The organism is Paraburkholderia sp. A1RI-2L (assembly GCF_048957375.1).
Classification (GTDB): Bacteria; Pseudomonadota; Gammaproteobacteria; order Burkholderiales; family Burkholderiaceae; genus Paraburkholderia.
Genome location: NZ_JARBTA010000004.1, coordinates 285,873 through 343,543, shown reverse-complemented (window position 1 = coordinate 343,543; position 57,671 = coordinate 285,873). Strand labels below are relative to the sequence as shown.

47 protein-coding genes (2 of these 47 cut by a window edge) are annotated in these 57,671 nt (G+C 65.3%); 28 read left to right on the top strand and 19 right to left on the bottom strand.

Annotated elements, in window-relative coordinates; genetic code table 11:
* A protein-coding gene (locus PWP93_RS30005) for a methyl-accepting chemotaxis protein (protein WP_421047267.1) crosses the window boundary here: on the bottom strand, positions 1–1,620 show its 5' portion. 54 nt of this gene lie to the left of the window's left edge; only the first 1,620 of its 1,674 coding nucleotides appear in the window; its start codon is at positions 1,618–1,620; its stop codon lies off the left edge, out of view.
* A gap of 558 nt (positions 1,621–2,178) precedes the next feature.
* Here PWP93_RS30005 and PWP93_RS30000 point away from each other — a divergent pair.
* Complete coding sequence (locus tag PWP93_RS30000; protein WP_421047266.1) at positions 2,179–2,463, top strand: hypothetical protein; 285 nt, start codon at positions 2,179–2,181, stop codon at positions 2,461–2,463.
* A gap of 164 nt (positions 2,464–2,627) precedes the next feature.
* On the opposite strand, the gene PWP93_RS29995 is transcribed toward PWP93_RS30000, so the two are convergent.
* From PWP93_RS29995 to aroQ, 4 genes are all read right to left on the bottom strand, one after another.
* Positions 2,628–3,302, bottom strand: a complete 675-nt coding sequence (locus PWP93_RS29995) for a TetR/AcrR family transcriptional regulator (protein ID WP_421047265.1) — start codon at positions 3,300–3,302, stop codon at positions 2,628–2,630.
* Positions 3,303–3,542: 240 nt separating this feature from the next.
* The gene (locus PWP93_RS29990; protein ID WP_421047264.1) at positions 3,543–4,910 is read right to left on the bottom strand and encodes an MFS transporter; all 1,368 of its coding nucleotides are present in this window, start codon (positions 4,908–4,910) and stop codon (positions 3,543–3,545) included.
* 111 nt (positions 4,911–5,021) lie between these two features.
* Positions 5,022–5,909 (bottom strand): shikimate dehydrogenase, encoded by an 888-nt coding sequence (locus tag PWP93_RS29985; RefSeq protein WP_421047263.1) that lies wholly within the window; start codon positions 5,907–5,909, stop codon positions 5,022–5,024.
* Positions 5,906–6,397 (bottom strand): type II 3-dehydroquinate dehydratase, encoded by a 492-nt coding sequence (gene aroQ / locus PWP93_RS29980; RefSeq protein ID WP_421047262.1) that lies wholly within the window; start codon positions 6,395–6,397, stop codon positions 5,906–5,908. Before aroQ ends, PWP93_RS29985 begins: the two co-directional genes overlap by 4 nt.
* A gap of 329 nt (positions 6,398–6,726) precedes the next feature.
* Between aroQ and PWP93_RS29975 the strand changes: the two genes are divergently transcribed.
* The 3 genes from PWP93_RS29975 (at position 6,727) to PWP93_RS29965 (ending at position 11,779) form a co-directional block, all read left to right on the top strand.
* A complete protein-coding gene (locus PWP93_RS29975) occupies positions 6,727–8,643 on the top strand; it encodes a bifunctional sugar phosphate isomerase/epimerase/4-hydroxyphenylpyruvate dioxygenase family protein (protein WP_421047707.1) in 1,917 nt (638 codons plus the stop codon).
* A 38-nt stretch (positions 8,644–8,681) separates the two neighbouring features.
* Positions 8,682–9,860, top strand: coding sequence for a porin (locus tag PWP93_RS29970; protein ID WP_421047261.1), 1,179 nt, complete (start codon positions 8,682–8,684; stop codon positions 9,858–9,860).
* 311 nt (positions 9,861–10,171) lie between these two features.
* A complete protein-coding gene (locus PWP93_RS29965) occupies positions 10,172–11,779 on the top strand; it encodes an inorganic phosphate transporter (RefSeq protein ID WP_421047260.1) in 1,608 nt (535 codons plus the stop codon).
* Between the two features lie 25 nt (positions 11,780–11,804).
* Here PWP93_RS29965 and PWP93_RS29960 read toward each other — a convergent pair whose 3' ends face one another.
* The 3 genes from PWP93_RS29960 to PWP93_RS29950 all read right to left on the bottom strand — a co-directional run bounded on the left by PWP93_RS29960 (position 11,805) and on the right by PWP93_RS29950 (position 16,233).
* Positions 11,805–13,004, bottom strand: a complete 1,200-nt coding sequence (locus tag PWP93_RS29960) for a DnaJ domain-containing protein (RefSeq protein WP_421047259.1) — start codon at positions 13,002–13,004, stop codon at positions 11,805–11,807.
* Positions 13,005–13,130: 126 nt separating this feature from the next.
* Positions 13,131–14,939, bottom strand: coding sequence for a cobaltochelatase CobT-related protein (locus PWP93_RS29955; RefSeq protein ID WP_421047258.1), 1,809 nt, complete (start codon positions 14,937–14,939; stop codon positions 13,131–13,133).
* A gap of 16 nt (positions 14,940–14,955) precedes the next feature.
* Positions 14,956–16,233, bottom strand: coding sequence for an AAA family ATPase (locus PWP93_RS29950; RefSeq protein ID WP_421047257.1), 1,278 nt, complete (start codon positions 16,231–16,233; stop codon positions 14,956–14,958).
* A 243-nt stretch (positions 16,234–16,476) separates the two neighbouring features.
* Between PWP93_RS29950 and PWP93_RS29945 the strand changes: the two genes are divergently transcribed.
* The 4 genes from PWP93_RS29945 (at position 16,477) to PWP93_RS29930 (ending at position 20,934) form a co-directional block, all read left to right on the top strand.
* Positions 16,477–17,574, top strand: a complete 1,098-nt coding sequence (locus PWP93_RS29945) for a porin (RefSeq protein WP_421047256.1) — start codon at positions 16,477–16,479, stop codon at positions 17,572–17,574.
* Between the two features lie 321 nt (positions 17,575–17,895).
* Positions 17,896–19,755 carry a dihydroxy-acid dehydratase gene (ilvD, locus tag PWP93_RS29940; protein ID WP_421047255.1) on the top strand — a complete coding sequence of 620 codons (1,860 nt, stop codon included), beginning with the start codon at positions 17,896–17,898 and terminating at the stop codon, positions 19,753–19,755.
* Positions 19,756–19,977: 222 nt separating this feature from the next.
* Complete coding sequence (locus PWP93_RS29935) at positions 19,978–20,403, top strand: cupin domain-containing protein (RefSeq protein WP_421028514.1); 426 nt, start codon at positions 19,978–19,980, stop codon at positions 20,401–20,403.
* A 129-nt stretch (positions 20,404–20,532) separates the two neighbouring features.
* Positions 20,533–20,934 carry a hypothetical protein gene (locus PWP93_RS29930; protein WP_421047254.1) on the top strand — a complete coding sequence of 134 codons (402 nt, stop codon included), beginning with the start codon at positions 20,533–20,535 and terminating at the stop codon, positions 20,932–20,934.
* Between the two features lie 30 nt (positions 20,935–20,964).
* Here the strand turns inward: PWP93_RS29930 and PWP93_RS29925 are convergent, their stop codons facing one another.
* Positions 20,965–21,276, bottom strand: coding sequence for a cupin domain-containing protein (locus PWP93_RS29925; protein ID WP_421047253.1), 312 nt, complete (start codon positions 21,274–21,276; stop codon positions 20,965–20,967).
* Positions 21,277–21,456: 180 nt separating this feature from the next.
* On the opposite strand from PWP93_RS29925, the gene PWP93_RS29920 reads away from it, so the two are divergent.
* The 5 genes from PWP93_RS29920 (at position 21,457) to PWP93_RS29900 (ending at position 31,865) form a co-directional block, all read left to right on the top strand.
* Complete coding sequence (locus PWP93_RS29920) at positions 21,457–21,933, top strand: VOC family protein (RefSeq protein WP_421047252.1); 477 nt, start codon at positions 21,457–21,459, stop codon at positions 21,931–21,933.
* Positions 21,934–22,402: 469 nt separating this feature from the next.
* Positions 22,403–23,767, top strand: a complete 1,365-nt coding sequence (locus tag PWP93_RS29915) for an efflux RND transporter periplasmic adaptor subunit (protein WP_421047251.1) — start codon at positions 22,403–22,405, stop codon at positions 23,765–23,767.
* Positions 23,768–23,785: 18 nt separating this feature from the next.
* Positions 23,786–26,941, top strand: a complete 3,156-nt coding sequence (locus PWP93_RS29910) for an efflux RND transporter permease subunit (RefSeq protein WP_421047250.1) — start codon at positions 23,786–23,788, stop codon at positions 26,939–26,941.
* Positions 26,938–30,255: an efflux RND transporter permease subunit gene (locus PWP93_RS29905; protein WP_421047249.1), complete on the top strand. Its 3,318-nt coding sequence runs from the start codon at positions 26,938–26,940 to the stop codon at positions 30,253–30,255. The genes PWP93_RS29910 and PWP93_RS29905 overlap by 4 nt, the downstream gene beginning before the upstream one ends.
* A 53-nt stretch (positions 30,256–30,308) precedes the next feature.
* Complete coding sequence (locus PWP93_RS29900; RefSeq protein ID WP_421047706.1) at positions 30,309–31,865, top strand: efflux transporter outer membrane subunit; 1,557 nt, start codon at positions 30,309–30,311, stop codon at positions 31,863–31,865.
* Positions 31,866–31,904: 39 nt separating this feature from the next.
* On the opposite strand, the gene nfsB is transcribed toward PWP93_RS29900, so the two are convergent.
* Entirely contained in the window at positions 31,905–32,558 is a 654-nt protein-coding gene (gene nfsB, locus PWP93_RS29895) for an oxygen-insensitive NAD(P)H nitroreductase (protein ID WP_421047248.1), read from the bottom strand.
* Between the two features lie 211 nt (positions 32,559–32,769).
* On the opposite strand from nfsB, the gene PWP93_RS29890 reads away from it, so the two are divergent.
* Positions 32,770–33,483 carry a dienelactone hydrolase family protein gene (locus tag PWP93_RS29890; RefSeq protein WP_421028507.1) on the top strand — a complete coding sequence of 238 codons (714 nt, stop codon included), beginning with the start codon at positions 32,770–32,772 and terminating at the stop codon, positions 33,481–33,483.
* A gap of 99 nt (positions 33,484–33,582) precedes the next feature.
* Entirely contained in the window at positions 33,583–34,287 is a 705-nt protein-coding gene (locus PWP93_RS29885; protein WP_421047247.1) for a glutathione S-transferase N-terminal domain-containing protein, read from the top strand.
* Between the two features lie 27 nt (positions 34,288–34,314).
* On the opposite strand, the gene PWP93_RS29880 is transcribed toward PWP93_RS29885, so the two are convergent.
* Positions 34,315–35,001: a DUF4410 domain-containing protein gene (locus PWP93_RS29880; RefSeq protein ID WP_421047246.1), complete on the bottom strand. Its 687-nt coding sequence runs from the start codon at positions 34,999–35,001 to the stop codon at positions 34,315–34,317.
* A gap of 378 nt (positions 35,002–35,379) precedes the next feature.
* On the opposite strand from PWP93_RS29880, the gene PWP93_RS29875 reads away from it, so the two are divergent.
* Both PWP93_RS29875 and PWP93_RS29870 read left to right on the top strand, forming a co-directional pair.
* Positions 35,380–35,658, top strand: a complete 279-nt coding sequence (locus tag PWP93_RS29875) for a hypothetical protein (RefSeq protein WP_421047245.1) — start codon at positions 35,380–35,382, stop codon at positions 35,656–35,658.
* A 412-nt stretch (positions 35,659–36,070) separates the two neighbouring features.
* Positions 36,071–37,420, top strand: a complete 1,350-nt coding sequence (locus PWP93_RS29870; RefSeq protein ID WP_421047244.1) for an NAD(P)/FAD-dependent oxidoreductase — start codon at positions 36,071–36,073, stop codon at positions 37,418–37,420.
* A gap of 30 nt (positions 37,421–37,450) precedes the next feature.
* On the opposite strand, the gene PWP93_RS29865 is transcribed toward PWP93_RS29870, so the two are convergent.
* Positions 37,451–38,401 carry a LysR substrate-binding domain-containing protein gene (locus tag PWP93_RS29865; protein ID WP_421047705.1) on the bottom strand — a complete coding sequence of 317 codons (951 nt, stop codon included), beginning with the start codon at positions 38,399–38,401 and terminating at the stop codon, positions 37,451–37,453.
* Positions 38,402–38,534: 133 nt separating this feature from the next.
* Between PWP93_RS29865 and PWP93_RS29860 the strand changes: the two genes are divergently transcribed.
* On the top strand, positions 38,535–39,416 hold the full coding sequence (locus PWP93_RS29860; protein ID WP_421047243.1) for an aldo/keto reductase family oxidoreductase: 882 nt from the start codon (positions 38,535–38,537) through the stop codon (positions 39,414–39,416).
* A 134-nt stretch (positions 39,417–39,550) separates the two neighbouring features.
* Here PWP93_RS29860 and PWP93_RS29855 read toward each other — a convergent pair whose 3' ends face one another.
* A complete protein-coding gene (locus PWP93_RS29855; RefSeq protein WP_421028781.1) occupies positions 39,551–39,781 on the bottom strand; it encodes a hypothetical protein in 231 nt (76 codons plus the stop codon).
* A 334-nt stretch (positions 39,782–40,115) separates the two neighbouring features.
* On the opposite strand from PWP93_RS29855, the gene PWP93_RS29850 reads away from it, so the two are divergent.
* A complete protein-coding gene (locus tag PWP93_RS29850; RefSeq protein WP_421028501.1) occupies positions 40,116–40,763 on the top strand; it encodes a LysE family translocator in 648 nt (215 codons plus the stop codon).
* A 50-nt stretch (positions 40,764–40,813) separates the two neighbouring features.
* On the opposite strand, the gene PWP93_RS29845 is transcribed toward PWP93_RS29850, so the two are convergent.
* The 4 genes from PWP93_RS29845 to PWP93_RS29830 form a co-directional block, all read right to left on the bottom strand.
* The gene (locus tag PWP93_RS29845; RefSeq protein ID WP_421047242.1) at positions 40,814–42,508 is read right to left on the bottom strand and encodes an electron transfer flavoprotein-ubiquinone oxidoreductase; all 1,695 of its coding nucleotides are present in this window, start codon (positions 42,506–42,508) and stop codon (positions 40,814–40,816) included.
* Between the two features lie 139 nt (positions 42,509–42,647).
* Positions 42,648–43,844, bottom strand: a complete 1,197-nt coding sequence (locus PWP93_RS29840) for a CaiB/BaiF CoA transferase family protein (protein ID WP_421047241.1) — start codon at positions 43,842–43,844, stop codon at positions 42,648–42,650.
* A 52-nt stretch (positions 43,845–43,896) separates the two neighbouring features.
* The gene (locus PWP93_RS29835; RefSeq protein WP_421047240.1) at positions 43,897–44,745 is read right to left on the bottom strand and encodes an FAS1-like dehydratase domain-containing protein; all 849 of its coding nucleotides are present in this window, start codon (positions 44,743–44,745) and stop codon (positions 43,897–43,899) included.
* Positions 44,746–44,792: 47 nt separating this feature from the next.
* Positions 44,793–45,965, bottom strand: coding sequence for an acyl-CoA dehydrogenase family protein (locus tag PWP93_RS29830; RefSeq protein ID WP_421047239.1), 1,173 nt, complete (start codon positions 45,963–45,965; stop codon positions 44,793–44,795).
* A 111-nt stretch (positions 45,966–46,076) separates the two neighbouring features.
* On the opposite strand from PWP93_RS29830, the gene PWP93_RS29825 reads away from it, so the two are divergent.
* Positions 46,077–47,006 (top strand): LysR family transcriptional regulator, encoded by a 930-nt coding sequence (locus PWP93_RS29825; RefSeq protein ID WP_421028496.1) that lies wholly within the window; start codon positions 46,077–46,079, stop codon positions 47,004–47,006.
* 95 nt (positions 47,007–47,101) lie between these two features.
* On the opposite strand, the gene PWP93_RS29820 is transcribed toward PWP93_RS29825, so the two are convergent.
* Positions 47,102–47,992: a LysR family transcriptional regulator gene (locus PWP93_RS29820; RefSeq protein WP_421028780.1), complete on the bottom strand. Its 891-nt coding sequence runs from the start codon at positions 47,990–47,992 to the stop codon at positions 47,102–47,104.
* Positions 47,993–48,092: 100 nt separating this feature from the next.
* Here PWP93_RS29820 and PWP93_RS29815 point away from each other — a divergent pair, with 100 nt between their 5' ends.
* From PWP93_RS29815 to PWP93_RS29790, 6 genes are all read left to right on the top strand, one after another.
* Positions 48,093–49,646, top strand: a complete 1,554-nt coding sequence (locus tag PWP93_RS29815; RefSeq protein WP_421047238.1) for an AMP-binding protein — start codon at positions 48,093–48,095, stop codon at positions 49,644–49,646.
* Between the two features lie 18 nt (positions 49,647–49,664).
* A complete protein-coding gene (locus PWP93_RS29810; protein WP_421047237.1) occupies positions 49,665–50,846 on the top strand; it encodes an acyl-CoA dehydrogenase family protein in 1,182 nt (393 codons plus the stop codon).
* A gap of 22 nt (positions 50,847–50,868) precedes the next feature.
* Positions 50,869–51,975: a CaiB/BaiF CoA transferase family protein gene (locus PWP93_RS29805; RefSeq protein WP_421047236.1), complete on the top strand. Its 1,107-nt coding sequence runs from the start codon at positions 50,869–50,871 to the stop codon at positions 51,973–51,975.
* 38 nt (positions 51,976–52,013) lie between these two features.
* A complete protein-coding gene (locus PWP93_RS29800) occupies positions 52,014–53,318 on the top strand; it encodes an MFS transporter (RefSeq protein WP_421047235.1) in 1,305 nt (434 codons plus the stop codon).
* A 75-nt stretch (positions 53,319–53,393) separates the two neighbouring features.
* On the top strand, positions 53,394–54,458 hold the full coding sequence (locus PWP93_RS29795; RefSeq protein ID WP_421047234.1) for a porin: 1,065 nt from the start codon (positions 53,394–53,396) through the stop codon (positions 54,456–54,458).
* A gap of 41 nt (positions 54,459–54,499) precedes the next feature.
* Entirely contained in the window at positions 54,500–54,865 is a 366-nt protein-coding gene (locus PWP93_RS29790) for a BON domain-containing protein (protein ID WP_421047233.1), read from the top strand.
* A 419-nt stretch (positions 54,866–55,284) separates the two neighbouring features.
* On the opposite strand, the gene PWP93_RS29785 is transcribed toward PWP93_RS29790, so the two are convergent.
* Positions 55,285–56,910 carry an ATP-binding cassette domain-containing protein gene (locus tag PWP93_RS29785; protein ID WP_421047232.1) on the bottom strand — a complete coding sequence of 542 codons (1,626 nt, stop codon included), beginning with the start codon at positions 56,908–56,910 and terminating at the stop codon, positions 55,285–55,287.
* Between the two features lie 61 nt (positions 56,911–56,971).
* On the opposite strand from PWP93_RS29785, the gene PWP93_RS29780 reads away from it, so the two are divergent.
* Together PWP93_RS29780 and PWP93_RS29775 are read left to right on the top strand one after the other, a co-directional pair.
* Positions 56,972–57,328 carry a hypothetical protein gene (locus PWP93_RS29780; protein ID WP_421047231.1) on the top strand — a complete coding sequence of 119 codons (357 nt, stop codon included), beginning with the start codon at positions 56,972–56,974 and terminating at the stop codon, positions 57,326–57,328.
* A 13-nt stretch (positions 57,329–57,341) separates the two neighbouring features.
* Positions 57,342–57,671, top strand: partial view of a DMT family transporter gene (locus PWP93_RS29775; RefSeq protein WP_421047230.1) — the start only. Its footprint extends 732 nt past the window's final position; the window shows 330 of its 1,062 coding nt (coding positions 1–330); the start codon lies at positions 57,342–57,344; the stop codon falls past the right edge of the window.

Genomic DNA, 57,671 nt, shown 5'->3' with positions numbered 1-57,671 from the left:
CGTGAGGTTGTCGATGGCCTGCGACGACTGGCGCAGCGACTCCGCCGTCTGCTGCGCGGCTTCCGAAAGCTGCGTGAGCGCCTGGGTGATCTGCTCGGCGCTGGTGGCCTGCGCCTGCATGCCGTCGTTGACCACCTGGAAGCGCGGCGCGAGCGTCTGCACCGCGCCGATGATCTGCGAAAGCTGCGCGCCCACTTCCTGCACGTCGTGCATGCCGCGGCGCACTTCCTCGGCGAACTTGTCCATGCCCATCACGCCCGCCGAGACCGCCGACTGGATCTCCTTGACGGTCTGCTCGATGTCGTAGGTGGCCACCGCCGTCTGGTCGGCGAGACGCCGGATCTCGGTCGCCACCACCGCGAAGCCGCGTCCGTACTCGCCGGCCTTTTCAGCCTCGATGGCGGCGTTCAGCGAAAGCAGATTGGTCTGGTCGGCAACCTTGGTGATGGTCGCCACCACCTGGTTGATGCTCACGGCCTTCTCGTTGAGGATCGAGAGCTTGGCGTTTACCGAACCCGCCGCCTCCATCACGCTGCGCATGGTGTCTTCCATGTGCGTGAGGCCGCTCTGGCTCGTGCTCGCGAGCGCTGCCGACTGCTCGGCCACGGTCGCCACTTCGCCCATCGTGCGCACGAGGTCGCGCGCGGTCGCGAAGATCTCGCGCGAAGTCGCGCCGATCTCGGTCGTGGTGGCCGCGGTCTCGCTCGCCGTGGCCTGCTGCTCCTTCGAGGTGGCCGCTACTTCAGCCACCGAGGTGCTCACCTGCAGCGACGACTTCTGCGCCTGGGCCACGAGGCTCGTGAGCTCGTCGCTCATGCGGTTGAAACCGTCCTCGAGCACGCCAAATTCGTCCTGACGGTTCAGTTGCAGGCGCTGCGAGAGATTGCCCATGCGCATTGAATCGTGCACCTCGACGAGGCGCGCCATCGGCCGCGTGATCGCGCGATGCAGCGCATAGCCGGTCACGAGCGAGGCGAGCAGCACGACGGCGAGCGCCGCCGCGAGCGCGATTTCGGTGCCCGCGACCGATCCGCGGATGGTCTGTGCGGACTCGTGGGCCTGTCTGCGGTTTTCGTCGACGAGCTCATTGGAGGCAGTGAGCACCTCTTGCCACGAGGCATCGATCTGGAGGAACGCGGCCTGCGCGGCGGCGCGTTGCGCCGGCAATTGCCGCGCGACGGCCATCAGTTGCGGCAGAACGCGCGCGTAAGCGTCGTGAAAGTGCTGGTACTGTGCGCGGTCGTCGCCGCGAAACACCGTGGCCTCGTAGTGCGCGCCGTTCTCGTCGACCTGCTTGACGGCGGCGGGCAACTGGCCGAGCACGCGCGCCATGCCGGCCGCATCGGGCTCGACAAAGGTGGCGCGCTCGACGATGTCGTGCACGTCGGAGGTGGACGCGCGCAGCGCCGTCGAATAGTACAGCCCCGGCACGGAATCGCGCGTGAGGCTCACGGCTTCGTCGTCGATGGTGCGCAGGCGGTTGTAGGAGATCGCGGCCATCACGAGCATGAGCACGAACAGCAAGCCGAAGCTCAAGACGATGCGCGTTCCAAGGGTATAGCGACCTTGAGTCTGGCGCGGCAGTCCGGCGGAGCCGGAACGGGGCATGGCTGTGCTCATTACGCGTGGCCTTATCCGGGTGAAGAAGAATGACGCCCGTTGCTCGCGCCATGTGCGCAAACGAACAGACGCCGCAGCAAAAGCCAGTGGGCCGGGCTTCCGGGGCGTAGTGTAATGCGTCCCGGCACTTTTATGGGATGAGGGAAGAACAGGATGCGCCGACGCCACACTATGCAGCGCGGATAACGGGATTACGGCAGGGATACCGAATACATGAGGCCGGGGCCATCGGAAGCCTGCGCTCGCCATCGACGGGAGACATCGGAATTCGTCGCCCGAGGATCGGACCGAGGTCCGATACCCAATGGGCGCGACGGCACATAGATTCAAACTCCCACCGGGAAACTGGCTGACACGTGGACATCAACGGAGACAGCATGACGAGCTGAAAGCGGTGCATCTGGCCAGCCACTTTGAGTCCATCTTGCTGGTTAAGATCAACCAGTCCTGCCAGATCGGCGGGATGATCCAGCAAGCGGTGCGGCTTGGACCAGCAGCCCGGTCGCGATTCAGTCGTCACGGGGCAATAGGCCGACGAAACGCCTGCAGGAGAGCGTCATGAAGACTTTGGTGATACTGGCATGCCTGGCATTGTCTGCGAACGCATTCGCAGAATGCGCGAGGAATGCCCGAGGTGAAACGGTATGCGGCAACGGGCAAACGGCCGGCGGCTATAACCGCAATACCGGCACGGCCTGGACATCCCAGGCGAACCAGAATGGCGTGCGGACGACGCAGACCAATCGTGGCGGGCAGGCGAAAACTATCAATGGCAAAGGCGTAATGAAAGGCCCCGGCGGGACCACCTGTTATCGGACCGCGGCCAGTCACGGTTGTAACTGATAGCGCTTGTGCGCCCAATACGTCGATCCGCTCACGCTGGCCAACATTTAAAGGTACTGCGCGGCGTAGAGGCTGATGATGGACGCTCAGAACGCCCTCGATAGAGCCGTAGAAAACATGCAGAAGCATTCGTAGCCGGGCACGCTCCCTTGCGCCCGGCGATATCACCCACCTTTGCGCGCAAACCTCACCACCGCATCCACCACCATCTCGCGATGCCGCGCACGCAGCCGCGGATGCGAAGGATCGCGCCCGAACGCCGCGCCGAAAGTATGGCGGTTGCTCACGCGATGAAAGCACATCGAGCTGATGAGCAAGTGCAGATCGATGGGATCGATGTCGTCGCGGAACGCGCCCGTGCGCACGCCGCGCGCGAGCAGATCCTCGATGGTGCGGATCACGCTGGCGTTGCGGCTGCGAAACGTCTTGAGCCGCTCGAGGTACTTCGCGCCGTGAATGTTCTCGATTGTCACGAGACGCACGAAGTCGCGATGGCGGTCGTGATAGTCGAAGGTGAATTCGACGAGACGCTTCAAGCCTTCCTCGGGATCGAGCTCGTCGATATGCAGGTCCTGCTCCAGCGCACGGATATCGGCGTAGACCTTGTCGAGCACCGCTTCGTACAGCCCTTCCTTGCTGCCGAAATAGTAATAGAGCATGCGCTTGGTGGTGTGGGTGCGCTCGGCGATCTGATCCACGCGCGCGCCCGCGAGGCCCATGGCCGAAAATTCCGCGGTCGCCACTTCCAGAATATTGCGCTTGGTCTGCTCCGGGTCGTACTTGCGCCGGCTTTCGGATTGAGCGTCGTTGCTTTCGGCCGAAGCCGCCGGTCTTGCCATTTTTCTGAGGAACGCGAGTGGGAAGGAATGCGGCCGATTCTAGCATGGGCTTCTGCGCATCCTTGCTGGCCGGCCCGCGCCAGACCGGCCTCCCAGGGCGCCTTCGTTGCGCTGTCTCGCGGCCCGTCTGGCCGGCCTCCCTGAGGGCCTTCGTTGCGCCTTCTCGCGGCCCGTCTGGCGAGCCGCCCGCCGACCCGGCGACCCGGCGCGGACCGCCGGAGCGCCAGGCCCGAGTGCCTTTTACAGCTCGATGCGCTTGATATCGCCGACCACGAAGATGTACGACGCGGCGCCCACCAGCGCAATCGCGCCGATGAACGCGAGCGCCCACACGAACGAGCCCGTCGCGCCCACGATCAGCCCGACCACGAGCGGCGTAACGATGCCGGCAAGATTGGCCGCCAGGTTGAAGATGCCGCCCGTGAGGCCGAGCATGCCGGCCGGTGCGATATCGGAAACGAGCGTCCAGCCGAGTGCGGCCATGCCCTGCGCGAAGAACGCCACCGAAAGAATCACGATCACCGTCACGTTGCTCTGCACGAAGTTCGCGAGAATGATGGACGATGCGAGCAGCAGGCCGGCGATGATCGGCAGCTTGCGCGCCACGTTGGCCGAGAAGCCCCGGCGCAGCATCCAGTCGGAGAACGTGCCGCCGAACATCACGCCAACCGACGCCGCGATAAACGGCATGATCGCGAAGAAGCCGATCTTGAGCCAGCCCATGTGGCGCTCGGTGGCAAGATAGGTCGGGAACCAGGTGAGGAAGAACACGAGCGTGGAGTTGCCCGCGAACTGGCCGAGGCAGATGCCCGCGAGCTGGCGCTTGCGCAGCAGCTTGCCGGCCATGCGCCAGTCGAAGGCCTTCTTGCCCGCTTTCTTGTCCCCTTGCTGGCCCTCGGCCGCGGCTGCGTCGTGCCTGGCAAGACCGCCGCCCGCCTCGATATAGTCGAGCTCCGCGCGATTGGCGCCCGGGTGATCGTGCGGCTCGCGGTAAAACGCCCACCAGATCAGCCCGAACACAATGCCCGCGCCGCCCACCACATAGAACAGCGAGCGCCAGCCGTACGCGCCCATCAGCGCGAAGAGGAACGGGCTGAAGAACGCGAGACCGATATACTCGCCCACCGTATAGGTTCCGGTCGCGAACGCGCGCTCGTGCTGCGGGAACCAGGTCGCCACCACGCGGCTATTGGTGGGGAAGCACGGCGACTCCGCCACCCCGAGCCCCAGCCGGCACGCGAGGAGCGCGCCCACGCTGCCCACGAAGCCCTGCACGAGCGTGCACAGCGACCAGAACGTCATGGCGAGGTAATACGTGAGCTTGCTGCCGAAGCGGTCGAGGAACACGCCGCCCGGAATCTGCGCGACCACATAGCTCCACGAAAACGCCGAAAACAGCAGCCCCATGAGTGCCGCGTTAATGCCCAGTTCCTTGGTGAGCTGCGGGGCCGCGATGCCGAGCACCGTGCGGTCCAGATAATTAATCATGGTGCCCACGGCCAGCAGGCCGAGGATGCGGTAGCGCGCCTTCGAGCGCCGCAACGCGCCTTCTGCGGGCGCGGCGTCAAGGGTAGGCGCGTCGCGCCCCGTCGATACAGGTGGTGCCATGTCTCTCTCCTGTCGACCAGAGTTGGCGGTTTGGCGCTTAACTCTGGTCCCATGTAAAACTAACTATCTATGTACGTGTAGCGCCGCCGTGATGCTCGAGCGGCGGGTAGCTTATTGGCCGGCGTCCTGCGCCAGCATCGACTGCAAATGCGCATACATCCGCTCGGCGTCCGGCTCCTGGCCGGTGAACAGCCGGAACGCGTCCACGGCCTGGTAGACCGCCATCCCGCCGCCGCTCAAGACACGGCAGCCGCGCGCCTCGGCCGCTTCGAGCAGCGCCGTGCGAATCGGGAAATAGACGATGTCGGCCACCCACAGGCGCGCGTGCAGATACTCGGCCGGCAGTGGCAAGCCAGGCAGCTTCGCCATGCCGGTGGGCGTCGCGTGAATAAGGCCCGTGGCGGCGGCCAGCGTCTGCTGCAAATCGCCATCGCTGCCCGCGCTCACGCGCGCCGCGGGAAAGCGTGCCTGCAATTCGCCGGCGAGCGCCTGAGCGCGCGTGGCGTCCACGTCGAACAGCGTGAGCGCGCGAGCCCCCATCTGCAGCGCGGCATGGGCGACTGCCGCGCCTGCCCCGCCTGCTCCCAGTTGCACGATCGCTTCGAGCGAGACGTCGGGCAGCCCGCGCTCGAACGCGGCGGCAAAACCCGACCAGTCGGTGTTGTGGCCGATGCGCCTGCCATCGCGGAACAACACGGTGTTCACAGCGCCCAGCGCGCGCGCATCGTCGGAGAGTTCGTCGAGCAGGGGAATCACGGCCTGCTTGCACGGATAGGTGATGTTCAGGCCGTCGAAACCCATGCGCTGCGCCGCGAGCAGCAGCTCGGGCAACGCGTCGACGGTGAGGCCGAGCGCATCGAGATCGATGCGCCGGTACACGGTGTTGAAGCCGAGCTCGCGCCCTTCCTTCTCATGCATCGCGGGCGTAAGCGAGCCGCCGATGCCCTTGCCGATCAGCCCGCAGAGAAACGAGCGCGGCTTGTTCGAGTGCTCGCTCATTTCGCCCCCTTATTCGCAGCTGTAGTTGCCGCCTTATTTGCCATCTTCGCTGCCAGCAGCGTGGCCATGCGTTCGAGCGCGAGCACATAGCCCTGGGTGCCGCAACCGACGATGATCGCCTCGGCAATCGGCGAGACGAACGAATGGTGCCGGAACGCCTCGCGCTTGTGGACGTTCGAGATATGGACCTCGATCACGGGCTTGTCGATGGCGGAAAGCGCATCGGCAATCGCAACCGAAGTGTGCGTATAGGCAGCGGGGTTGATGACGACGCCGTCGATGCGCGTGCGCGCCTCGTGCAGCCAGTCGATCAACTGATGCTCGGCGTTCGACTGGCGGAAGTCGACTTCGATGTGAAGCCGCTCGGCGGCTTCGCGGCACAAGCGCTCGACGTCATCGAGCGTTTCGGACCCATATATCGCGGGCTCCCGCGTTCCCAGCAGATTGAGATTCGGCCCGTTCAGGACCAGTACCGACGGCAATAGCATCAGGCGCTCCAGAATACACAACGACAACTCGAAAACGGCTTTGCAACAACGCGGGTGGCGATGCATTCGCAGGCGCATTCGCCTGCACTGCTGCAAATACGCTCACCCCACGCATGGCCGCCAGTGTGCCCCGCTCATGCGCGCGGGTCACCCTGGGGTTTTCGAGAATTTGTACTAACTAGTTAGTTTTATTATCCTTGCAGCACTCCGGCGGCGCTTGCGTGTTCCAGTCTTGCCGGCACCGCCGGCCTGCCGGTCCCCTGGTTATCGTTCATCCGCTGCCGCGCCACGCCATGTCCAAGCTGCCTCAAAGCCCCACCCTCGCTCCGTTGTGCCGCTCCATCGCGACCGTTTCGATCAGCGGCACGCTTGCGGAAAAGCTCGCCGCCATCAGCGCCGCGGGTTTCACGGGCGTGGAGATCTTCGAAAACGACCTGCTCTATTTCGAAGGCTCGCCCGCCGATGTGCGTCGCATGGCCGCCGACCTCGGGCTCGCGATCGTGCTGTATCAGCCGTTTCGCGATTTCGAGGGCGTGAGCCCTGAACGGCTCGCCCGCAATCTGGAGCGCGTGAAGCGCAAGTTCGACGTGATGCACGAACTGGGCACGCAGCGGCTGCTGGTGTGCAGCAACGTCTCGCCCGACACGATTGGCGACGACGCGCTCGCCATCGATCAGCTTGGCCAGCTCGCGCAGGCCGCCGGGCAGGCAGGCGTGGTGACCTGCTACGAAGCGCTCGCCTGGGGCCGCCACGTGCGCACGTACCGCCATGCATGGCAGCTCGTGAACGCCGTGAATCATTCGCATCTCACGCTTGCGCTCGACAGCTTCCACACGCTCTCGCTCGACGACACGCCCGATGCCATCGCAACGATTCCCGGCGAGCGCATCGGCTTCGTGCAGATCGCCGACGCGCCGAAGATGAACATGGACGTGCTCGAATGGAGCCGCCATTACCGCTGCTTTCCGGGCCAGGGCGATTTCGCGCTCGCGGACTTCACGGCGCAGGTGGTGAAGAGCGGCTACACGGGCCCGCTCTCGCTGGAAATCTTCAACGACGGCTTTCGGGGCGCGCCGCCGGCGGCCACGGCAACGGATGGCCATCGCTCGCTGCTGCTGCTCGAAGCGCTCACGCGTGAGGCACTGCACAGCGCGGACAAAGCCGTGCCGCTCTACCACCCGAGCGCGCCGCCGGCGCATGCGGGATGGCAATTCCTCGAGTTCGCGGTGGACGACGGCGCACGCCGGCGCGTAGCCGACTGGCTCGAAAAACTCCATTTCCGCCTCGCGGGGCAGCATCGATCGAAGGACGTGACGCTCTATCGGCATGGCTCGGCGGCCATCGTGCTGAACGCCGAACCCGATTCGTTCGCCGATGCGTTTTTCCAGCGCCACGGGCTTTCGCTATGCGCCTCGGCATTGCGCGTGGACGACGCCCGCCTCGCGCTCGAACGCGCAGCGGGCTTTGGCTATCAACCGTTTTCGGGCCGCGTCGGCCCTAACGAGCGCGTCGTGCAGGCCGTGCAGGCACCGGACGGAAGTCTTAACTATTTCGTTAACGAGCAGCCGGGCCAGCCGACGCTCTTCGAAGCCGATTTCGTCCTCACCGATGTGGACGGTCCCACGGAGGTCGGCCCCATCACCGGCATCGATCACGTGAGCCTTTCGCTGCCGGCCGGTTCGTTCGATGCGTGGGTGCTGTTTCTGAAAGCGGTGTTCGGCCTGCAGGCGAGCGCCGCCGTCCTGCTGCCCGATCCGTATGGCCTCGTGCGCAGTCGCGCGCTCTTCAGCGCGGACCGTGGCTTGCGCATGGTGCTCAATGCGTCGGTCGATCCGCACACCGCCACCGCCGAGACCGTGCGCGCCTATCACGGCACCGGCCTGAACCACGTGGCCTTCAGCACCGCCGACATCTTCCGCGCGGTGACGGAGTTCGAAGCGGCCGGCGTGCCGTTGCTGCGCGTGCCGGCCAACTACTACGACGATCTGGACGCGCGCCACGCACTACCCGCTGAATTCCTCGACGCGCTGCGCCAGCACAACCTTCTGTACGACCGCGACGAGCAAGGCGGCGAGTTCCTGCACGCTTACACCGAAACACTCGATCAGCGCTTCTTCCTGGAACTGGTGGAGCGGCGCGGCGGCTACGACGGATACGGCGCGCCGAACGCCGCAGTACGTCTCGCCGCGCAAGCCCGCCAGCGATCAAGGGCGGCGAGCCAGGACGGCGCCGCAGACAATAAATAAGCAATCCTGTTGTTATTGATTATTGGAGATCTACAACGATGAAGAAGACTGGCTTTGGCCCGGTGATTTTCGTGGCTGCGGGCGCAGCACTGATTGCGAGCCCCGCATTTGCGCAATCCAGCGTCACGCTATACGGCGCAATCGACGACGCGATCACTTACGTCAACAACCAGAACGGCCACTCGAATGTGTATCTGCGCCAGGGCAACCTCTATGCGTCGAAGTTCGGCCTGCAAGGCAAGGAAGATCTGGGCGGCGGCACGCTCGCGATCTTCGACCTGCAGAACGGCTTCGATCCGAACAGCGGCGCGCTCCAGACCAACGGCCTGATTTTCAACCGCCAGGCCTATGTGGGATTGCAGAACCGCAGCGCGGGCCAACTCACGCTCGGCCGCCAATACACGCCCTACTATCAGTTCGTGGGGCCGCTCACGGGCAGTAGCTGGCTCACGGGCGCAACCGGCGCTCACCCCGGCGATATCGACGGACTCGACACCACCGTGCGCATCAACAACTCGGCGGTTTACACGTCGCCCAGCTGGTACGGCGTGCAGGCAAGCGCCATGTATGCGTTCGGCGGCATTGCAGGCAGTACCGGCAAAGGCCAGACATGGAGCGCTGCGCTGCGCTACACGAATGGCCCGGTCTCGCTCGGCGCGGGCTATCTGCGCATGGACAACGCCGCGATCACGGGCGGCTTCGACAGCGCGTCGACAGCAAGCTTCGGCAAATCGTCGCTGAACACCGGCTACGTCTCGGCGCGCGCTGTTCAGCACGTGGCGGTGGCAGGCAACTATACGATCGGCAATCTGATGTTGGGAGCGTCGTATTCCAACGTCGAATACCTCGCGGGCGGCAAGTCGCTGTTCGGCTCCACGGCTGTCTTCAACACGTGGGCCGCGCTTGCCACCTGGCGCTTCACGCCCGCGTTCGACGTGGGCGGCGGCTATGCATATACGCTGGCCTCCAGGGCCAACGGCATCAGCGACGCCGCGCGCTATCAGCAGATCTCGCTCAAGGAGACGTATCACCTTTCCAAGCGCACTTCGCTCTACGCGCTGGAGGGCTATCAACACGCGAGCGGGCAGACCCTGGGCGTACACGGCGCGAGCGACATCGTCGATGCGAGCCCCTCCGTAGGCGATTCGCAAAACAGCACGCCGTCGAGCACGCGTTCGCAGTTCGTCGGCATGGCGGGCATTGCTGTGTTGTTCTAAGGCGGACGCCCAGGTAGGGACACCCATGTCGGGCCGCGCAGTTTGCGGCCCGACATGCGTCTATACGACGCGATTCGCCGCGCTCCCGCGTTACGCGGGCGTCTGTGCACGGCAGCAGCGCGCAGCGGTGTCATTCCGGCTCCGATGATCGAATCATTATGAGACACTGGCGCGTCTCGATCGAGCCGCCCCGGTTCTGGCGCGCTCGACGCGTCCGCCACCCCTTGGCGCCATCGGTTCGCGGCGTCATCGCACATGAGGTTTCCACGGCTGCGCGCGAGGCTCATGAGCCCAATCATCAGCGCACATTCATGCCGGACGTTCCCCTATCCCAGCCGGGCCAGCCGCGCCTGCCCAGCCAGCCGCGCAGCCGCGGCCTGGCCGCCGCGCTCTTCTTCCTCGTCATCGCAGCAGGCACGGTCTATGTTATCGATCATCTCGTCGTCGACCTGAGCACGGTGCAAGGCCGGTCCGCGCTGCCGTTCGTCCTGCTCGGCCTCGCGCTCCTCATCGCGCTCGGCTTCGAGTTCGTGAACGGCTTTCACGACACCGCCAACGCCGTCGCCACGGTCATCTACACGAATTCACTCGAACCGCATACCGCCGTGATCTGGTCCGGCGCGTGGAATTTTCTTGGCGTCCTCGTTTCGAGCGGCGCGGTCGCGTTCGGCATCCTGCAGCTGCTGCCCGTGGAATTGATCCTCCAGGTGGGCAGTCACGCGGGCTTCGCCATGGTGTTCGCCCTTCTGATCGCGGCCATCCTCTGGAATCTCGGCACCTGGTATTTCGGACTGCCCTCGTCGAGCTCGCATGCGCTCGTGGGCTCGATCATCGGCGTGGGCATCATGAACCAGTGGATCAGCGGCCCCTCCGGCACGTCCGGGGTCGACTGGACCCAGGCGCTGGGCGTGGGCAAGGCGCTGCTGTTTTCTCCCGTGGCAGGTTTCGTGCTCTCCGCGCTCGTGCTGCTCGCGTTGAAGCTGTTCGTGCGCGCGCCGCGCCTTTATCGCGAGCCGCCGTCGAACGAGCGGCCGCCGCTCTGGATCCGCGCGTTGCTGATTCTCACCTGCACGGGCGTCTCGTTCGCGCACGGCTCCAACGACGGGCAGAAAGGCATGGGCCTCATCATGCTCATCCTGATCGGCGTGGTGCCCACCGCCTATGCGCTCAACAAGGCCGTCACGCCCGAGCAGACCGTGACCTTCGTGGCCGCCGCGCGCACGGCTTCGGCCACGCTCGCGCGCTACGTGCCTGAAGGGCCGCGCGAGGCGCTGCCCGCGAATCCGCGCGCGGAAGTCGAAGCCTACGTGAGCACGCACCGCCTGCGCCCCGCCACGCTGCCTGCGCTGCGCGCGCTCACCGACACCATCGGCGACCAGGTGAGCAGCTCCGGCTCGATGGCGCAGGTGCCGCAAGCGATCGTCGACAACGTGCGCAACAACATGTATGTCGCTTCCGAGGCCATCCGGCTGATGGAGAAAGCGCACGCGCCCGCCTTCTCGGCCGCCGACGCCGCCACGCTGGACGCCTTCCGCAAGCAGATGGACCACGCCACCAAGTTCATCCCCACCTGGGTGAAGGTGGCGGTGGCCATCGCGCTCGGGCTGGGGACGATGGTGGGCTGGAGGCGCGTGGTAGTGACCGTGGGCGAAAAAATCGGCAAGCAGCATCTGACCTACGGGCAAGGCGCTTGCGCCGAAGCCGTGGCCATGCTGACCATCGGCATGGCCGACGCCTACGGCCTGCCCGTTTCGACCACGCACGTGCTCGCTTCCGGCGTTGCCGGCACGATGGCCGCCAATGGCTCGGGCCTGCAATGGGGAACCGTGCGCAATCTCGCGCTTGCGTGGCTGCTCACGCTGCCCGCGTCGATTGCGCTTTCTGCGCTGCTCTATTGGGTGTTCCGTCAATTCTTCTGAACAAAGCGCGCGGCACAAAGAAATCTCATAGCCGCGCCGCGAGGTCCATCTCGATCCGTCTGCGCAAATCGCGCACGACTTTCGCCGCCGGCAAAAGCCACCACGCCGGCGCATGCACGCCGAAGCCCCAGGCGATGCGCGTCTCGCCCGCGCTCACGGCGCGCGCGCGGCAGAGGAAGATCACGGCCTGGTGCGCTTCCCCCTCGCTCTGCCCTGGCCGCGCCGTGGAATAGCGCAGGACTGCGCGCAGTTCGAAGCCCGCGTCGCCGGGCAATTGCTTGAGCGTCTCGATGCTCCATTGCGCGCCATGCCGGCCCGTGCCGCGCAGCGCGGCGCACACACGCAGCCACGTTGAATGCGCAGGCAGCGGCATGCCATGCTCGCGCCCCGCACGATCGGCGCGATAGAAGGTCCGCTGCGCCCACGCATAACCGCCTGCCAGCACCACGCCCACTGCAATCAGCAGGCCTTGCAGCGTTTCGCCGAGCCAGCGCCACGAACCGCCCGCGTCGAATATGCTGAAGACGATCTTGTGCGCCACCACAAAAATGACGATGCACATCACAACAATGCCGCTCAACGTCATCAGCCAGCCGCGTGCGGGGTCGTCGAAACGCGAGTAGAAGAAGTCACGCACGGGGTGCCGTTCGGGCAGCGCGAGGTCCGCATCATGATGCCTTGCATGGCTCCCGTTGCCATTCGCGGAATCGGCGGGACTGGCGGAACCGGCCGCCTGCGCCTGCTCGCGCCGCTCTGCGGCGCTCGCACGCTCCCGTGTAGCGTCCTCGCGCAAGCGCACTAGTTCGCCGATCAGGCGTTCGCGCTCGGTCTGCATGCGCGCGAACTCGGCAAGTCCACGCAGCTTTGCGCTTTGCAACGCATCGAGTTCGCTGCGCAGCCGCTCGCGATTCAACTGGAGTTCGCGCACCTGCTCGCGCACGCGGGCAATATGCGCATCGCTCTGTGCCACACGGCTCGCGGGCGCTTCGTCGTGCACGTGCCAGTATGTCTCCAGCACCTCGCGCGCTTCCTTGATCTTCTTGAACTGCTCGGAGGCCCAGTGCAGCGACGCCGGGCTCGGATGCCGCCATTTGTCTGGATGAAAGATCTGCGCCAGCTGCCGGTAGTTGTGCTTGATATCGGCCGCGCTGGCCCCGGGCTCGAGATCGAGCCGGTAATAGAGGCGGTCGTAGTCTTCTCGGTTCCTTGGGTCGGAGGCGGGCATGACCGGAGTGTCGATTCCGTGAAGTGCTTGAGTCGTTGAGTTGAGCAACTGCGCCGCGCGGTTGGCGGTGTTATCGGAAAAGGTATAACACGCGGGCGCTCGCGGCAAGAATCGCGGCGGATGCGCTCAACCTCGGCGCGCGCGCTGCGCCAGCATCCGGCTCAGCGTCGCGAACGCCACGGCAGGCAGTTCGTGCAGCTTGTGCACGACGACGGCGTGCGGATAGAACGCCTCGACGGCATCGTCCTGAATGCCGATGCCAACGAGCTCGATGCCCTGCTCGACCGCTTCCGCCACGCGCGCATGCAAGTCGCTGCGCAAGACCGCGGGATCGCCGTCGCTCGTGGCAGGGTAGCCGTCCGAGAGCACGAACAGCAGGCGCCGCCGCGCCTTGCGTGCGGCGAGCCGCGCAGCGGCCCACGCGAGCGCCTCGCCGTCGGGGTTCTCGTAGCCGCATTCGATCGCCGCCAGACCGCTCGCATCGCTTGAGCCGAGCGCATCGAAGCGCTTGAAAACCCGCAGATCGAGCCGCTCGACGAAGCGGTTGTAGCCGCGCAGGTCCGCGCCCGCCGCGCGGGCGCGCTCGAATTGCGCACGCATGTCGGGCGACTCGACCGAGCTGTAACCGAGCACTTCGCAGTCGAAACCAAGCTGCATGAGCGCGTCGGCCAGTGCGGCCGCGCACAGCCGCGCGAGTTCGATCTTGCGCCCCGCCATCGATCCGCTGAGGTCGAGCAGCAGCGTCATGGCCGCGTCGCGGCCACGCGCGTGCCTGGCGACGCGGAACGGCGTGCGATAGCCGCGCGAGGCCGCAAGCCGGGCGAGCGCGGCACGGTCGATCTCGCCGCGCTCCTGCTCGCGCTTCCAGTGCGTGAGTTCGTCGGCTTTCAGCACGCGTTCGAGCTGGGTCTTGAGCGCCCCCGTCTCCGCGCGCGCCAGCGCCCGCAGCTTGCGCCACGCCGTGGCGTCGCCGCTGCCGGTGAGATCGGTCACGACATCAAACGCCGCAGTGAGCGGGATCGAGCGGACCGGCTTCGCGCGCGGCGCTTCGCGAGGAGCTGCGCGTGGCGGCACGGTATCGGCCTCGGAGAGCGTGGCGCCGGGCGCCGAAGCCGCATCGCCGGGCGCCTCGCTTGCGGCTTCCAGCGCCGGCGCGCCGGGATAGCCCGCGGCCTCGGCGGCGGCTGCATCGGCATCGTCTGGCGTCGACGCAAAATCGATGTCGTCGTGCGCGCCGAAGTCGTCGAGTTCGCGTGCGAGCGTTTCCTCGTCGAGGGTGTCGAGCGGGCGCGCCGTCTGCATCATGGTGTTCGCGCCGCGCGAAGCCAGCGAGCGCACAGCCGCGACGATGGCCTGCGCGGCCCGAACGCTCTCGCCGGTCGACCGGCTCGCGCGCGCCAACGCAAGCGGCCCGTTGCGGCCACCGCAGTCACCCAACGCGCGCAACGCGGCCGCCAGCGAAGCCGCGTCTTGCTCGCGCGCGCCAGGGGCTTCGTCCCACAGCGCACGCTCGATGGCCCACACGAGCCGCTCCCGCCAGGCGAGTGCGCTCCAGCGCCGCGCTGCATCGCGTGCGAACTGCGCGCGCAAGCGCTCGACATAACGGTGCGCACCCGGATAGGCCGCCACGAGCCGGGCGAGCACGCGCCGGTCCTCGACGGCCTGGGCAATGCGCCCCGTCACCCCCGCCTGGGCGGCGTCGAGCCGGGGCTGCGCGCTATGCCGCCAGCGCGCCGCGAGCAAATCGAGGTAGCCGATCAGCAAGTCTTCATCGGCTTCGACAGATTCAGCCGCATGCGAAGGCAACACGAAGCGTCCCCGCTCCACGCGCGGCCCGCCCGCGCCGATCGACACACCAAGGCGCGGCTCGCCCGTCAACGCGCGCGCGAGCTTGCCGAGGCGCGCTTCCAGATTGTCGGTCCGTGCGCTGTCCATGATGGCCGGCCCGTCTCTAGCGCGCGCCCGGATCGGCGTCGAAGATCGCGTGATGGCGGATGATGCTGCGAATGAGCGCCGCGTCCTCCGCGCTCACTTTCGCGTAGATCGACGGGCCGGCGGCGCGCTCCGCGTCGCCCGTGCGCAGCATCAGCTCGGCCCAGTCGATCAGGCGTCGCGTGGAGAACGCGCTCGCCAGGTCCTCGCGCGCGAACGCGGCACGGCAGTCGGCGGCAATGGCGGCGAGCGTCGGCGCGAGCGCGGGCGGAAGTTGCGGCAAGGTCCGCCGCAATACTTCGGCTTCCTCATCTTTCGACAGGTAATCGAACAAATACACCCGCCAGCGGTCGAGAAAAGCCTCGTTGAGCAGATTCGCGCCCTGATACAGGTGCCGATACGCGCTCATCGCGCCCGCCGCGTTCGCCGTGGCAAAGAGGCGAAACTCGGGATGCGGTGTCACGATCTCGTTGCCGCGCTCCTTGAGCAGCAGCCTGCCGTCCGGTTCGAGCACGGCGGTCAGCACCGCGAGAATGGACGGCTCGGCAAAATCGAGCTCGTCGATGACAAGCCAGGCGCCTTCGCGCATCGCAATGGGCAGCACGCCATCCACCCATACCGTCTCGCCGCCCTTCACGGTCCAGAAACCGACAAAGTCGCCGATGGTGGTCTGGCCGTTCATGTTCGCTCGCAGCACGCCGTGGCCCGTGCGCGCGGCGATCTGCTCGACGAAGCTGGTCTTGCCCGAGCCCGTGTGGCCGATCAGCATCACGCGCCGGTTTTCGACGATGTCCATGGCGATGTCGTCGGTGCGCGCCGTGAAGAGATACGCATCGTTGATGCGCGGCACCCGCGCTTGGGAGGCCGGCGCGCCGTTCAACGCGGCTTGCGCGACCGGCACGTCGACCGTGCCGATGCGCACGGTCCGCACTTCACTGCCGGCTCCATGAGCCCCTCTGCGCGCGGCCCGCGCCGATGCCGCCGATGCCGCCGCGAGCCGCAACTCGGCGCCGAACCGGCTGCCCGCCTCGGCGGCCCGTGCTTCGTCCTCGCGGCCCGCGTCGGCCGCGAAGCCCTCGCGACGCCACTTCAGAAGCTTCGCATCGAGATTATCGAGGTCGACCACCGTATCGATATCGACCTTGCCGGTGGCCGCGTCGCCGTGGCCATGCTCGATGCGGAACAGGTTGGCGCGCTCGGAGAGCGAAACGCGCCACCATTCGCGCACCTCGCCCGCACCGCGCGTGTAGACGCCCTCGGGGCCGTCGTCGTGAACTGCGAGAGGGGAAGCGTTCATTGGCAAAAAGGGCGCGGTCACAACCCGTTGAAGGAACTGCCCATCTTACCCGCCGGGCGGCGCACGGCGGTCGCCCGGCGACCTGCGGCAGCCGGTGTCAACCAATGTTGCAGCACTGCGACACACCGACAAAGTTGTTGCAGGAATGTGAACGGTTCGCAATATTATGGCCCGCGTCCGCGCGCGGGACGGTCCCCACGCCCCCGTGCGATGCAGGCCAAACGACTAAAAAACAGGGAACACATGAAGAAGACCACCGCAGCGCTCGGCGCCGCCCTGCTCGCGATTTCCGCGCAATCCGCCTTCGCGCAAAACTCGGTCACGCTGTACGGCATCGTCGACACGAGCGTCCGCTACCTGACCAACGCCAACGCCAACAACGACAGCCAGGTGCAAATGGGCGTCGGCCCGGTCACCGGCAGCCGCTGGGGCCTGAAAGGCTCCGAAGACCTGGGCGGCGGCCTCTCGACGGTATTCCGCCTCGAAAGCGGCTTCAACCTCTGGAACGGCCAGATGGCCAGCCAGAACACCCTGTTCAACCGGATGGCGTACGTCGGCCTGCAGAGCAACCAGTACGGCGCGCTCACGTTCGGCCGCCAGAACACGCCGCTGTTCGACCAGCTCGGCAACGTGTACGACCCGCTGACCGTCGGCAACTTCGACCAGGACGGCTGGCTGCCGGGCGCGCTCGGCTACGGCCTGCGCCAGAACAACTCGGTCAAGTACGACGGCCACTTCGGCGGCCTCGAACTCGAAGGCATGTACAGCTTCGGCGGCGTGCCGGGCAGCACCGGCGCGAACAACATGTACGGCTTCACCGCGGCGTACACCTGGGGCCCGGCCTCGCTCGACGTCGGCTACCAGCAGAACAGCGACCCGCACAACAACAAGTACCGCGTGGTCAACGTGAGCGGCGTCTACCAGATCGGCCCGGTCAAGGCGCTGGCCGGCTGGCTCTGGGGCCAGGACAACACCGGTTTCGTCGACCTGTACATGGCCTCGGCCAACTCGCCGGCGGCCAGCTTCGCGGGTCCCGTGGCAAAGACCAACCGCATCGACAACGGTCTCTACGCCGGCGCCGTGTGGCAGGTCACCTCGCCGCTCACGCTCACGGCCGCTTACTACTACGACCACGCCAGCAACGCGCTGAACGCGGACGGCGCGACGCTGAGCACCGGCATTCGCTACACGGCTGTCGTGCTGGCCGAATACGCGCTGTCCAAGCGCACGCAGATCTACGGCACGGTCGACTACGCGCACGGCTCGGGCGCGGCAAGGGCCGACTTCCCCGGCCGCAACAACCAGACCGGTGTGGCAGCCGGCATGCGCCACATCTTCTGATCGGAGCGGGTGTGGGATAATCGCCGCTTGCCCGGAGTGCAGCTCAAGAGGTTGTTCGCACGGGCTCAGGGGGCCTTCAATCCCGCGGCCCGCTACCTGGGGCCTGTTCACACTAATAACAGGCCCTTCTAGCGGCCAGCCCGCGCAATGAAATTCTTAATTTGGGGAACGTGTCTTTCCGGCCGCATTGCGGCGTCGCGCGTCGCTTGTATGGCTCGGCCATACGGCGCTCCTTGCTCCTTGCACTGCGACCGGAAAGGCACGTTCGCGAGCCTGTTATTAGTGTGAACAGGCCCCGACAATCACTCTCAAGCGACCACGATGCCCGCATACCGTTCCAAGACCTCCACCGCCGGCCGCAACATGGCCGGCGCGCGCTCGCTGTGGCGCGCCACCGGCATGAAAGACGACGACTTTTCCAAGCCGATCATCGCGGTGGTCAACTCGTTCACCCAGTTCGTGCCGGGCCACGTGCACCTGAAAGACCTCGGCCAGCTCGTTGCGCGCGAAATCGAGGCCGCGGGCGGCGTGGCCAAGGAATTCAACACCATTGCCGTGGACGACGGCATCGCCATGGGCCACGACGGCATGCTGTATTCGCTGCCGAGCCGCGACATCATCGCGGATTCGGTCGAATACATGGTCAACGCGCACTGCGCCGACGCCATGGTGTGCATCTCCAACTGCGACAAGATCACCCCGGGCATGCTGATGGCCGCCATGCGCCTGAACATCCCCGTGATCTTCGTCTCGGGCGGCCCGATGGAAGCCGGCAAGACGCGCCTGGCCAACCCCGTCACCAAGGCCATCGAAGTCAAGAAGCTCGACCTGATCGACGCCATGGTGATCGCCGCGGACAGCAAGTACTCCGACGCCGAAGTGGCCGAAGTGGAACGCTCGGCCTGCCCGACTTGCGGCTCGTGCTCGGGCATGTTCACGGCCAATTCCATGAACTGCCTGACCGAGGCGCTGGGCCTCTCGCTGCCGGGCAACGGCACCGTCGTCGCCACGCACGCCGACCGCGAGCAGCTGTTCAAGCGCGCCGGCCGCCGCATCGTCGAACTCGCGCGCCAGTACTACGAGCAGGAAGACGAGCGCGTGCTGCCGCGCTCGGTGGGCTTCAAGGCGTTCGAGAACGCGATGACGCTGGACATCGCCATGGGCGGCTCGACCAACACGATCCTCCACCTGCTGGCGATCGCGCAGGAAGCGGGCATCGAATTCACCATGGCCGACATCGACCGCCTCTCGCGCGTCGTGCCGCAGCTGTGCAAAGTGGCGCCCAACACCAACAAGTACCACATCGAAGACGTGCATCGCGCGGGCGGCATCATGGCGATCCTCGGCGAGCTCGACCGCGCCGGCAAGCTGCACACCGACGTGCCGACCGTACACGCGCCCTCGCTCAAGCATGCGCTGGACCAGTGGGACATCGTGCGCAATGTCGACGATGCGGTGAAGACGTTCTACATGGCCGGCCCCGCAGGCGTGCCGACGCAGGTGGCCTTCAGCCAGAACACGCGCTGGCCGAGCCTCGATCTGGACCGCGCCGAAGGCTGCATCCGCTCGAACGAGCACGCTTTCTCGAAGGAAGGCGGCCTCGCGGTGCTCACGGGCAATATCGCGCTCGACGGCTGCGTGGTGAAAACCGCCGGCGTGGACGACAGCATTCTCGTGTTCGAAGGCACGGCGCACGTGACCGAATCGCAGGACGAAGCGGTTGAAAACATCCTCGCCGACAAGGTCAAGGCCGGCGACGTGGTGATCGTGCGCTATGAAGGCCCCAAGGGCGGCCCGGGCATGCAGGAAATGCTTTACCCGACGAGCTATATCAAGTCGAAGGGCCTGGGCAAGGCTTGCGCGCTGCTGACCGACGGCCGCTTCTCGGGCGGCACCTCGGGGCTGTCCATCGGCCACTGCTCGCCTGAAGCGGCGGCGGGCGGCGCGATCGGCCTCGTGCGCGATGGCGACAAGATCCGCATCGATATTCCGAATCGCACGATCAACGTGCTCGTGTCCGACGAGGAACTGGCGCGCCGTCGCGAAGAGCAGAACGCCAAGGGCTGGAAGCCGGCGAAGGCGCGTCCGCGCAAGGTGTCGGCGGCGCTCAAGGCTTATGCCAAGCTGGTGATGTCGGCGGATAAGGGCGCGGTGCGGGACCTTTCGCTGCTCGACGATTGAGGGTGGATGGGCGCCCGGGGATTTCGAACCGGCGCCTTACTTCCGGACGAAAGCCGCTCTCTGGAGCGGCTTTTTTGTTTGAGGGTGCTGTTCAAGCGCGGCTGCAAGCGCGGCGGCGCGCGGCGCGCAAATGTGGCATTCTCGGAGCCCTGGCTCGTGCCTTGTGCAGGCGCAGCTGTTGCATATTCTCGGCAAGACATCCACACCTGCACGGAGAGAACGATGTCCGCATCAACGCCTTCCCAGACTGCACCCGCCGCGCGCGGCCAATGCGAAGCGATCGACCTGGCTGGCAAGATCGCGCTGATCGAGGGCCACTGGCAGCCGCGGGTGGTCGCGGAAATGAACGACTACCAATTCAAGGTCGTCAAGCTCGAGGGCGACTTCGTCTGGCACCAGCACAGCGAGACCGATGAAACTTTTATCGTGCTCGACGGCGAACTGCGCATCGATTTTCGCGGTGGCCCACAGGGCGACGGCTCGATCGTGCTGCACGCCGGTCAAATGGCGGTCGTGCCCAAAGGCGTCGAGCACAAACCCTGCGCTCAGGGCGAAGTGAAAGTGCTGCTGATCGAGCCGCGCGGCGTTGTGAATACCGGAGAGAACGCCGCGAGCGAACGCACGGTTGCGAACGATCAGTGGGTTTGACGGGGGGTGCCTGGCACCGTCCGATCAACGTTCACCATCGAATCACCCGATGCAGCCCTTGAAGCTCAAGAGTACGCTGGCGTGACGTCAAGAGGATGTCGATGACGGGATCCCAACGGGGAACACATCATGTCAGGAGAATGGAAGCGCCGCGCCCGGCTGTTCGTCCAGCGTTTCTGGCAGCCCACCAGCGCCTGCATGACCTGCATGCCGGGAAGCTGGGGCAATATCATGAGTCTCGCCCACTGGACGATTGCCCTCCATACCGGACTGCTCACCGGAATTCTGGCCGTACTGCTAACTTTCACGCCGGCTGCAAAACTCTACGCGCATCGATACGGCAATGCACTCATTGTCGGCTGCCTGACGACGCTGGGCGATGCCTACTCGCACAAAAGCCACTACCGTATTCCCGTTGTCGAGCACATCATGACGGGAATCCTCTCAGGACTGCTCGCACTGATCGCTTCATATCTCCTTGAAGATCGCGCGCGGCGCATTCGTGCGGTTTGGGCTCGGGTTTTCGGGTAGTTGCCCGCCAGCCCGGAGGCCACGCCGGCCTCACACACTACCCTCCGTTTCAACCACGAGAATGCGCGCCTCGCCAAGCGGATGCGCCACATGCTCGGTCCCAACGGACGCATAAAAAATATCGCCTGTTTCCAGGATCACCGATTGCTCAATACCCGCTTCGCGGTAGCGCATGTCGACACGGCCATCGAGCACGACAAACACCTCTTCGCCATCGTTGACGTGCCATTGATAAGGTTCATTCGTCCAGTGCAGCCTCGTGGTAATGCCGCGCATATTGGCAATATCGAGCGCGCCCCAAGGGCGGTCAGCAGTAAAGCGCCTGCTACGAATGATCTTCATGACGAACCGGCTGGCCTTGGGGAAAGGGGCTTCGAGAATATCACGCCCGACTGGCGCAAAAAATCGAGACTTTTCGGCGCCGGGTATCTATTTTGTTAGCCTGCATTCGCCCTATCGATGGCAACATGCGTTACTTTCGGCCGCCCGCACATGGGTGCAGACATCAACAGGAGATGCGTCATGGCGATTCAAAAAATCACGCCTTTTCTCTGGTATTCCGCCGCGCAGGTCGAGGAAGCCGCGGCCTTTTACACGACAATCTTCCCGGACTCGCGCATCGTCCGCGTCACGCCGATTACGAGCGCCGGCGATACCAAGGTAGTCGACTTCGAACTCTTTGGGCAGCCCTTTATTGCCATGGGCTCCGGTCAGCCCGAGGCGTTCAACCTCTCGATCTCGCTCATGGTCGACTGCGCAGATCAAACCGAGGTCGACCGGTACTGGAACGCCCTGCTCGAAGGTGGCGGCGCGCCACTCGAGTGTGGATGGCTGAAAGACCGCTTCGGCATCGCATGGCAGATCGTCCCCGACGATCTCATGCGCATGATGGCCGATTCCGACCCGGTCAAGGCCGCCCGCGTGGCCAAAGCCATGATGTCGATGGTGAAATTCGACGTAGCCACGCTGAGAGCGGCCTATGCGGGTACGGCCGGCTGAACCGCAACGCCACGCTCTGCGCAATCGAAACCCTACGCGCCCCCGCCATTGCGCTAGCGCAGAGCTTCTCACCGCACGAAAGCTTTTTGCAAGAATCCCCAGGTAGCGTGCGCACTGCATGTTGCCGCTGCTTTCCATTGCTTGTCGCTCCCCGCGCAAACCCGCTGCCGGTAAAGCCGCTCAATGTCACGTAAAGCCGGATGACAAAATCCGCCCCTTGTAATGGCAATAAATCTTTCAAATAGCTGACGTTTATAAATTAACGCATGAGTTGGTTAGACTGCGAGTTTCCAGGCTTCGCGGTCCGGCCCTCTCAGCCCGACCGCGCCCAGCATCGGCGGCACACAACAACCAAGAGTATGCGTATGCAATCCGACGATAACCGGCCCGGCGCGGTCCAGGCGCCGCGGTCCGCTCATGCCCCCCGCATTCGCGCTGCGCATCCCGTCGGCACCACTGGGAGACTGGCATGAGCGACACGCCAAACCACCCCGCTGCCCCGCAAGTCCCAACTCCCCCCACGCCGCCCACGTCCAAGGCGCCCGACGCGCCGCCGCCGCGCAAGCGCCGCGGGCGCTGGATTCTCGCGCTGATCGTGCTGGTGCTGATCGCGCTCGTCGTCATGCACGTGCTGCGCGGCAAGAAGCCCGAGCACGCCGCGCCCGCGCAGGTCGTGACCGTTGCGCCCGCCACGCTCGGCTCGATGCCGGTGACGCTCGACGCGCTCGGCACCGTCACACCGGTCGCCACCGTCACGGTGCTGCCGCAACTGAGCGGCTACCTCACCGAAGTCGGCTACCGCGAAGGCCAGGAGGTCGTGAAAGGCCAGTTCCTCGCGCAGATCGATCCGCGCCAATATGAAATCAGCAAGGAGCAGGCCGAGGCGCAGCTCGCCAAGGACCGCGCGTCGCTCGCGCAGGCCCGCGCCGACCTCGCGCGCTACTCGCAGCTCCACGAAAAGCAGTCGGTTGCCGAGCAAACCTATACCGACCAGAAGTTCCTTGTGGCCCAGGACGAGGCCGCCGTGAAGGCCGATCTCGCCAACATCAAGCAGTTCGAGCTCGATCTCGCCTACTGCCACATCACCGCGCCTGTATCGGGGCGCGTGGGCTTGCGCCTCGTCGATCCGGGCAATTACGTAACGGCGTCGAGCTCGACCGGCATCGCCGTCATCACGCAGATGAAGCCCACCACGGTGCAATTCACGGTGCCGCAAAACGCGCTGTCGAGCGTGCTCCAGCGCGTGAACGCCGGCGCGAAACTGCCGGTCACGATCTATAGCAGCGACAACACCCGGGAGCTCGCCACCGGCATGCTCTACGCGATCAGCAACCAGATGGCCACGGCCACCGGCACGGTCACGCTGCGCGCAAGCGTGCCCAACGACGACGAGGCGCTGTTTCCCAACGAGTTCGTAAACGTGCGGCTGCTGGTGGACACGATGGAAAACGCCGTGCTCGTGCCCACGCCCGCCGTGCAAAACGGCGCACCCGGCGACTATGTGTATCTCGTGAACGCCGACAACACCGTGTCGGTCCACAAGGTCACGCTGGGCCCGGGCGACGGCCGGCATACGGTGATCGTCGCGGGCCTCGCGGCGGGCCAGCGCGTGGTGACCGACGGGTTCGACCGCCTCAACGACGGCGCGAAAATCCAGCCCTCCGAGGCAAAACCAGGTGCAGCTGGCGCGCCGCACGGCGCGAGCGCGGCGCGCATGGGCAACCCTGCGCATCCGCTTTCGAGACCGCTGCCGCCGGCATCGGGCGCGAGCACCGTGGGCGCCGCAGCGCAACCGGCCGCCTCTCAAGCAGCACCCGCCTCAGAAGCGTCCTGATCCCCCGCCCTTGCGCCGATGAATATTTCGCGTCTTTTCATCCTGCGGCCGGTCGCGACTTCGTTGCTGATGATCGCGCTGGTGCTGGTCGGCCTGCTGGCGATGAAGTTCCTGCCGGTGTCGTCGCTGCCTTCGGTCGACTACCCGACCATTCAGGTGCAGACCTTCTACCCCGGAGCGAGCCCGACCGTCATGGCCACCACGGTCACGGCGCCGCTCGAAGTGCAGCTCGGCGAGATTCCGGGCCTGCAGCAGATGGTCTCGTACAGTTCCGAGGGCGCCTCGGTCATCACGCTGCAGTTCGATCTCTCGCTCAACCTCGACGTGGCGCAGCAGAACGTGCAGCAGGCCATCAACGCGGCCAACAGCTACTTGCCGAGCGGCCTGCCCGCGCCGCCCACCTACGCCAAGGTGAATCCCGCCGACCAGCCCATTCTCACGCTCGCGCTGACCTCGAAGTCGATGTCGCTCACGCAGTTGCAGGACGCGGCCAACAACCGGCTCGCGATGAAGATTTCCCAGGTGCAGGGCGTGGGTCTCGTGAGCACGGCGGGCGGCCACGTGCCCGCCGTGCGCGTGGAAGCCGACCCGCAAAAGCTTGCCGGCTACGGCCTGAATATCGACGATCTGCGCACGCTGCTCGCCAACGTCAACATCAGCGCGCCGAAGGGCAACTTCGACGGTCCCGAGCTCGACTACACGATCAACTCGAACGACCAGATTTCGGACCCCAAGGATTACGAAGACACGGTCATCGCCTACCAGAACGGCGCGCCCGTGTTCATGCGCGACGTCGCGCGCGTGTCCACGGCGGCCCAGGATGTCGAGCGCGGCGCGTGGTACAACAAAGCGCCCGCCATCGTGCTGAACGTGCAGCGCCAGCCGGGCGCGAACGTGATCGCCACCGTCAACCAGATCATGCGCCAGTTGCCGCAGCTCGAAGCCACGCTGCCCGCCGGCATGAAGGTCACGGTGGTCTCCAACAGCGTGGGGGCGATCCAGGCCTCGGTCAACGACGCGGCGTTCGAACTCGTGCTCGCTGTGGCGCTCGTGGTGGCCGTGATTTTCGTGTTCCTGCGCAATCTGCCCGCCACGATCATTCCGAGCATCTCGGTGCCGGTCTCGTTGATCGGCACGCTCGCGCTCATGTACGAGCTCGGCTACTCGATCGACAACCTCTCGCTGATGGCGCTCATCATCGCCACGGGCTTCGTGGTCGACGACTCGATCGTGATGATCGAGAACATCGTGCGCTATCTGGAAGAAGGTGACAAACCCTTGCAGGCGGCCCTCAAGGGCGCGGGGCAGATCGGCTTCACGATTCTGTCCCTCACGATCTCGCTGATCGCGGTGCTGATTCCCCTGCTGTTCATGGGTGGCGTGATCGGCCGGCTCTTCAGCGAATTCGCGGTCACGCTCGCGGTGACCATCGTGCTCTCGGCCGTGGTCTCGCTCACCGTCGTGCCGATGCTGTGCGCGCGCATCCTGCGCGCCCAGGCCGAGCGCCATCCGAGCCGCTTCGAGCGCGTCAGCGAAGGCCTCTTCAACAAGACGCTCGCCGCCTATGAGCGCGGCCTGCGCTGGGTGCTCGATCACCAGACGCTCACGCTCGCCGTGGCGGTGGCCACGGTCGGGCTCACGGGCCTGCTCTACGTGGCGATTCCCAAGGGTCTCTTCCCGGTGCAGGACGTGGGCGTGATCCAGGGCATCAGCGTGGCCGACAACTCGGTCTCGTATCAGGCGATGGTGCGCCGCCAGTCCGCGCTCGCCGAAGAAATTCTTAAGGACCCCGATGTGGTTTCGCTCACCTCGTACGTGGGCATCGACGGCATCAACAACACGCTCAACAACGGGCGTTTCCTGATCAACCTGAAGCCGCACGACGACCGCGCCGAAACCGCCGAGGAGATCGCGCGGCGCATCCAGCAGTCGGTCGCGAAAGTGCCGGGCATCCGCCTCTATCTGCAGCCCGAGCAGGATCTCACGCTCGACACCACGGTCTCGCGCAACCAGTACAACTTCGTGCTGCGCGGCCCGAACCAGCAGGCGTTCGAGCAATACGTGCCGGCCCTCATCGCGCGCATGAAGCAGATTCCCTCGATTGCCGACGTCACGAGCAACCTGAACACCGACGGCCTGTCCGTGAATGTGCAGGTGAACCGCCAGCTCGCGGCGCGCTACGGCATCACGGCGGCGACCATCGACAACGCGCTCTACGACGCGCTCGGCCAGCGCATCGTCTCGACCATCTTCCAGCAGTCGGACCAGTACCGCGTGATTCTCGTGGCCAAGCCCGAGTCGCTGCCCACGGTGGAATCGATCGGCGACATCTATCTGCCGAGCCAGACCGCCGCCTCGGGCCAGGTGCCGCTCAAAGGCATCGCGACGATCGACATCACGCGCTCGCCGCTGATGATCAGCCACCTTGCGCAATTCCCCTCGGTCACGATCTCGTTCAATCTCGCCGATGGCGCGTCGCTCTCCGCCGCCGTGCGCGACATCCGCAAGGCCGAGGCCGCCGTGCAGCTGCCGCCCTCGATCACCTCGTCGTTCCAGGGCGCGGCGCAGGCGTTCGAAGATTCGCTCTCCAGCGAGATCTATCTGCTGATCGCGGCCATCGTGGCCGTGTATATCGTGCTGGGCGTGCTCTACGAGAGCTATGTCCATCCGGTGACGATTCTTTCGACGCTGCCTTCGGCCGGCATCGGGGCGCTGCTCGCGCTGATGATCGCGGGCAAAGACCTCGACGTGATCGGCATCATCGGCATCGTGCTGCTGATCGGCATTGTGAAAAAGAACGCCATCATGATGGTGGACTTCGCGCTCGAAGCCGAACGCGTGCACGGCAAGCCGCCGCGCGAGGCGATCTTCGAGGCATCGCTGCTGCGCTTCCGGCCGATCCTCATGACCACGCTCGCCGCCATGCTCGGCGCGCTGCCGATGCTGCTCGGCACCGGCACGGGCTCCGAGCTGCGCCGCCCGCTCGGCCTCGCGATCATCGGCGGGCTGACGGTGTCGCAACTGCTCACGCTGTTTACGACGCCCGTGATCTATCTGTTCTTCGACCGGCTCGCCGAGCGCTTCGGGCGCAAGCGCAAGCGCGGCACAAGCGGCGATGAAGCAGGCGGCGCAGATGGCGGCGGTGCACCGCCCGCGCCCGAGGGCACGCCGTGAATCTCTCGGCGCTCTTTATCCGGCGGCCGGTCGCGACCTCGCTTCTCGCGATCGCGATCCTGCTCGCCGGCACGCTGGCGTTTTTCCGGCTGCCCGTGGCGCCGCTGCCCAACATCGCCTTTCCGGTGATCGTGGTGCAGGCCAATATGGCGGGCGCGAGCCCCGAGACCATGGCGGCCACGGTCGCCGAGCCGCTCGAACGGCGCCTGGGCACCATCGCCGACGTGAGCCAGCTCACTTCGATCAACAATACGGGATCATCACTGATCGTCGTGGTATTCGGCCTGAACCGCGATATCAACGGCGCGGCGCGCGACGTGGAAGCGGCCATCCAGGCCGCCCGCGCCGACCTGCCCACCACGCTGCGCAGCAACCCCACCTACCGGCAGTACAACCCCGCGAGCGCGCCGATCATGGTGCTCGCGCTCACCTCCGATACGCTCACCAAGGCCCAGCTCTACGACTCCGCCGATTCGGTCATCATGCAGCAGCTCTCGCAGGTGGACGGCGTGGGCCAGATCACGCTGGGCGGCGGCGCGCTGCCTTCGGTGCGCGTGGAGCTGGAGCCCGGCAAGCTCAATAGCTACGGCATCGGGCTCGAAGACGTGCGCGCCGCCATCGGCGCGGCCAATGCGAACAGCGCAAAAGGCCATATCGATCAGGGCGAGCAGCGCTTCGTGGTGACATCGAACGACCAGATCAGCAACGCCGCGCCGTTTCGCGACATCGTCATCGCCTACCGCAACGGCGCGCCCGTGTATCTGCGCGACGTGGGCGCCGTGAACGACTCCAACGAGAACATCCGCAATGCCGGTCTCTTCAACAGCAAGTCGGCGGTGCTCGTGATCGTCTACCCGATGCCGGGCAGCAACGTCGTGAAGACCGTGCAGCAGATCCAGGCACGCCTGCCCTATATCGAGGCCGCGCTGCCCGGCACGATCAAGGTGAACGTGGCGATCGACCGCTCCCAGGCGGTGCGCGACTCGGTGGCCGACACCGAGCGCACGCTGTTTATCGCCGTGCTGCTCGTGATCGGCGTGGTGTTCGTGTTCCTGCTCTCGCCGCGCGCGACGCTCATTCCGGCCGTGGCGCTGCCGCTGTCCATCGTGGGCTCGTTCGGGCCGATGTACCTGCTCGGCTACAGCATCGACTCGCTCTCGCTGATGGCGCTCACCATCGGCACCGGCTTCGTGGTGGACGACGCCGTGGTGGTGCTCGAAAACATCGTGCGCCATATCGAGGCCGGGCTCGATCCCAAGGAAGCCGCGCTGCGCGGCGCGGGCGAAGTGGGCTTCACAGTGCTCTCGATGAGCCTCTCGCTGATCGCCGTGTTCCTGCCGATCCTGCTGATGCCGGGCATCGTCGGCCTGCTCTTTCATGAGTTCGCGATGACGCTCTCCATCGCGATCGTCATTTCGCTCGTGGTCTCGCTCACCGTCACGCCGGCCATGTGCGCCTATGTGCTAGAGCGCGAGCGCAAGAAGCGCAAGCCCTCGCGCTCGGCCCAGTGGATCAACGCGCAGTTCGAACATTTCAAGCAGTTTTATTCGCGCACGCTCGACGTCGCGCTCAATCATGCTCGGCTCACGATCTTCATCCTGTTCGCCTTGCTGGTCGGCAATGTGTTTCTTGCGCGCCTGCTCCCCGGCACCTTCTTTCCGGAGCAGGACACGGGCATCCTGATCGGCCAGATCATCGCCGACCAGAGCATCTCGTTCACGGCGATGGAAAAGAAGCTCGCGCAATTGCAGGACATCGTGCAGAAAGATCCGGCCGTGGAATCGGTCGCGGGCTTCACGGGCGGACGCGCGCTCAACTCGGCCACGGTCTTCATCGAGCTCAAGCCGCTCGCGCAACGCAAGCTTTCCGCCACCGAAGTCGTGAACCGCTTGCGGCCCAAGCTCAACGCGGTGTCGGGCGCGCGCCTGTTCCTCCAGGCGCAGCAGGATCTGCAGATCGGCGGGCGGCAATCGGCAGCCGAATATCAGTACACGCTCACGAGCGACGACGCCGACGCGCTCTTCAAATGGACGCCCAGGCTCATCGACGAGCTGAACAAGCACCACGGCACCCTTACCGACGTGAACTCGGACTTGCAGCAAAACGGCCTGCAAACCTATGTCACGGTGAACCGCGCGACGGCCAAGCGCTACGGCTTCGATCCGAACCAGATCGACAACGTGCTCTATGACGCGTTCGGACAGCGCGCCGTCTCCACCATCTACAACCCCATCAACCAGTACTTCGTGGTGATGGAGGTGGCGCCGCAGTACTGGCAGTATCCGCAGTCGTTCAACCACATCTTCCTGAGCACGGCGGCAGGCAACGCGAGCGGCGCGGCCACCACGCAAATGCCGGGCACGACGATGTCGGGCGTCAAACCCTATAGCGCGATCACCGCCGCCAGCACCACCGTCAGCAATACCAATGAACGCAACGCCAACGCCGTGGCCAACGTGCAGAACAACTCGATCGCCAACAGCAAGGGCGGCAGTTCGAGCGGCAGCGCGAACAGCACCGCCGCGGAAACCATGGTGCCCCTCACCGCGCTCATGAACTGGACCACCGGCCACACGGCCACCCAGGTCAATCACCAGAGCGGCGAGGTGGCGGGCACGATCTCGTTCAACCTGCCCAAGGGCGGCTCGCTCTCCGAGGCGGGCAAGATCATCGAGCAGGCCAAGCGCGACATCGGCATGCCCGCTTCCATCCACGGAGAGTTCGCGGGCGCGGCGCAGGCCTACGCGCAATCGATGGGCACGGTGCCGCTGATCATTCTCGCGGCGCTCGGCGTGGTCTATATCGTGCTGGGCGTGCTCTACGAGAACACCATCCACCCGCTCACGATTCTTTCGACGCTGCCTTCGGCCGGCATCGGCGCGATTCTGGCGATGCTGATCTTCGGCACGCCGTTCTCGGTCATTGCGATGATCGGCATCATCCTGCTGATCGGCATCGTGAAGAAGAACGGCATCATGATGGTGGACGTGGCGATCCAGTTGCAGCGCAGCGAAGGCCGTAACGCGCGCGACGCGATTCACGAAGCCGCCGTGGTGCGACTGCGCCCGATCATGATGACGACCTTCGCCGCCGTGCTGGGCGCGGCACCGCTTGCCGTGGGCATTGGCCAGGGCGCCTCGCTGCGCCAGCCGCTTGGCGTGACCGTGATGGGCGGCCTGCTCCTCTCCCAGCTTTTCACTCTTTACACCACGCCCGTGATCTATCTGTTCCTCGACCGCCTGCGCGCACGCCTCGCACGCTGGGCCGCACGCCTGCCCTGGAACCGCCGCCAGGCCGATGAGAGTGCACCATGAAGACGATTCACCGCCGGGGGCGGCGCAAAGCCCCGCTTGAATTCGTGCCGCGCATGCGCGCAACAGGCCGATTGCTGCCGCTTGCGCTGGCCGCATCCCTCACGTTCCTCGCGAGCGGCTGCATGGTGGGCCCCGACTACCAGCGCCCGCAAGTCGCCGTGCCCACGCAATGGAAGGAACTGCCCGGCTGGACCCAGGCCGAGCCCGCCGACGCCGAAGGCCCGAAGGGCGAATGGTGGACCGCGTTCCAGGATCCGCTGCTCGACGAACTCGAGCCGCTCGTGGCCGTCTCGAACCAGACCGTGCGGCAAAGCTACGCGAACTACCAGCAGGCACTGGCCGAAGTGCGCATCGCGCGCGCGAGCCTCTTTCCCGCGCTGGGCGTGACGGGTTCCGCCGCGCGTGAGCGTTCGTCCCGCACCACGCAAAGCAACCGGGCGCTCATTGTCAACTCGGGCTCGCTGGAAGCCAGCGTGAGCTGGGAACCGGACTTCTGGGGCAAGGTGCGCCGCCAGATCGAGGAACAATCGGCCACCGCGCAGGCCAGCGAAGCCATGCTCGCCAATGCTCAGCTATCCGAACAGATTGCGCTCGCCAATGCCGTGATCGACCTGCGCGTGACGGATGCCGACATCGATCTGCTCACGCAAACCGTGGCGGCCTACGAGGCTTCGCTGCGCGTGGTGAGCAACCAGGACAGCGCGGGCACGATCCCGCCTTCCGACCTCATCACGGCACGCACGCAGCTGGAGAACGCCCAGGCCAGCCTGATCGCGCTGGGCGTCGCGCGCGCGCAGTACGAGCATGCCATCGCGGTGCTGGTGGGCCGCAATCCCGAGGACATGACGATCCCGCACAGCACGCGGCTCCCGGTGCTGCCGGCGATTCCCGCTGGCGTGCCGTCCACGCTGCTGCAGCGGCGCCCCGACATCGCCACGGCGGAGCGCCAGATGGCCTCGGCGAATGCGTCCATCGGCGTGGCCGTAGCCGCGTATTACCCGAACATCTCGCTTTCGGCGTTCGACGGCTTCACGCAGGCGCCGCTTTCTGGCCTGCTGCACATCAGCAACTATGTGTGGTCGCTCGGCGCGAGCGCAACACAGACGATCTTCGACGGCGGCGCGCGCAGCGGCGAAGTGGCGGCGGCGCGCGCGAGCTACGATGCGGCGGTGGCCAACTATCGCGGCACCGTGCTCACGGCGTTCCAGAACGTCGAGAACGATCTCTCGGGGCTGCGCATTCTCGCGCAGCAGAGCGAGTGGCTGGACGCCGCCGTGCGCGATTCGATCCGCGGCGCGCAGATAGCGCTGAATGAGTATGAGGCGGGCACGGTCGACTACACCACGGTAGTGACAGCGCAAACCACCCAGTTGAGCACGCAACAAAATTCGCTCAACGTGCAGCAGCAGCGGCTGCTCAATGCGGCGGCGCTGATCGGCGACCTGGGCGGCGGATGGACGGGCGTGCTGCACGATCCCCGCCATCCCGATCGGGCGGCGGCGAATCCAGCATCCAATCAGACTGCGGCAGCAAGCGTGGATACCGCCGCCGCGCCCAATGCTATGGCACCCGCAAACCCCAACAAACCAGGGCAGTCGCCAAGCCCGTGACATCGCACACCGCCGTGCACGGCATGCGATGCTGAACGCTTACGCCAGCTCGGTGAAAACCGCTTGCGCAGCCAGACGCGATTTCGGCAGCTTCGCGTTGAAATCGTCGGCGCTGCGGTAGCCAAGGCCGATCACGACGAGCGCGGTCAGTCCCTTCGCGGCCAGCCCGAGTTCTTCGTCGAGCACTTTCGCATCGAAGCCTTCCATCGGGCAGGCGTCGATTTCGAGCGTCGATGCGCCGATCAACAGCGTGCCGAGCGCAAGGTAAGCCTGCTTCTCCATCCACGCCGGCAGATCCGCGCGCTCGCGATGCAGGTTCACGTAGAAGGCGCGGGTGTTCTGCTGGCCCGCTTTCGCCTCGGCGCTCGCGAAGCGGCCATCGGCCTCTTCCTGCGCGAGCACGGCGTTCAGATGCGCCTCGTCCATGTCGGTGCGCACGCACAACACGAGAACGTGCGAAGCGCGCATCACCTTCGGTTCGTTATAGGCGTAGCCCGGCTGCATGGACTTCGCCACGCGCGCACGCGCCGCGTCGCTTTCGGCCACCACGAAGTGCCACGGCTGCGAGTTCACCGAAGAGGGGCTGAAGCGGATCAGTTCCTTGAGCTCATCGATAACGGCGGCCGGAATCTTGCGGGTGGAATCGAAAGCCTTGGTGGCATGGCGCGCTTTCGCGAAACGGGTGAGGTTCAACTGGGTTCTCCTGTGCCGGCCAGAGTGAGCGCTTCAGCACTAACGCTGGTCCCATACAAAGTCGTCTAACGTCGGCCGCCAGGGCGGCGGCAAGGCCGGTATGCTACCAGCATGTGCGATGGGACGTGCAAGCAAAGCGCACGGCCAGGCGCTATGCTACGGGCTGCCCGTTGCTCGCCAACGCCTTTCAATCCATACATCGAGGAACCCCATGACACACCCCGCCGGCTCCATGATCAGCTTCAATCGCCCCGATGGCCAATCGCTCCAGGGCTATCTCGCCACGCCCGCGAAGACCGAGGGCGCGCCCGCCATCGTCGTGATCCAGGAATGGTGGGGCTTGAACGACCAGATTCGCGGCGTGGCCGACCGCCTCGCACAAGCGGGCTACTACGCGCTCGTGCCCGACCTCTACCGCGGCAAGAGCACCGTCGAAGAGGAAGAGGCGCACCACCTGATGACGGGCCTCGATTTCGCCGATGCCGCCTCGCAGGACATCCGTGGCGCGGTCGATCACCTCAAGACGCTGACCGATCGCGTCGGCGTGAGCGGCTACTGCATGGGCGGCGCGCTCACGCTGCTCGCCGCGAACATGATTCCGGACCTCGCGGGCGTCGTGGTGTGGTACGGCTTTCCGCCGCTCGAATATCTCGACGCGAGCAAGATCACCGCGCCGGTGCTGGGCCATTGGGGCACGCAGGACGGCTTCTTCAAGATCGAGACCGTCGACGAGCTCGAAAAGAAGCTGCGCGACGGCGGCGTGAACGTCGAGTTCCACCGCTACCTGGCTTACCACGGATTCGCGAACGAGACCGCGGTCGGCCCCGGCCGCATCGCGCACACGCAGTTCGATCCGGTCTGGTCGCAGCGCGCGTGGGATCGCACGCTCACGTTCTGGGGCCGCACGTTGTGGACGCAGCGCTAAGCGCGCGGCGTTTCCCCTAAATTCTCGCGCCGGGCACAGCGCATGCGGCATGGCGCTGCCACGCCGCCCGCACCTCGGCGCCTTGCAACAGGACTTCGCATGAACGATCTTTCCGCCTTCCCCATCAACGCTAAATGGCCCGCGCAACATCCCGAACGCATCCAGCTCTATTCGCTGCCCACGCCCAACGGCGTCAAGGTGTCGATCATGCTCGAGGAAACGGGGCTGCCGTACGAGCCGCATCTGGTTCGCTTCGACACGAATGACCAGATGTCGCCGGAATTCCTCTCGCTCAATCCGAACAACAAGATTCCCGCGATCATCGATCCCAACGGCCCCGGCGGCGCACCGCTGCCGCTGTTCGAGTCGGGCGCGATCCTGATCTACCTCGCCGACAAATGCGGTCAGTTTCTCGCGCGCGAAGGCCGCGAGCGCTACGAGACGATTCAGTGGCTGATGTTCCAGATGGGCGGCATCGGGCCGATGTTCGGCCAGGTGGGTTTCTTCCACAAGTTCGCCGGCAAGGAGTACGAGGACAAGCGCCCGCGCGATCGCTACGTGGCCGAATCGCGCCGCCTCATCGGCGTGCTCGATCAGCATCTAGCGAATCGCCAGTGGATCATGGGCGAGCACTATACGATCGCCGACATGGCGACGTTCCCCTGGGTGCGCAATCTCATCGGCTTCTACGAGGCCGGCGATCTGGTCGGCTTCAAGGATTTCCGTCATGTCGCGCGTGCGCTCGACGCGTTCCTCGCGCGTCCGGCTGTCAAGCGCGGACTGGAGATTCCCGCACGCAATTGATGCGCGCGCAACGGTCTTGAAACGGTCTCAACGGGCGGGTTTCACGCGCGCCAACACGGCGTCCGAGACCTCGCCCGCCGCATGCTCGACGCTCATGCGCTGATCGCCGCGCGCGAGCACGAACTTTGCGGCGGCCACGTAGGGATTGAGTGCAATGGCCGCGCCAGCACCGTGCTTGTTCTCGCTCGAATGCGTTTCGATCACCTGGTAAAGCGGCGCGGGCGCCTGCTTCGCGAGATCGTCGATGGCAACCGCCAGATCGATCTCGACCGCACCCGCGCCATGGCCCACCATCGCGCGGCGCAAGCGGTTGCCTTCGTCGACGTCGAGAAATACGCCACGCACGAGCCAGCCCTGCGCGGGCGGCGCGACGCCGGCGGGCAAGCGCCGTGCATCGACGCCCGCCTTGCGCAAGTCCGCGACCAGCGTATTGGCCATCTGCTCGACGATCTGACGAGCGTGCGCCTGCGAGTCGTCGCGGCGCGCGAGCGGCCGGGGCAGCAGGCTGCCCGCGAGGTGGCGCGCGTTATCCACGGGGTTCTGGTCGGCTGTCACGCTGCCTGCGTCGAGCTCGAAATCGCTCACGTAGACGATCGGCGCCAGCGCGGACACGCTTGCGGCTGCGCCGCTCGTCTGTGCGAACAGCGCCGGCGCAGCCACGCCGAGCCCCATGCACACACATAGCGCAACGCACACGCTTCGATAACCTTTCATCGCAGACTCCCCATTCAAGCGGATCGCACTTATCTTATCCGCCGGGAGCCGAATGCATTTTTCACATGGCGTCACATGCTCATACGTCCGCTCACGCATCAATCGCGCCATAGCGATGCAGGTCTTGCGCGAGTGTTCCGACGTCAACCAACGGCACGCATGCAAGCCCGCGGCCGGTGCGCCTTGCACGTTCGCCTCGCCGTCGTCAACGAAGAATCGTTTCGTGCGGCACGGCGGCCAGTTGCGGAGGCAGCCGAGATCAGCCTGCGCAGCAGGCTTGCCCCCCCGAACGACGCGCTTGCATGAACGCGTCCACTCTGGCCTTCGCTCCGGATCGTGCCCCTAAAACGTCATGCGATTCCAGTTAAACTGCAACTCATGGACACATGCCGTTACTGCGGAAAAATGCGCGACGAGTGGGATTGCCACGGACCGGTCTGCCGTGGCGCAATTGCCCGCGCGCTGCGACGCCATCGCCAGGGCCTGCCAATGGTCGCCAACGTGATCCGCAACGAAATACCCGAGAATGCCAGCACGGGCGAGGTCATCCACGTCCTCTCGCGCCAGCGCATGCGCGCGCGCCGCGGCAACGAGGAACGGCGCGAGCGCAAGGCGCTAGAAAACGCCGACGAAACAGGCGGCTCGGCCAACAACTGACCCGGCGATAGATCGGGGCCCCGCTCGTCACGCCATCCAACGCAGCAGTACGAATGATCGTGCTGCGCTCATGCCATACCGAGCCAAACGCGAACGAACGATCATGCGCTTCGCGCCCTATTCAGCGTGCATGCGCAACTGTAAAACCTGGTCAAAACACAGGGAAAACACTCCCGTCAATTTTCCAATATGCGTTGTTCACCGGATGGATTCGCCCTTGCTTCTGTGCGAGATTGAACGGGCGCTATCGCGCACGCCACCTTTCCAGGTGCGGAACCCCAACCACTCTCAAGGGGGACAGCATGCAAGACGTTCTTCCTCCCGGAGCCGTGCTTCCAGATCCTTTGCACATGCTTTGCATGTCTAATCAAATTGGCGAAAGCCTCTGCGCGGGACCGCGCCCGCTCGCGTCATGACGGCCCCGCAAATCGTCGTGCTTGGCGCGGGGCCGGCGGGCGCCAGCGTGGCGCGCGCGCTCGCCACGCTCGGCTACGCGGTCACCGTGGTGAGCGAACGGCGCCGTTTCGACGCTGTGGAAAGCCTCTCCCTGCACGCGCTCGGCGGACTGCGCCGTGCTGGCCTGTTGCGTGCCGCCCTGTGCGCACAAGGACCGAGCGTGCGCACCACGCTCTGGAACGGCGCCATGCAGACGGCCAACGCGGACTTTCTGGTCGACCGGCACGCGTTCGATGCGGCCCTGCGCGACGATCTGCGTGAAGCAGGCGTCGAAATCGTGGAGGCCGCGGTGCGTTCGGTACAAACCACGGCGCACACGCACGACCTGATGATCGAGACCGCCGATGGGCCGCTCTCGCTGAATGCCGACTTTCTCGTCGAGGCGCGCGGCCGGCTTGCGCCGCTCATGCGCGACGCCACGCGCGGTCCGCAAACGCTGAGCCTGCTCAACGTCTGGCAAGGTGCGGCCGCCTCTGCCGCTAGCGCCGGCTCGGCCGTGGAAAGCCTGCAGGACGGCTGGGCGTGGATGGCGCGCCTGCCGGACGGCCGCTGCTATTGGCAGATGACACTCGACGTCGCGTGCGCGGAGCTGCCGCAACGCGACGAGCTGCTCGCATTCTGCGCTCGCAAGCGGCGCTCGCCGCTTGCGAGCGCGTTTTTCGCCAGCGATACGGGCGCGCACGCACGGCTTCATGCGCGCAGCAGCACAGCCACGCTGTGCGGGCGCGCCGGCGCGCGCAACTGGTTGCGTGTGGGCGACGCCGCGATGGCCGTCGATCCGCTCGCGGGCAACGGCATCTTGCAGTCGCTCTCATCGGCCTTGCAGGCGCCCGCCGTGATTCACACGCTCATTAGCCGCCCCGAGCGCGCCGATCTCGCACTGCGCTTTCACCAACAACGCATCGAGCACCTGTTCAGGCACTTCGCCCGCACCGGCCGCGACGTCTACGCGCTCGAGCAGCGCTTTGGCGCAGCCCCCTTCTGGCAGGCGCGCAGCCAATGGCCGGACGACGAGCGCACGCATCAGGTTCGCGATTTCGGCCAGCTTGCCATCGCCCGCGCGCCGGTGATCGACGGCGATCTCATCGCCGAGGCCGACGTCGTCGTGAGCCCCGATCAACCACTTGGCGTCTGGCATCTCCAGGGCGTGCCGCTCGCGCCCATCGTTCAGGCGCTCATGCACGAGAACGCGCGTGAAAATCCACATGAAAGCGCGCACGAAGCGCTTAAATCCCTCGATGCCGACGCCGCCCACACGATTCGCCAGTGGCTCGTCGCGCAGGGTTATCCGCACGCGCTCGCCTGATACGGCTCCGGCAAAAACACACCAAGTTGCCTAAGCTTGCGCGCTGTCGTCCGCCTTCAGGAAATCGACAAACGTCCGAAGCGGCGCGGGCAAATGGCGCCTGCCCGGATAGTAGAGAAACGGCCCGGAAAACTGCGGCCACCAGTCGGGCAGCAGCGGTTCCAGCGCGCCGCTTGCAAAATGCGGCTTGAGCATGTCCTCGAATAGCGCGATCACGCCCGCGCCGCGCAACGCCATCTCCATCGCGAGATCGAGCGCCGCTGCGGGTTTCACCACGAGCGCGCCGGGCGGGTCGACGCGCAGCGTCTCGCCATCGCGCGCGTATTCCCAGACCGCCATCGCGCCTCCCGAAAAACGCACGCGCAAACAAACGTGCCCGAGCAGGTCGCGCGGATGCGTGGGGCTGCCATGCACGGCGAGATACGCGGGCGACGCCGCCGTCGCGAAGCGCTGCACGCGCGGGCCGATCGGAATCGCGATCATGTCCTGCTCGAGCCGCTCGTCATAGCGAATGCCCGCGTCGCAACCCGCCTGTAGCACGTCGACGAAGCCATCCTCCACCACCACTTCCACGCGAATCTCGGGGTACGCAGCCACGAACCGCGTGAGGATCGGCGGCAGAATGCTGCGCGCCACATTGGCGGGCACGTTCAGGCGCAGCACGCCCGCCGGACGGTCGCGATAGCCGTTCAGGACATCGAGCGCGGCTTTCATTTCGGCGAACAGCGGCGTAATCGATTCGAGCAGGCGCTGGCCCGCTTCAGTGGGGGCGACACTGCGCGTGGTGCGGTTCAGGAGGCGCAGGCCGAGCTTCGCCTCGAGCCGGCGCACCGCCGTGCTCAGGCTCGAAGCCGAGACGCCACCCGCGCGCGCCGCGTCGCGAAAGCCGCCCGCGCGCGCAACGGCGGCGAAGGCGGCCAGATCGTTCATTTCGAACGCGGCGGGTGAGGGATTCGCGGGCAGAGGGTTCTCGTGGGTCATGTCGGTTTGGGTGCGGGCGGAGGGGTCCATGACGCATTGTGCGGAATTTCGAACAACCCGTGCGGATCAGGCGGGATTATCCAACAACGCGAACGCGCCCATACTGGCGCCATCCGTTCACGAGGAGCACGACATGCCGCAATCGTCCAGCCAACCTTCCCGCACGTTCGCGTTCGCGGGCCGCACCGTCAACCGCATGGGCTACGGCGCCATGCAACTCGCCGGCCCCGGCGTATTCGGTCCGCCCAGGGACCGCGCGGCGGCGGTTGCCGTGCTGCGCGAGGCGCTCGCGCTCGGCGTGAACCATCTCGACACCAGCGACTTCTACGGCCCGCACGTAACGAACCAGATCATCCGTGAGGCGCTCCATCCCTATGCCGCAGATCTCACGATCGTCACGAAGGTGGGCGCGGTGCGCGATGCCGCGGGCGCGTGGCTGCCCGCTCAGGAGCCCGCCGATATCGAGCGTGCCGTGCAGGACAATTTGCGCAATCTGGGTCTGGATACGCTCGACGTGGTCAATCTGCGCATCATGGGCGATGTCCACAAGCCCGCCGAAGGTCCTGTCGCCAAGCAAATGGAAGCGCTCGCCGCGCTGCGGGAACGCGGCCTCGTGCGCCATATCGGCATCTCCAACGCGACGGCGAATCAGATCGACGAGGCCGGGCGCATTGCCCCGATTGTCTGCGTGCAGAACCACTACAACCTGGTGAACCGCGCCGACGACGCGCTGATCGACTCGCTTGCCACGCGTGGCATTGCCTACGTGCCGTTCTTTCCGCTCGGCGGCTTCACGCCGATCCAGTCGACGGCGCTCGCGCAGATCGCGCAGTCGCTCGACGTCGTGCCGATGACGGTCGCGCTCGCGTGGCTCCTGCATCGCGCGCCCAATATCCTGCTGATCCCGGGCACGTCGTCGCTCGCGCATCTGCGCGAGAACATGCAGGCGCAAACGCTCGAACTGAACGGCGAAGTACTCGCGCGGCTCGACGCAATCGGCAAAACGGGTGCGTGAACCCGGTCGGAGCATTCGAGCGGCGAAAAAAAACCGCGGTCATCGGACCGCGGTAGAAGCTTTCTGCGATGCTTATCGACCGCGTGTGCCGCTTACTCGGGCGGCACACGCGGGAATCACGACGAGCGTTGCACTCAGGTTTGCGAATCCTGTGCCGCATCGCCTGCATCGGCTTGCTGGGTGTCGTCGGCCTGCTTCTCATCCTCTTTCTTCTCGACCATTTTCTCGAGCGCCCCCGCGCCCTCGAAGCCAGCGATCGCCGCGGCCGCCTTGGTCAGGAAGCCGGCATCGGCGTCGACCTTTTCCGTTGCTTCCACCGCCGCAATCGCGCCCGCGACCTTGCCCACTTCATCAAGAATGCCCATTTGATTCCTCCGGTTGATTGCAGTGCGTTTGCCTGAAATTGCCAGGCTTTGCCTGGTTAAAGGCCGTTGCTGCCGCGCGCTGCTTGCCTGCATCCAGGCTGCATGCCCAGAGCAGCGGGCGTTGATGCATTCTGGGCTCGCGCGGTACGCACGGCAATCATATCGCTCAAGAACTGACAATGGTTAACGGTTGATAATGCTTCGAATTACTTACGATACTTTCGTTTTTTTCTTCTTGCCTACGTCTCGAATACAAAATCATTTAACCGCTTGCGCCTTTCAGTCCACGAGGGCTGGCATAATTCAGGTTTTGCTTTTTAAGCCGGTTGTCGCTATGAGTCTCCATACCTGGTGGCTGTTCCTCGCTACTGTCTTCGTCGTCTGCGCCATTCCTGGCCCCAATATGCTGCTGATCATGTCGCACGGCGCGCAATACGGCCTGCGCCGCACGAGCGCGACCATGGGCGGCTGCCTCTCCGCACTCGTGCTGATGCTGGCCGTTTCGGCCGCCGGCCTGGGCGCGGTCCTCCAGGCGTGGCCGACCCTGTTCAATGCGCTGCGCATCGTTGGCGCGGCCTATCTGGTCTATCTGGGCGTGAAGGCGTGGCGCTCGCCGGTGAGCGAAAGCAGCGCCGGCGCCAGCGACGCCATGACCGAAGCGCCCGCTACTCGTATTTCGCGTTCGCCGGGCGCGCTGTTTCGCAACGGCTTCCTCGTCGGCGGCAGCAACCCCAAAGCCATCCTGTTCGCAGCCGCACTGCTGCCGCAGTTCATCGACGCGAGCCGTCCCACGCTGCCCCAGTTCGGCGTGCTGGTGACGACCTTCGCGGTATGCGAGGTGAGCTGGTATCTGGTCTATGCGAGTTTTGGCACGCGCATCGGTGCGACGCTCAAGAGCCGTCGCGTGGCAAAGGCGTTCAACCGCGTGACGGGCGGCGTGTTCGTCGGCTTCGGCGCGATGATGGCGCTCATGCGCCAGTAAGCTAAGACAGCATAAGACCACGCCTCAAAAGGCACCTGCGGCAGCCCCTATCACATGCCCGAATAATTAGGCCCGCCACCACCTTCAGGCGTGACCCAAACGATATTCTGCGTCGGGTCCTTGATATCGCACGTCTTGCAATGCAAGCAATTCTGCGCATTGATCCGCAACTGCTGGCCGCCTCGCAGCCCGTCGTCGAGGAACTCGTAAACGCCGGCCGGACAATAACGCGCCTCGGGCCCCGCATACTTCGCCAGATTGATCCCCACCGGCACGCCCGCATCCTTGAGCGTCAGATGCGCGGGCTGGTTTTCCTCATGATTGGTATTGCTGATGAATACGCTGGAAAGGCGATCAAACGTCAGCTTGCCATCGGGCTTCGGATACACGATAGGTTCGCACTCGCTAGCCGGCTTGAGGTAAGCATGGTCGGGCTTGTGCCGGCGCAGCGTCCACGGCATGCGTCCACGCAGCACGAGTTGCTCGAAGCCGTTCATCAGCGTGCCCACCGCGAGACCGTACCGAAACCAGTTCTTGAAGTTGCGATCCTTGTTCAGCTCGGCATGCAGCCAGCTCTTTTCGAAGGCTTCCGGGTAGGCTTCGAGTTCGTCGTGCTGGCGCCCCGCCGCCACGGCCGCATAGGCCGCCTCGCCCGCGAGCATGCCGGTCTTGATGGCGGCATGGCTGCCCTTGATGCGGCTCACATTGAGAAAGCCCGCATCGCAACCCACCAGTGCGCCACCAGGGAACACGAATTTGGGCAGCGCATTGATGCCGCTCGCGTTGATCGCGCGCGCGCCGTACGAGAGGCGTTTCGCCGTGACCTCGCCGTTGTCGTTCTCGAAGTAGCGACGAATGCCCGGGTGAGTCTTCCAGCGCTGGAACTCTTCGAACGGGCTCAGGTAAGGGTTGGCGTAGCCGAGGCCCGTAACGAAGCCGACGGCCATCTTGTTGCCGTCCAGGTGGTACAGAAAAGCGCCACCGTAGGTTTTGCTGTCCATGGGCCAGCCGGCCGTGTGCATGACGAAGCCGGGCTGGTGGCGCGCCGGGTCGATCTCCCACACCTCCTTGATGCCAAGGCCAAAGCTTTGCGGATCGCGCCCCGTGTCGAGCTGGTAACGCGCGACGACCTGCTTGCCCAGGTGCCCGCGCGCACCTTCCGCGAAGATCGTGTATTTGGCGTGCAGTTCCATGCCGAGCTGGAAATTGCCGGTGGGCTCGCCATCCTTGCCGATGCCCATGTTGCCCGTGGCCACGCCTTTGACCGAGCCGTCTTCGTTGTAGAGCACCTCGGTCGCGGCAAAGCCGGGAAAGATTTCCACGCCCAGCGACTCCGCCTGCCCGCCCAGCCATTTAGTCAGGGCTCCCAGGCTGATGATGTAGTTGCCGTGGTTGTGCGCGAACGGCGGAAGGAGCCGGTTGGGCACGCGTCGGGACGTTTTCTCGCCGAGGAACACGTAGGCATCTTCGGTGACGGGCTGGTTCAGCGGCGCGCCGAGCGCCTTCCAGTCCGGCAGCAGTTCGGTCAGCGCCATGGGGTCCATGATCGCGCCCGAGAGAATGTGCGCGCCCGGTTCGGAGCCCTTTTCGAGCACCACCACCGAGACGTCCTGGCCCTGCTCCGCCGCCAGTTGCTTGATGCGGATGGCCGTGGCCATGCCGCCGGGGCCGCCGCCCACGATCACCACGTCGTACTCCATGGATTCGCGCGGGCCGTGTTGGGCCAAAAGGTCTTCGCTATTCATCGTGTGTTCTAGAGTAATGGGATGCGCCCCGGCCGCCCATTGACGCGGCGTGCCCAGCATAGTTCGGCGTGAGTATGGCCCAAGGCCTGCTTCACGCCACCCACCTGCGATGGGGGGAAGCAATGATTGCGGTCGGGGCTCAGATCACGCCATCGGCCTGCAGTTGCTCGATATCGGCGTTCGAGCGGCCCAGTTCGCGCAGAATGGCCGCGCTGTGCTCGCCGAGCGCCGGCACGGGATCCATGCGGACGTCGAAGCTATTGACGTTGGCAGGCGGCAGCAGCGCCTGCAACGCGCCAGCGGGCGAGCCGACGGTGGTAAAGCGCTCGCGCGCGTGCAGTTGCGGATGGGTCCACAAATCGCCCACCTGGTTGACGGCGGCATTGGCGATCTGCGCTTCATCGAGGCGCGCGATCACCTCCTGCGCCGTGAGGCTCGCGAACGTCTGCTCGATCGTCGCTTTCAGGGCCGAGCGGTTTTCCGTGCGGCGCACATTGGCGTCGAAGCGCGGGTCTGCCGCAAGCTCGGGGCGGCGCAATACGAGATCGCAGAATAGCTTCCACTCGCGCTCGTTTTGCAGGCCCAGCATCACCACGCGGTCATCGCCGGCCTTGAACGGGCCATAGGGATAGATGGTGGCGTGCGCCGCGCCGTTGCGCGCGGGCGGCTCCTGGCCATCGTAAGCGTAGTACATGGGAAAGCCCATCCATTCGCCCAGCGCTTCGAGCATGGATATTTCGACATGCGAACCTTCTCCGCTGATGCCGCGCTGCAAGAGTGCGCTCAGGATGCCCGTGCAGGCATACATGCCGGCCGCGATGTCGGCAATCGAATTGCCGGCCTTGCAGGGCTCATCGGGCGTACCGGTGATCGAGAGAAAGGCGGCTTCGCTCTGAATCAGCAAGTCGTAGGCTTTTTTATCGCGGTAGGGGCCATCGGCGCCATAGCCGGAGATATCGCACACGACGAGCTTCGGATGCTTCGCGTGCAGCGCCTCGAACGACAAGCCCATGCGCGCGGCCGCGCCTGGGGCGAGATTCTGCACGAGCACGTCGGCCCCGGCGATCAGCTCGCCCAGCACCGCCTGGGCCGCGGGCTGCTTCAGGTCCAGCGTGAGGCTTTCCTTGGAGCGGTTGGTCCACACGAAGTGCGAGGCCAGCCCGCGCGTGCGATGGTCGTAGGCGCGCGCGAAATCGCCGACGCCAGGCCGCTCCACCTTGATGACGCGCGCGCCCAGGTCGGCAAGCTGACGGGTGCAGAACGGCGCGGCAATCGCGTGCTCCAGGGTGATGACGGTCAGGCCGCTGAGCGGGCCCTTGCGGTTGGGTTCCGACATGGTTTGTCTCGACGTTATAGGCGCAGTTATTCGACACAGTTATTCGATGCGTTTATTCGATTCTTGCGCTGGCCTGCATGGCCAACTGGCCCTCGGGACCACGCGCCCACAAATGCGCGGTGTCGCCTTCGAGCTTGCCGTTGACGGTGAACGGCGCGATATCGAACAAGGGGCTCACCGCCTTGAATTCGAAGCTGCGGATAGTTTTTTCCGGATGCGCGCGGCGCAACTCCTCCATCAGCAGCGTGGCGATCAGCGGCCCATGCACCACGAGGCCCGGATAGCCCTCTTCCTCCATGACATAGGGACGGTCGTAATGGATGCGGTGGCCGTTGAAGGTGAGCGCCGAATAGCGCATCAGCAACACGGGGTCGGGCGTGATGGTGCGTCCGAACTGCTCGTCGACGGGGGCCGCCACGGGCTGCGGCGCGCTCGCGCCGGGGGCCGGGGCGTCGCGGTAGACGATGTCGTGCTCCTCGCGGATGGCCAGACCGCTCGCGCCGCTGATTTCGTGCAGCACGGTCACGAACACCAACTGGCCGCTGCGCCCGGACTTGCTCTGTATGCTCTTGACGGTGGAAACACGCCGGATCGGCTCGCCGATGGTGAGCGGCTGCAGAAACTGCAAGCGCCCGCCGGCCCACATCCGCCTCGGCAGCGTGACGGGCGGCAGGAAGCCGCCGCGCTGCGGATGCCCCTCCGCACCGATGTCGGACTGGCGCGCGGCAGGCAGAAAGTACAGCCAATGCCAGAGCGGCGGCAGTTGCGACGGCGGCGTGCCGGCATCGGCGGCGTCCAGCGTGGCCTGCATGAGGCGCACGGGCGTTTCGGTGATCCGGTCAGCGTTTGCTTCGCTGCGGCCCACCCAGGCTTCGAAGGAAGGCGGGTTTTCCTGGCTCATAGGTGTCGCGCTTTATCAAAAGGATTGCTTACGATTTGTTTCGGCCATCAATAGGAACGCGGAAGCTGCAGCACGTGCTCGGCCACATGACCCAGGATCATGTTCGTGGAGATGGGCGCGACCTGATAGAGGCGCGTTTCGCGGAACTTGCGCTCGACGTCGTATTCGCAGGCGAAGCCGAAACCGCCATGCGTTTGCAGGCAGGCGTTGGCGGCTTCCCAACTGGCCTTGGCGGCCAGATACTTGGCCATATTGGCTTCCACACCCGCGTTCTGACGCGCGTCGATCTTCTCGCAGGCGCGCCAGCGCATCAGATTGGCGGCTTCGAGCTCGATGAAGCATTCAGCCAGCGGGAACTGGATGCCCTGGTTCTGGCCGATGGCGCGGCCGAACACCTTGCGCTCGCTCGCATAGTCGCGCGCCTTTTCGAGGAACCAGTAGCCGTCGCCGATGCACTCGGCCGCGATCAGCGTGCGCTCGGCGTTCAGGCCGTCGAAGATCACTTTCAGGCCCTTGCCCTCGGTGCCCAGCAAGGCGTCTTCGGGCAGCTCCAGATTGTCGAAGAACAGCTCATTGGTCTCGTGATTGACCATGTTGAGAATGGGCCGCACCGTGAGGCCGTTGCCGATGGCCTTGTCGAGCTCGACGATAAAGCACGACAACCCGTCGCTCTTTTTCTGCACCTGGTCGATGGGCGTGGTGCGCGCGAGCAGGATCAGCAGGTCGCTGTGCTGCACGCGCGAGATCCACACCTTCTGGCCATTGATGACCCAGCGGCCATCCTTCTTCACCGCCGTGGTCTTGAGCTTGGTGGTGTCGCTGCCCGTGGTGGGCTCGGTCACGCCCATCGATTGCACGCGCAGCCCGCCCTCGGCTATGCGGGGCAGATAGCGCTGCTTCTGCGCCTCGGTGCCGCTGAAGACGATGGTGTTCATCACATACATCTGACCATGGCACGCCCCTGAATTGCCGCCCGAGCGATTGATCTCCTCCATGATGACCGAGGCCTCCGCTATCGAAAGGCCCGGGCCGCCGTAGTCCTGCGGGATCAGCGCGGCGAGCCAGCCGGCCTTGGTGAGCGCATCGACGAACGCCTCGGGGTAGCCCCGCTGCTCGTCGATCTTGCGGTGATAGTCGGCCGGGAACTGGTTGCACAGCGCGCGCACTGCGTCGCGGATCTCCTGATACTGGTCGGGTGCGCAAAAGATGGAAGCGCTCATGGCGGGTGTCTCGTGAGTGGCTTGTGTTGATCCATAGTAATATTTGATGGCACCGAGGAATAATAGAATTATTTGATTGATGCATCAGTATTTGGCATCGAGGTATCTACGATGGATCTCAAGCAACTCCGCGCCTTCGTCACGGTGGCCGAGACCGGCAACGTCACGCGCGCCTCCAGCCTGCTGAACCTCGTGCAGCCTGCCGTGTCGCGTCAGTTGCGCCTGCTCGAGGAGGACATGGGCACGGAGCTGTTCGAGCGCGGCCGTCACGGCATGCAGCTCACGCCTTCGGGCAAGACCATGCTCGAATACGCGCGCCGCATCCTCGACGAGGTGGCGCGCGCCAAGGCTGAAATCCAGCCCACCGAAGGGCCGGTCTCGGGCATCGTGAGCATCGGGCTCCTCGCCAGCACCTCGGATCTGCTGGCCACGTTGCTGGCCGGCGAGGTGGCGCGGCGCTACCCGCATATCCGCCTGCGGCTGACCATCGGCTACGCCGGGCATCTGCACGACTGGCTCGAAGCCGGCGACGTGGACGCCGCCCTGCTCTATGGCCAGAAAGAAACGCCCGCGCTGCACGTGAAGGCGTTGATCGAAGAAAGTTTGTGGGCGGTGGCCGCGCCATCCGCGAGGTTGTCGCACAAGCGAGCGATCGCGTTCTCGCGCGTGGCGCGCGAGCCCTTCGTGCTGCCCGCCGCGCCGCAAGGCCTGCGCGCCATGATCGAGCACGCCGCGACGGAAGCCGGCGTGACGCTGCGCGTGTTTGCCGAAACCAATGCGCTGAGCGTGCAGAAAGAACTGGTCGCGCAAGGCCACGGCTGGACCATCATTCCGGCTGTGGGCGTCACGCAGGAGGTCGAGCGGGGTCTGCTGAGCGCGGCTCCGCTCGCGTCGCCCGGGCTGCGGCGCACCATCGTGCTGGCCGCGCCCAGCAGCCGCCAGGCCACCGCGCCCGTGCGCTGCGTGGTCGGCGTGCTGCTGGACTGCGTCAAGAGCACGTTCGAGCAGGGCCGCTGGCCTGACGCGCGCTGGCTGGGCTAGCGCCTGAACGTCTTTCGGGTTTCATGGCCGCGCTGAAACCGATTGGCCGCCAACATCCGGAGCAACAGGGTCGGGGCGGGCACGCCCCCCGGCGGTCACGCCAAATGCTCCTTCAACACCGAGATCAGGCGCTGTGCGAGCGGCGGCAAATAAGAGCCTGCCCGGTACGTAATGCCCACCTCCCGACGCAGGTCGAGTTGATCCGGGTCCAGCCGCAAGGCGCGCAAGCCGCGCAGGGCGTTCATCGATTCGGCTCCTGCCACGCAGAGCATCTTCGTACCGAGCAGCAAATGCAGCAACGACGTACTGCCGAAATCGGTCTCGACGCGCAATTTCGGTCCTGCGAGACCGTGCCGCCGGAAAACGTCGTCGACCTGCTGCCGAATCGGCATATGGGGCGCGGGCAACAGCCATTCCTCACCGGCCAGATCGGCGAGCGTGAGATGACGCTTTCGATGAAGCGGGTGAGCCTCGTCCGCGAGCACCACGAGGCTGTCGTGAAAGAGCTCGACGAATACGCACGTCTCATCTTCGCGACTGAGTTGCGGCGCGACGATCAGGTCCAGTTCGCCCGCCCGCAGCAGTTCGCCGAGGTCGCGCGCCAGCCGCAAACGCAGCCGCAGTTTCGCGGCCGGCCGTTCTTTCATCAGCTTCTGGCAGGCGCCAGGCACGAGCGCGCCCGGCACAGTCGGCGAGTAGCCGATCCGCAGCAGACCATGCTCGCCGCCCTGCAGCGCTTCCATTTCCTTTAACGCATCGTCGTATTCGAGCGCGATACGCCGTGCGCGCACAAGAAACAGCTCACCGGCGGGCGTCGGCGTGACGCCGTTCGGCGTGCGCTCGAAGAGCGCCAGCCCTGCCTGGGACTCGACTCGCCGCAGTGCCTTTGTCAACGCTGGCTGACTCACACCGACCGCCTCAGCCGCCTTGCCGATGCTGCCGTGATCCTGCACGGCCAGCAAATACTCGAGATCGCGCGTTTCCAATGCCATTCCTCATGGTTATGGCTATATGCCAAGTGGTGTCTTGAGGTAATGCCTCACATCTTACAGACTACGGCCAGACAGTTGAACCAGGAGACCCGGATTGAGCTTTGCCTACTTTTTGCGGCGCGCCGCGCGATATTGGGGCGACCGCACGGCGGTCATTCATCACGATCGGCAACTGAGCTTTCGCCAGCTCGACGAACGCTCGACGCGCCTCGGCAACGCGTTGCTGGCTTTGGGCCTGACGAGAGGCGATCGCGTCGCCGTGCAGGCGCGCAATTGCACGGAACTGGTCGAAATCGAGTGCGCGCTCTACAAGACCGGCCTCGTGAAGGCCGCGCTGAATCCGCGCTTCACGTCGCACGAGGCAGCCGATGTCGTCGAAAACTGCGCGCCGCGGGTCTTGATCGCGGGTCCGGGATACACCACCCATACGCGGGAGTCGGCCGGATTCGCTTCGATCGAGACGTTTGTGGCGATCGGCATCGAGGTGCCCGGATACGCGAGCTACGAAGCGCTGATCGAGCGCGCCGGCACGAGCGCGCCGCAATACCATCCGCAGGCCGCAGATCTCGCCGTGCTGCACTTTTCGTCGGGCTCGACCGGGCGCATCAAGGCCGCCATGCAGACTTATGGCAATCGCCTCGCGTCGCTGCGCAAGATCGTGCTGGGCATGGATCCTCCGGCACGCCCCGGCGACCGCCTCGCGCTGATCGGTCCGGTCACGCATGCTTCGGGCATGCTGATGCAGCCATATCTTTTTTGCGGCGCGACGCTCGTGCTGTTCGATGCGTTCGAGCCAGCGCGCTTTATCGACGATATCGCGCGCCTGCACATCACGCATGCGTTCATGGTGCCCGCGATGATCAACATGGTGCTCGGCGAATCCGCGCTCGACACAGCCGACCTGAACAGCCTGAAGATGCTCAGCTACGGCGCGGCGCCCATGGCGCCTGCGCGCATCGAGGAGGCCTGGGCACGCATCGGACCGATTCTTTCGCAGGGCTACGGAGCCAGCGAATCGACTTCGGGTGTCACGCGCCTGTCCATCGCCGATCACGCGCACGCGCTTGCGCATCGTCCCGCGCGGCTTGCGTCGTGCGGGCGGCCGCTCGGCGAGACCGAGGTGTGCGTGGTGGACGATGCAGGGCGCGAGGTGAGCGGCGATACGATCGGCGAAATCGTGATTCGCGGCAACGACGTATTCCACGGCTACTGGGGCGCTCCCGAGGCCACAGCCGAGGTGCTGGTCGACGGCTGGCTGCGAACCGGCGATCTCGCGCGCGTCGATGAAGAGGGGTTCATCTATCTGGTCGATCGCAAGAAGGACATGATCATTTCCGGCGGCTTCAACGTTTATCCGAACGAGGTCGAGGCGGCGATCTATCGGCATCCGGACGTGCTGGAAGCCTGCGTGGTCGGCGTCCCCGACGACAAATGGGGCGAAGCGGTGAAGGCCGTCGTCGTCCTCAAGCCGGGACGCGAAGCTGCGGTGCAGACGCTCGTCGCGCATTGCCGCGCGCTGCTCGCCGACTACAAGCTGCCGCGCTCGGTGACCTTCGTTGCCGACCTGCCCAAGAACGCGAGCGGCAAGGTTGCACGCAAGCTCGTGCGCGAACAGTACTGGCAAGGCGCCGTGCGGCGCGTCAACTGAATCCACCGGAGAGCCTTCATGTTCGATTACCTGAATCAACCCGCGTTCGTTGAAACACGCGATGGTATCCGGCGCTTCGTGGCTGAAGAGCTGTTGCCGATGGAGCGCGAGCTCGGCCTCGGCAGCGAAGACGCGTGGCCGAAGCCAACGCTGCAGCGCGTTTGGCGGCGCTCGGCCGAACTCGGCTATTACGCGTCGTGCCTGCCGGCCGCGCTCGGCGGCAAAGGATTTTCGATCCTCGAACAATGCGCGCTCAAGGCCGACCTTGCCGCATCCGGCGCAGCGCTCGCGCCGCACGTGCTGGGCGATTTGGGCGGCCCGCCGCGAGTCGGCAACATGCTGAAGTACGCGACGCCCGAGCAGGTCGAGCGCTATTTCAAGCCGGTGATACGCGGCGAGAAGTCGACCTGCTTCGCGCTGACCGAACCGCATTCGGGCTCGGACGCGCAAAGCATCGAGACCACCGCCGTCGCGGATGGCGACGCGCTGGTGATCAACGGCACGAAGCATTACATCAGCGGCGCCCCGTTCGCCGATTTCGCAATCGTCATGTGCGTGACCGATGCAAACACGAGTCCGCCCGCGATCACGGCCGTCCTCGTCGACCTCGACTTGCCCGGCGTGACGGTCGAGCAGCGCTACGTACCCATGTCAGGACAGCATATCGATGCGGATATTCGCTTCGACAACGTGCGCGTGCCGCGCGCGAACATGTTCGGCGGCGAAGGCAACGGCTTCCGGCTCGGCATGTCCCGCATCAACGTGAACCGTCTGCTGCATTGCCCAACCATGCTCGGCCTTGCGACGTCCGCCTACGAGGCGTCGCTCGACTATGCCCGCGCGCGCCGCCAGTTCGGCGGTCCGATTGCGCGCTTCCAGGCGATCCAGCACATGCTCGCCGACATGGCGGCTGCGCTCTGGGCCTGCGAGAGCATGATCGCGCAGACCGCGATGCTTGCCGACGCCGGCGACGATCTGCGCATGAAGGGCGCCGCCTGCAAGCTGTTCGTCTCCGAGCGCTGCTTCGAGGTGGCCGACAAGGCGGTGCAGATTCACGGCAACGTCGGCGTGACGCGCCACCACCCCATCGAGCAGACCTTCCGCAAGCTGCGCATGTTCCGCGTCTTCACGGGCACCAGCGAAATCCAGCGCAACACGATTGCGCGCGTCATCCTCGAGGCCGCCCAGCCGGCCGCCTGAATCACGAACGGAAGCCATAATTATGTCTCACCCGCAAACGGGCTGGTCCTGCCTCAGTGGCGTGAAGATCGTCGACGCGAGCCAGCTGCTGCCGGGGCCACACGCGACGTCCATGCTGCAGCAACTCGGCGCCGACGTCGTGAAGGTCGAGCCCCCCGGCGCCGGCGACCCCACACGCCAGCTCAGCCCCGCACTTTTCGCACAACTCAATCGCGGCAAGCGATCGGTGGCGCTCGACCTCAAGACGCCGGCGGGCAAGGATGCCTTTATCGAGCTGATCCGCGACGCGGATGCGTTCGTCGAGGGTTTCCGGCCAGGCGTCATGGCGCGGCGCGGCCTCGACTATGCGACGCTCGCCGCTGTGAATCCGCGTCTCGTGATGTGTTCGATCTCGGGCTTTGGGCAGACCGGCCCCTATGCGCACGCGCCCGGCCACGATCTCAACTATCTGGCGCTCGGAGGATTCTGGTCCGTTGCGGTCCAGGTGCGCGACCGGGTGGCGCGTCCACGCGTGCGGGTCGCCGATTACGCCGCGTCGAGCCACGCCGCGGTTGCGCTACTCGCTGCCATTCTCAGCGCACGCGCGACGGGACGTGGCCAGTACCTCGACGTGTCGATCCACGATTGCGTGATGGCATGGACAGCGCCCGCCGCATGGGCTGCCCGCGAGTATGTCGATCATCCTCTGGACTCCCCGGGCGTAATGCCGGAGAACGACCTCTTTGAAACGCGAGATGGACGGCACCTTGCGCTCGGCATTCTGGAGAACAAGTTCTGGCTGAATCTGCGCGACGCGATTGGCGCGGATTTCCCCGCCTTGAAGGACGAGCGCTTCGCCACGCGTGCGGGGCGTCAGCAGCACAAGCAGGAGGTCAACACGCTGCTCGCGCAGATCTTTGCAACCCGTTCGCTCGCGCAATGGATGGCCGCGCTGCAGGAATTCGACTTGCCGGTCTCGCCGGTTCTCGATGCACGCGAGTTGTTCGACGATCCGCATGTGCAGGCTCGCGGCATGGTCCGCGCGATATCGGCGGACCAGACGATCGCATGCCGTTTTCCGGTGCAGTTCTCGCTCGGGTTGCCCGACGGCGACGACCACGTTCCGATGCCCGGCGAGCACGAACGTTAAGGCGTCGGCCAGAAAAAACAATGACGGAGACAGATACGGTGATAAGCGAAACCCCTTCATTCAATCCAGTGCGGGCATGGATCGTAACGTTCCTGCTTTCGTTGATGATGTTGGTGAATTTTCTCGACAAGGTGGTGCTGGGACTCGTTTCGGTACCCATGATGCGGGATCTGCATCTTTCGTCGACGGAGTTCGGCGTGATCGGCGGCAGCCTGAACTGGCTGTTCTCCATTTCAGCCGTAATTGGCGGCATCGTGGCAAACCGGACCTCCACAAAACCGCTACTGCTCCTGATGGGTGCCGCGTGGGCAATCCTGCAGTTGCCGATGCTGTTCGCCGGCTCCCTTTGGGGCGTACTCGTCTGCCGCGTGTTGCTCGGCGCGAGTGAAGGGCCGGCTTCACCCGTTTCCGTGCACTCACTATATAAGTGGTTTCCCGACAAAAAGCGCAATCTGCCGGTTGCGGTTCTTTTTCAGGGAAGCTCACTTGGCCTGCTCATTGCCGGCCTCTGTATTCCCGTCATCAGCACGCACTGGGGCTGGCGCGCGAACTTCCTCGCGCTGGCCGCGCTCGGCATCTTCTGGTGCATCGCCTGGCTCCTGTTCGGTGCCGAAGGTCGTTTGACGACCCGCGCGCGCGTCACGAGCGAGGCACGCGTTCCCTACGCAATCCTGCTTACCGACCGAACCATATTGGGCACGTTTGCGGGCCATTTTGCGGCGAACTGGATTCTCGCGATGACGCTCACCTGGACGCCAAGATGGCTGCAACTCGGCATGGGCTACGACGCCCATGCCGCCGGACGCATATTCGCGTTGTTCGTCGCGGTCACCGCACCGATGAGTCTCGGACTTGCCACGCTCTCGCAGCGCATGCTCGAGCGGGGCGTACCGTCCCGGATCGGGCGAGGAGCGTTCGTCGCGGTAGCGCTCATGCTCGCCGGCACATTGCTCGCGGCGCTGAAACTGTTCGACCCGCCGCCGGTGGTGAAGTGTGTGCTGCTGACACTCGGCGGCGGCATGACGCTCGCGATGTACTCGATCGGCCCCGCGATACTCGGCGAAGTAACGCCCGACACGCAGCGCGGCGGCATTCTTGCTCTGAGCAATGGGTTCTCGTCGCTTGCGGGTCTCGCGGCGCCCGTCGTAACCGGCATGCTCATCGATCAGGCCGGGGGAGCAACCGCGCACGGCTTCGAATCGGCAAGCCTCGCTTCCGGCATTGTGCTGCTCGCCTGCGGTGCGCTTTGCGCATGCTGGCTCGATCCGCAGCGCTCCGCTACCCGGATCGCATGCGGCGTGACAGCCACGAAGGTGAGCCACACGATCGCCGCCCCCGACTAGCCGCCTGCAAAGAATGGCCTGGAAATCGGCAGTTTTATTTTAATAAGCAATGCAAATAAAAAATCATGGAGATTTATGAAAAAAATTCTGCTGGCCGCCCTGCTCGGCAGCGTGCTTCCCGTCGCATCGCATGCCCAGTCGAGCGTGACCTTGTACGGTGCTATCGGTGGGGGCGTGCGTTGGGCCAACGGACTCAAGGGAGGCTCGACTGTCGGCTTCAACAACAACGTCATCGCCGTCAATGCGTTTGGCATCACTGGAAAGGAAGATCTCGGCGGCGGTGTCCAGGCGATCTTCAAGCTGGAGAACGCTTTTAACAGTGGCACTGGTGCCCTCAAGAAGGACGGCGCGGTGTTTTCTCAGGCTGCATTCGTGGGTTTGACAGGTCGCTTCGGGCGCCTGACATTCGGTCGCCAACTCAACGCCAGCGAGAACTTCTCGATACTGGTCGACCCGAACCTCGGCCGGGGCCAGACGCTTGCGATCGAGCCCGGGGTAGTATGGGCTGCCAATTACTTCACGCTCGACTCGAGATTCAACAACACGATCAAATACCTCGTGCAGGCTGGGGGCTTCCGATTCGGCGCGAGCTATTCGCCAGGGGGTGTCGCGGGAGAAAATCGGGCCGGCACCAACTTTTCCGGCGCCGCCATGTATCAGTGGGGCGTGGCGTTCGGCGGCCTCTCCTATCAGAAGACCTGGAACGCCACAGGGACCCAATGGGCGCAGACGTTCGGGAGCGGTGGTTCGCTGCAGGCTGGTCCGGTGCGTCTCTATCTGAGCTACTCCGACCTCGAGGTCAGCGCGGCGAATGCCGCTGCACCGAATCGGCGCGACCACATTCCCGGCGGCGGTATTGTCTGGACGCCGACCGCCTCGGCGTTCCAGCTCACCGCCGCGGTCTATCAGGACATCGCCAGCCATCTCCACAATGCGCAATCGGCGAGTGGCCACAAGTTCACGACTTATGCGATTGCCGAATATTTCCTTTCGAAAAGTACCGAGGTCTATGCGGAAGCCGATTACAACGGCCTCTCGGGCGCGTATCGCTTCGATCCGACCAATCTCGCCGCGATGGGCCTGGCGTCCGGCACGCGCTCGACGACTGGTGTATCGCTCGGCCTCATGACCCGCTTCTAGGCAACCGAACGCCCATTCCCGCTTTAATGGCTCGATACGACATGAACACTTCTTTTCGACTCCTGAGAACCCTCACTATGGCGATGTTCGCCGTGCTTGCAGCCAATGTGTTCGCGCAGACGCCCAATCCTGGCGTGAACGATGCACCGCCCGCCAGCACGGCGCAACCCTCGCCCTCGACGAAGACGGCCGACAGAAAGCTTGCGCGTCAGGTCGCCCGCGCACTGGCTCATACGCGCGGGCTCATTTCGGGCCGCATTCTCGTGAAGGCGCACGATGGTCTCGTCACGCTGTCCGGCTCGGTGGTGGACGCGACACAAATTCCCCTCGCTGTCGAGGCTGCGAAGCAGGTCGCTGGCGTCAAAGACGTCGACAATCAGATCCGCGTGTCAGGGGCCCCGCTGTAGCCAGCAGACCAACGCGCATGCCAGGAACGCTGATTCAACGCCATTCCCAACGCACGGAAGCGACCCAAGTGCCCGGCGTCGGCGGCGAAGCCACACACCGCGCCCCTCAGACGATCGATCGCGCCGCCAGGTGGCCTTCGCGAATCGCCAGTTGCCTGTCGCTGGACGCGCGCATCGGCAACCAGATGGAGCTGATCGACACGCCCGCGCAACGCCTCCCAGATTTCGTTTCGCGACTGCGGCCAGCGCGACTGGCCGAAAGCTGCTGGCGAGTCGGAGGTCTGTAGATGCAATGATCGCCGGCCGCTCAGACGCGTTCCTCGCGGCCGACGCGCTGCTGGAAACGGCCGCGCCGCCTGCGAGTGCGAAGCGCGGCGTTCAGTTCAGGCAATCAAAGCAGGAGCGGCGAATGGCAGCATTCAAAGCGGCGTCACCGTCCAGCCTTCCGGCGTCGCTTCCAGCCGGTCGGTCAACTCGAGGCGCTCCAGCAGAACCTCGTCGTGTGACACGGCCATCAGCGCGCCGCGATAATCGCACAGCATCGCCTCCAGCGCGTGGAGCGAAGACAAATCTAGATGGTTGCCCGGTTCGTCCAGCAGCAGAAGCTGCGCGGGGGGATCGGCGTGAATCGCGCAGGCGAGCGCCGCCTTGAGCCGCTCGCCGCCGCTCAACACCCCGCAGGGCACGGCGAGTTTGCTCGCACTCAGCCCTAGTTGCGCGAGCCGGGTGCGCAACGCATCTTCACTCGCCGTGCGGTTGGCCTCGCGCATCTGCTCGATGACCGTGCGTTGCTGCGCCAGGTTCGCGAGCCGCTGGTCGAGCCACGCACTCGCTACGCGCACCGAGCAGCGCCCCGCAAGCGGTGCGAGTTGCCCCGCCAGCACCCTGAGCAACGTCGATTTACCACTGCCGTTCGCCCCCGTCACGCCCACGCGCTGTTGCCCATGCAATGCCAGGCGGATTGCTCGCGTCACGGAGGGCGCGTGCGGCAGCACGACGTCGTCGAGTTCCACGATCCAGCGCCGCGCCATCCCGGTTACCGGCGTTGAGCGCATGACGATGCGCGCGTCGTCCGCGACCGCCATTGCCGCTTCGCGCACGTTCATGTCGAGTTGCTCGCGCGCAGCAGCATGTTGCGCGCGCAACTTTCCAGCCGTGCTCTCGCTGCGCGCCTTCTGGCGGTCGAGCAGAATCTTCGCCTGATTGGCCTCGCGCCCATGACGCCGCCCCTGCGCTTCGCGCCGCTCGGCGCGCTCGCGCTGTTCGCGCAGGGCAAGCGCAGCGCGGCGGCGTTCGAGCTTGCGACTTTCGAGCAGCGCGAGCGCGCCCGCCTCCTCCTGCGCACGCCGCTCGGCGTAAAGCGCGTAGCCTCCGCCGTAGCTGCGCAAGCCCGTGGCGGACAACTCGACGATGCGCGCCATGGTGTCGAGCAGCCGCCGGTCGTGGCTCACGACCACGAGCCCCTTCGGCCAGCGCTGCAACTGGCGTATCAATGCTTCGCGGTTCGGCCGGTCGAGGTGGTTGCCCGGCTCGTCGAGAATCAGCCAGTCGGCCTGTGAAAGCGCAGCACCCGCAAGCGATACGCGCATCGCCTCGCCGCCGCTCAGCGCATGCGCCGGCGCCTGCGGATCCAGATGTCCGAGACCGCAGCGTTCGAACTCGGCCTGCAAGCGCTGGCGCAATTCCCAGCGCTCGCCAAGCAAGCCGAAATCTTCAGGCGTTCCATCACCGGCCTCGATGCGCGTTAGCGCGTCGAGCGCATTCTGCACGCCCGCGAGGGTGGCGACATTCGCGCGAGCATCGCCGATCTGGACGTGCTGCGCCAGATAGAAGACCTCGCCCGTGCGCGCGCAGCGCCCAGTCGTTGGCGCGAGCCGGCCCGCCATCATGCGCGCGAGCACGCTCTTGCCGGCGCCATTGCGGCCGACGCCCCCCGTGTGGCCGGTATGGCGTGCATCGAACGATGCGTTGAGACCGGAAAAAAGGGGCCTGCCGTCGGGCAGAACAAAGGAAACGCCTTCCAGCGTCAAAGAGGAATTCGTCATGGGCCGATGCGTGCCGTGGATGCCAGACATTCCCCTCGCTCGAGATCAGCAAACGATCGGCATGAAGCCGACAAGCAACCTGCGAAGGGGGCGCAAACAAGGGCCGTCGGGGGCGACGGCGGCATCAATGACGCATGGGACGAAATCCTCCGGATGGGCAAAACTGGAACGTCTGACATTGCAGATTCGCTTCGAGTTCCCTACGAATTCCATACGCGATGCACACGCGCGGAACGCCAACGCCGATAAAACACGATTGCGCGGGCTCCCCGTCACATGCATCGGCGATAATCGAATGCGCCTCTTTCTCCATGACGGCGTCGCGCTCACGCGCCGACGGCTCGATCGTAACGCTCCATCCCCCCGGATCGTGACCGGCGACGCACGCCGCCAGGGCATCAAGCAACGCTCGTACTAAACGCTGAACCATCATGAAATCGCATCTGCACGCCATTGCCATGGCACTGCTGGCCGCCGCGCTGTTCGGCGTAGCCACGCCGCTCGCCAAAGCGCTGCTCGGCACGCTGCCGCCCTTCATGGTCGCGGGACTTTTCTATCTGGGCAGCGGCGCCGGGCTCGCGTTCGTCATGCTCGTGCGGCGGCTCGCCCGGCGCGCGGACGAGCCGCCCGCACACGCCCCGCTGCGTCTGGCCGAAGCGCCCTGGCTCGCGGGCGCCATCCTCGCGGGCGGCGTGGCCGGCCCGGCGCTGCTGATGCTCGGGCTGGTCTCGACACCCGCCGCCACCAGTTCGCTGCTGCTC

What these genes read in the sequence shown, in the direction of transcription:
- PWP93_RS29805 (WP_421047236.1), top strand. Translation starts at nt 50,869, where the DNA reads ATGTCTCACCCGCAAACGGGCTGGTCCTGCCTCAGTGGCGTGAAGATC.
- PWP93_RS29885 (WP_421047247.1), top strand. Translation starts at nt 33,583, where the DNA reads ATGAACGATCTTTCCGCCTTCCCCATCAACGCTAAATGGCCCGCGCAA.
- PWP93_RS29930 (WP_421047254.1), top strand. Translation starts at nt 20,533, where the DNA reads ATGTCAGGAGAATGGAAGCGCCGCGCCCGGCTGTTCGTCCAGCGTTTC.
- PWP93_RS29985 (WP_421047263.1), bottom strand. Translation starts at nt 5,909, where the DNA reads ATGAGCGAGCACTCGAACAAGCCGCGCTCGTTTCTCTGCGGGCTGATC.
- PWP93_RS29795 (WP_421047234.1), top strand. Translation starts at nt 53,394, where the DNA reads ATGAAAAAAATTCTGCTGGCCGCCCTGCTCGGCAGCGTGCTTCCCGTC.
- PWP93_RS29915 (WP_421047251.1), top strand. Translation starts at nt 22,403, where the DNA reads ATGAGCGACACGCCAAACCACCCCGCTGCCCCGCAAGTCCCAACTCCC.
- PWP93_RS29810 (WP_421047237.1), top strand. Translation starts at nt 49,665, where the DNA reads ATGTTCGATTACCTGAATCAACCCGCGTTCGTTGAAACACGCGATGGT.
- PWP93_RS29900 (WP_421047706.1), top strand. Translation starts at nt 30,309, where the DNA reads ATGCGCGCAACAGGCCGATTGCTGCCGCTTGCGCTGGCCGCATCCCTC.
- aroQ (WP_421047262.1), bottom strand. Translation starts at nt 6,397, where the DNA reads ATGCTATTGCCGTCGGTACTGGTCCTGAACGGGCCGAATCTCAATCTG.
- PWP93_RS29870 (WP_421047244.1), top strand. Translation starts at nt 36,071, where the DNA reads ATGACGGCCCCGCAAATCGTCGTGCTTGGCGCGGGGCCGGCGGGCGCC.
- PWP93_RS29965 (WP_421047260.1), top strand. Translation starts at nt 10,172, where the DNA reads ATGCCGGACGTTCCCCTATCCCAGCCGGGCCAGCCGCGCCTGCCCAGC.
- PWP93_RS29920 (WP_421047252.1), top strand. Translation starts at nt 21,457, where the DNA reads ATGGCGATTCAAAAAATCACGCCTTTTCTCTGGTATTCCGCCGCGCAG.
- PWP93_RS29855 (WP_421028781.1), bottom strand. Translation starts at nt 39,781, where the DNA reads ATGGGCATTCTTGATGAAGTGGGCAAGGTCGCGGGCGCGATTGCGGCG.
- PWP93_RS29830 (WP_421047239.1), bottom strand. Translation starts at nt 45,965, where the DNA reads ATGAGCGCTTCCATCTTTTGCGCACCCGACCAGTATCAGGAGATCCGC.
- PWP93_RS30000 (WP_421047266.1), top strand. Translation starts at nt 2,179, where the DNA reads ATGAAGACTTTGGTGATACTGGCATGCCTGGCATTGTCTGCGAACGCA.
- PWP93_RS29960 (WP_421047259.1), bottom strand. Translation starts at nt 13,004, where the DNA reads ATGCCCGCCTCCGACCCAAGGAACCGAGAAGACTACGACCGCCTCTAT.
- PWP93_RS29970 (WP_421047261.1), top strand. Translation starts at nt 8,682, where the DNA reads ATGAAGAAGACTGGCTTTGGCCCGGTGATTTTCGTGGCTGCGGGCGCA.
- PWP93_RS29990 (WP_421047264.1), bottom strand. Translation starts at nt 4,910, where the DNA reads ATGGCACCACCTGTATCGACGGGGCGCGACGCGCCTACCCTTGACGCC.
- PWP93_RS29850 (WP_421028501.1), top strand. Translation starts at nt 40,116, where the DNA reads ATGAGTCTCCATACCTGGTGGCTGTTCCTCGCTACTGTCTTCGTCGTC.
- PWP93_RS29925 (WP_421047253.1), bottom strand. Translation starts at nt 21,276, where the DNA reads ATGAAGATCATTCGTAGCAGGCGCTTTACTGCTGACCGCCCTTGGGGC.
- PWP93_RS29790 (WP_421047233.1), top strand. Translation starts at nt 54,500, where the DNA reads ATGAACACTTCTTTTCGACTCCTGAGAACCCTCACTATGGCGATGTTC.
- PWP93_RS29835 (WP_421047240.1), bottom strand. Translation starts at nt 44,745, where the DNA reads ATGAGCCAGGAAAACCCGCCTTCCTTCGAAGCCTGGGTGGGCCGCAGC.
- PWP93_RS29840 (WP_421047241.1), bottom strand. Translation starts at nt 43,844, where the DNA reads ATGTCGGAACCCAACCGCAAGGGCCCGCTCAGCGGCCTGACCGTCATC.
- PWP93_RS29880 (WP_421047246.1), bottom strand. Translation starts at nt 35,001, where the DNA reads ATGAAAGGTTATCGAAGCGTGTGCGTTGCGCTATGTGTGTGCATGGGG.
- PWP93_RS29865 (WP_421047705.1), bottom strand. Translation starts at nt 38,401, where the DNA reads ATGACCCACGAGAACCCTCTGCCCGCGAATCCCTCACCCGCCGCGTTC.
- PWP93_RS29950 (WP_421047257.1), bottom strand. Translation starts at nt 16,233, where the DNA reads ATGAACGCTTCCCCTCTCGCAGTTCACGACGACGGCCCCGAGGGCGTC.
- ilvD (WP_421047255.1), top strand. Translation starts at nt 17,896, where the DNA reads ATGCCCGCATACCGTTCCAAGACCTCCACCGCCGGCCGCAACATGGCC.
- PWP93_RS29910 (WP_421047250.1), top strand. Translation starts at nt 23,786, where the DNA reads ATGAATATTTCGCGTCTTTTCATCCTGCGGCCGGTCGCGACTTCGTTG.
- PWP93_RS29995 (WP_421047265.1), bottom strand. Translation starts at nt 3,302, where the DNA reads ATGGCAAGACCGGCGGCTTCGGCCGAAAGCAACGACGCTCAATCCGAA.
- PWP93_RS29860 (WP_421047243.1), top strand. Translation starts at nt 38,535, where the DNA reads ATGCCGCAATCGTCCAGCCAACCTTCCCGCACGTTCGCGTTCGCGGGC.
- PWP93_RS29890 (WP_421028507.1), top strand. Translation starts at nt 32,770, where the DNA reads ATGACACACCCCGCCGGCTCCATGATCAGCTTCAATCGCCCCGATGGC.
- PWP93_RS29935 (WP_421028514.1), top strand. Translation starts at nt 19,978, where the DNA reads ATGTCCGCATCAACGCCTTCCCAGACTGCACCCGCCGCGCGCGGCCAA.
- PWP93_RS29875 (WP_421047245.1), top strand. Translation starts at nt 35,380, where the DNA reads ATGGACACATGCCGTTACTGCGGAAAAATGCGCGACGAGTGGGATTGC.
- PWP93_RS29955 (WP_421047258.1), bottom strand. Translation starts at nt 14,939, where the DNA reads ATGGACAGCGCACGGACCGACAATCTGGAAGCGCGCCTCGGCAAGCTC.
- PWP93_RS29845 (WP_421047242.1), bottom strand. Translation starts at nt 42,508, where the DNA reads ATGAATAGCGAAGACCTTTTGGCCCAACACGGCCCGCGCGAATCCATG.
- PWP93_RS29825 (WP_421028496.1), top strand. Translation starts at nt 46,077, where the DNA reads ATGGATCTCAAGCAACTCCGCGCCTTCGTCACGGTGGCCGAGACCGGC.
- PWP93_RS29780 (WP_421047231.1), top strand. Translation starts at nt 56,972, where the DNA reads ATGAAGCCGACAAGCAACCTGCGAAGGGGGCGCAAACAAGGGCCGTCG.
- PWP93_RS29945 (WP_421047256.1), top strand. Translation starts at nt 16,477, where the DNA reads ATGAAGAAGACCACCGCAGCGCTCGGCGCCGCCCTGCTCGCGATTTCC.
- PWP93_RS29785 (WP_421047232.1), bottom strand. Translation starts at nt 56,910, where the DNA reads ATGACGAATTCCTCTTTGACGCTGGAAGGCGTTTCCTTTGTTCTGCCC.